This window comes from Glaesserella sp. (genome assembly GCF_041814905.1).
In the GTDB taxonomy this organism is placed as follows: domain Bacteria; phylum Pseudomonadota; class Gammaproteobacteria; order Enterobacterales; family Pasteurellaceae; genus Glaesserella.
The window spans coordinates 1-57,671 of the sequence record NZ_JBGXYA010000040.1; the positions used below are offsets into that span (position 1 = coordinate 1).

General features: G+C 41.2%; 55 protein-coding genes, 1 pseudogene and 1 riboswitch (1 of these 57 running past the window's edge). Of the genes and pseudogenes, 36 read left to right on the forward strand and 20 right to left on the reverse strand.

The annotated features are described in order from the left end of the window. Positions 1-224: 224 nt before the first annotated feature. The 7 genes from ruvB to gloA all read right to left on the reverse strand — a co-directional run bounded on the left by ruvB (position 225) and on the right by gloA (position 6,271). Complete coding sequence (gene ruvB, locus ACEYJ7_RS06130) at positions 225-1,229, reverse strand: Holliday junction branch migration DNA helicase RuvB (RefSeq protein WP_373778197.1); 1,005 nt, start codon at positions 1,227-1,229, stop codon at positions 225-227. Positions 1,230-1,250: 21 nt separating this feature from the next. Further along, positions 1,251-1,859: a Holliday junction branch migration protein RuvA gene (gene ruvA, locus ACEYJ7_RS06135; RefSeq protein ID WP_373778198.1), complete on the reverse strand. Its 609-nt coding sequence runs from the start codon at positions 1,857-1,859 to the stop codon at positions 1,251-1,253. A gap of 143 nt (positions 1,860-2,002) precedes the next feature. Next, positions 2,003-2,770, reverse strand: a complete 768-nt coding sequence (potC, locus tag ACEYJ7_RS06140; RefSeq protein ID WP_373778199.1) for a spermidine/putrescine ABC transporter permease PotC — start codon at positions 2,768-2,770, stop codon at positions 2,003-2,005. Continuing rightward, on the reverse strand, positions 2,770-3,630 hold the full coding sequence (gene potB, locus ACEYJ7_RS06145) for a spermidine/putrescine ABC transporter permease PotB (RefSeq protein WP_373778200.1): 861 nt from the start codon (positions 3,628-3,630) through the stop codon (positions 2,770-2,772). The genes potC and potB overlap by 1 nt, the downstream gene beginning before the upstream one ends. Next, on the reverse strand, positions 3,617-4,729 hold the full coding sequence (potA, locus tag ACEYJ7_RS06150; protein WP_373778201.1) for a spermidine/putrescine ABC transporter ATP-binding protein PotA: 1,113 nt from the start codon (positions 4,727-4,729) through the stop codon (positions 3,617-3,619). The genes potB and potA overlap by 14 nt, the downstream gene beginning before the upstream one ends. A 314-nt stretch (positions 4,730-5,043) precedes the next feature. Beyond that, positions 5,044-5,706: a ribonuclease T gene (gene rnt, locus ACEYJ7_RS06155; protein WP_373778202.1), complete on the reverse strand. Its 663-nt coding sequence runs from the start codon at positions 5,704-5,706 to the stop codon at positions 5,044-5,046. Positions 5,707-5,866: 160 nt separating this feature from the next. Beyond that, positions 5,867-6,271 (reverse strand): lactoylglutathione lyase, encoded by a 405-nt coding sequence (gene gloA, locus ACEYJ7_RS06160; protein ID WP_373778203.1) that lies wholly within the window; start codon positions 6,269-6,271, stop codon positions 5,867-5,869. 81 nt (positions 6,272-6,352) lie between these two features. On the opposite strand from gloA, the gene ACEYJ7_RS06165 reads away from it, so the two are divergent. From ACEYJ7_RS06165 to ACEYJ7_RS06180, 4 genes are all read left to right on the forward strand, one after another. Beyond that, complete coding sequence (locus tag ACEYJ7_RS06165) at positions 6,353-7,168, forward strand: hypothetical protein (RefSeq protein WP_373778204.1); 816 nt, start codon at positions 6,353-6,355, stop codon at positions 7,166-7,168. Next, positions 7,169-9,889, forward strand: coding sequence for a YdbH family protein (locus ACEYJ7_RS06170; protein ID WP_373778205.1), 2,721 nt, complete (start codon positions 7,169-7,171; stop codon positions 9,887-9,889). Next, a complete protein-coding gene (locus tag ACEYJ7_RS06175) occupies positions 9,886-10,083 on the forward strand; it encodes a YnbE family lipoprotein (RefSeq protein WP_373778206.1) in 198 nt (65 codons plus the stop codon). The genes ACEYJ7_RS06170 and ACEYJ7_RS06175 overlap by 4 nt, the downstream gene beginning before the upstream one ends. A 73-nt stretch (positions 10,084-10,156) precedes the next feature. After that, positions 10,157-10,723: a hypothetical protein gene (locus ACEYJ7_RS06180; protein ID WP_373778207.1), complete on the forward strand. Its 567-nt coding sequence runs from the start codon at positions 10,157-10,159 to the stop codon at positions 10,721-10,723. Positions 10,724-10,817: 94 nt separating this feature from the next. Here the strand turns inward: ACEYJ7_RS06180 and purT are convergent, their stop codons facing one another. The 3 genes from purT to ACEYJ7_RS06195 all read right to left on the reverse strand — a co-directional run bounded on the left by purT (position 10,818) and on the right by ACEYJ7_RS06195 (position 15,653). Next, positions 10,818-11,999 (reverse strand): formate-dependent phosphoribosylglycinamide formyltransferase, encoded by a 1,182-nt coding sequence (gene purT / locus ACEYJ7_RS06185; protein ID WP_373778208.1) that lies wholly within the window; start codon positions 11,997-11,999, stop codon positions 10,818-10,820. A gap of 402 nt (positions 12,000-12,401) precedes the next feature. Beyond that, positions 12,402-14,714: a Tex family protein gene (locus ACEYJ7_RS06190; RefSeq protein WP_373778209.1), complete on the reverse strand. Its 2,313-nt coding sequence runs from the start codon at positions 14,712-14,714 to the stop codon at positions 12,402-12,404. Positions 14,715-14,729: 15 nt separating this feature from the next. Continuing rightward, positions 14,730-15,653: a DMT family transporter gene (locus ACEYJ7_RS06195; protein WP_373778210.1), complete on the reverse strand. Its 924-nt coding sequence runs from the start codon at positions 15,651-15,653 to the stop codon at positions 14,730-14,732. Between the two features lie 72 nt (positions 15,654-15,725). On the opposite strand from ACEYJ7_RS06195, the gene ACEYJ7_RS06200 reads away from it, so the two are divergent. The 9 genes and pseudogenes from ACEYJ7_RS06200 (at position 15,726) to rlmC (ending at position 25,399) form a co-directional block, all read left to right on the forward strand. Continuing rightward, on the forward strand, positions 15,726-16,913 hold the full coding sequence (locus ACEYJ7_RS06200) for an NAD(P)/FAD-dependent oxidoreductase (RefSeq protein WP_373778211.1): 1,188 nt from the start codon (positions 15,726-15,728) through the stop codon (positions 16,911-16,913). A 24-nt stretch (positions 16,914-16,937) separates the two neighbouring features. Then, positions 16,938-17,041: pseudogene (locus tag ACEYJ7_RS06205) on the forward strand (thioredoxin-dependent thiol peroxidase); the annotation flags it as partial. 66 nt (positions 17,042-17,107) lie between these two features. Next, positions 17,108-17,866: a hypothetical protein gene (locus tag ACEYJ7_RS06210; RefSeq protein ID WP_373778212.1), complete on the forward strand. Its 759-nt coding sequence runs from the start codon at positions 17,108-17,110 to the stop codon at positions 17,864-17,866. Further along, complete coding sequence (locus tag ACEYJ7_RS06215) at positions 17,854-19,791, forward strand: prolipoprotein diacylglyceryl transferase family protein (RefSeq protein ID WP_373778213.1); 1,938 nt, start codon at positions 17,854-17,856, stop codon at positions 19,789-19,791. The genes ACEYJ7_RS06210 and ACEYJ7_RS06215 overlap by 13 nt, the downstream gene beginning before the upstream one ends. 142 nt (positions 19,792-19,933) lie before the next feature. Beyond that, positions 19,934-21,613 (forward strand): DNA repair protein RecN, encoded by a 1,680-nt coding sequence (gene recN / locus ACEYJ7_RS06220; RefSeq protein ID WP_373778214.1) that lies wholly within the window; start codon positions 19,934-19,936, stop codon positions 21,611-21,613. A 58-nt stretch (positions 21,614-21,671) separates the two neighbouring features. Further along, positions 21,672-22,352 (forward strand): DNA mismatch repair endonuclease MutH, encoded by a 681-nt coding sequence (gene mutH, locus ACEYJ7_RS06225; RefSeq protein ID WP_373778215.1) that lies wholly within the window; start codon positions 21,672-21,674, stop codon positions 22,350-22,352. A 77-nt stretch (positions 22,353-22,429) separates the two neighbouring features. Beyond that, positions 22,430-23,170, forward strand: a complete 741-nt coding sequence (locus ACEYJ7_RS06230; RefSeq protein ID WP_373778216.1) for a TerC family protein — start codon at positions 22,430-22,432, stop codon at positions 23,168-23,170. Positions 23,171-23,217: 47 nt separating this feature from the next. After that, positions 23,218-24,240: a beta-N-acetylhexosaminidase gene (nagZ, locus tag ACEYJ7_RS06235; protein WP_373778217.1), complete on the forward strand. Its 1,023-nt coding sequence runs from the start codon at positions 23,218-23,220 to the stop codon at positions 24,238-24,240. Continuing rightward, on the forward strand, positions 24,233-25,399 hold the full coding sequence (gene rlmC, locus ACEYJ7_RS06240; RefSeq protein ID WP_373778218.1) for a 23S rRNA (uracil(747)-C(5))-methyltransferase RlmC: 1,167 nt from the start codon (positions 24,233-24,235) through the stop codon (positions 25,397-25,399). The genes nagZ and rlmC overlap by 8 nt, the downstream gene beginning before the upstream one ends. Before the next feature lie 62 nt (positions 25,400-25,461). On the opposite strand, the gene ACEYJ7_RS06245 is transcribed toward rlmC, so the two are convergent. Next, positions 25,462-26,826, reverse strand: a complete 1,365-nt coding sequence (locus ACEYJ7_RS06245; protein ID WP_373778219.1) for an alanine/glycine:cation symporter family protein — start codon at positions 26,824-26,826, stop codon at positions 25,462-25,464. Between the two features lie 102 nt (positions 26,827-26,928). Next, a riboswitch (glycine riboswitch) is annotated at positions 26,929-27,053 on the reverse strand. A 335-nt stretch (positions 27,054-27,388) separates the two neighbouring features. Next, the gene (adhE, locus tag ACEYJ7_RS06250) at positions 27,389-30,004 is read right to left on the reverse strand and encodes a bifunctional acetaldehyde-CoA/alcohol dehydrogenase (protein ID WP_373778220.1); all 2,616 of its coding nucleotides are present in this window, start codon (positions 30,002-30,004) and stop codon (positions 27,389-27,391) included. Positions 30,005-30,268: 264 nt separating this feature from the next. Between adhE and hemC the strand changes: the two genes are divergently transcribed. Genes hemC through ACEYJ7_RS06270 form a run of 4 tightly spaced genes read left to right on the forward strand, consistent with a single transcriptional unit; the run spans position 30,269 to position 34,629 of the window. Further along, positions 30,269-31,195: a hydroxymethylbilane synthase gene (hemC, locus tag ACEYJ7_RS06255; protein ID WP_373778221.1), complete on the forward strand. Its 927-nt coding sequence runs from the start codon at positions 30,269-30,271 to the stop codon at positions 31,193-31,195. A gap of 5 nt (positions 31,196-31,200) precedes the next feature. Beyond that, positions 31,201-31,959, forward strand: a complete 759-nt coding sequence (locus ACEYJ7_RS06260; RefSeq protein ID WP_373778222.1) for a uroporphyrinogen-III synthase — start codon at positions 31,201-31,203, stop codon at positions 31,957-31,959. 20 nt (positions 31,960-31,979) lie between these two features. Beyond that, on the forward strand, positions 31,980-33,371 hold the full coding sequence (locus ACEYJ7_RS06265; protein WP_373778223.1) for a uroporphyrinogen-III C-methyltransferase: 1,392 nt from the start codon (positions 31,980-31,982) through the stop codon (positions 33,369-33,371). Between the two features lie 10 nt (positions 33,372-33,381). Beyond that, a complete protein-coding gene (locus ACEYJ7_RS06270) occupies positions 33,382-34,629 on the forward strand; it encodes a heme biosynthesis protein HemY (protein ID WP_373778224.1) in 1,248 nt (415 codons plus the stop codon). A 93-nt stretch (positions 34,630-34,722) separates the two neighbouring features. Here the strand turns inward: ACEYJ7_RS06270 and ACEYJ7_RS06275 are convergent, their stop codons facing one another. Further along, the gene (locus ACEYJ7_RS06275) at positions 34,723-35,058 is read right to left on the reverse strand and encodes a DUF5339 domain-containing protein (protein WP_373778225.1); all 336 of its coding nucleotides are present in this window, start codon (positions 35,056-35,058) and stop codon (positions 34,723-34,725) included. 418 nt (positions 35,059-35,476) lie between these two features. On the opposite strand from ACEYJ7_RS06275, the gene ACEYJ7_RS06280 reads away from it, so the two are divergent. The 17 genes from ACEYJ7_RS06280 (at position 35,477) to ACEYJ7_RS06360 (ending at position 49,108) form a co-directional block, all read left to right on the forward strand. After that, positions 35,477-37,027, forward strand: a complete 1,551-nt coding sequence (locus tag ACEYJ7_RS06280; RefSeq protein ID WP_373778259.1) for a cytochrome ubiquinol oxidase subunit I — start codon at positions 35,477-35,479, stop codon at positions 37,025-37,027. A 13-nt stretch (positions 37,028-37,040) separates the two neighbouring features. After that, positions 37,041-38,177, forward strand: coding sequence for a cytochrome d ubiquinol oxidase subunit II (gene cydB, locus ACEYJ7_RS06285; RefSeq protein WP_373778226.1), 1,137 nt, complete (start codon positions 37,041-37,043; stop codon positions 38,175-38,177). 11 nt (positions 38,178-38,188) lie between these two features. After that, entirely contained in the window at positions 38,189-38,287 is a 99-nt protein-coding gene (locus tag ACEYJ7_RS06290) for a cytochrome bd oxidase small subunit, CydX/CbdX family (protein ID WP_373778227.1), read from the forward strand. Positions 38,288-38,298: 11 nt separating this feature from the next. Beyond that, positions 38,299-38,586, forward strand: coding sequence for a cyd operon protein YbgE (ybgE, locus tag ACEYJ7_RS06295; protein ID WP_373778228.1), 288 nt, complete (start codon positions 38,299-38,301; stop codon positions 38,584-38,586). Positions 38,587-38,735: 149 nt separating this feature from the next. Beyond that, positions 38,736-39,125 (forward strand): tol-pal system-associated acyl-CoA thioesterase, encoded by a 390-nt coding sequence (gene ybgC / locus ACEYJ7_RS06300; protein WP_373778229.1) that lies wholly within the window; start codon positions 38,736-38,738, stop codon positions 39,123-39,125. Between the two features lie 33 nt (positions 39,126-39,158). Continuing rightward, a complete protein-coding gene (gene tolQ, locus ACEYJ7_RS06305) occupies positions 39,159-39,839 on the forward strand; it encodes a protein TolQ (RefSeq protein WP_373778230.1) in 681 nt (226 codons plus the stop codon). 146 nt (positions 39,840-39,985) lie between these two features. Further along, positions 39,986-40,426 carry a colicin uptake protein TolR gene (tolR, locus tag ACEYJ7_RS06310; RefSeq protein ID WP_373778231.1) on the forward strand — a complete coding sequence of 147 codons (441 nt, stop codon included), beginning with the start codon at positions 39,986-39,988 and terminating at the stop codon, positions 40,424-40,426. A gap of 16 nt (positions 40,427-40,442) precedes the next feature. After that, positions 40,443-41,657, forward strand: coding sequence for a cell envelope integrity protein TolA (tolA, locus tag ACEYJ7_RS06315; RefSeq protein WP_373778232.1), 1,215 nt, complete (start codon positions 40,443-40,445; stop codon positions 41,655-41,657). A gap of 19 nt (positions 41,658-41,676) precedes the next feature. After that, positions 41,677-42,954, forward strand: a complete 1,278-nt coding sequence (gene tolB / locus ACEYJ7_RS06320) for a Tol-Pal system beta propeller repeat protein TolB (protein ID WP_373778233.1) — start codon at positions 41,677-41,679, stop codon at positions 42,952-42,954. A gap of 18 nt (positions 42,955-42,972) precedes the next feature. After that, on the forward strand, positions 42,973-43,434 hold the full coding sequence (gene pal / locus ACEYJ7_RS06325; RefSeq protein WP_373778234.1) for a peptidoglycan-associated lipoprotein Pal: 462 nt from the start codon (positions 42,973-42,975) through the stop codon (positions 43,432-43,434). Positions 43,435-43,602: 168 nt separating this feature from the next. Beyond that, positions 43,603-44,466, forward strand: coding sequence for a co-chaperone DjlA (djlA, locus tag ACEYJ7_RS06330; RefSeq protein ID WP_373778235.1), 864 nt, complete (start codon positions 43,603-43,605; stop codon positions 44,464-44,466). Next, positions 44,466-45,089, forward strand: a complete 624-nt coding sequence (locus ACEYJ7_RS06335) for a DUF2238 domain-containing protein (protein ID WP_373778236.1) — start codon at positions 44,466-44,468, stop codon at positions 45,087-45,089. The genes djlA and ACEYJ7_RS06335 overlap by 1 nt, the downstream gene beginning before the upstream one ends. A gap of 16 nt (positions 45,090-45,105) precedes the next feature. Next, positions 45,106-46,080 (forward strand): tRNA dihydrouridine(16) synthase DusC, encoded by a 975-nt coding sequence (gene dusC, locus ACEYJ7_RS06340; protein WP_373778237.1) that lies wholly within the window; start codon positions 45,106-45,108, stop codon positions 46,078-46,080. A 1-nt stretch (position 46,081) separates the two neighbouring features. Further along, entirely contained in the window at positions 46,082-47,125 is a 1,044-nt protein-coding gene (locus ACEYJ7_RS06345; RefSeq protein WP_373778238.1) for a YcjF family protein, read from the forward strand. A gap of 63 nt (positions 47,126-47,188) precedes the next feature. Further along, the gene (locus ACEYJ7_RS06350) at positions 47,189-47,776 is read left to right on the forward strand and encodes a LemA family protein (RefSeq protein WP_373778239.1); all 588 of its coding nucleotides are present in this window, start codon (positions 47,189-47,191) and stop codon (positions 47,774-47,776) included. A gap of 94 nt (positions 47,777-47,870) precedes the next feature. After that, positions 47,871-48,320: a TPM domain-containing protein gene (locus ACEYJ7_RS06355; protein WP_373778240.1), complete on the forward strand. Its 450-nt coding sequence runs from the start codon at positions 47,871-47,873 to the stop codon at positions 48,318-48,320. Beyond that, positions 48,317-49,108 (forward strand): YgcG family protein, encoded by a 792-nt coding sequence (locus ACEYJ7_RS06360; RefSeq protein ID WP_373778241.1) that lies wholly within the window; start codon positions 48,317-48,319, stop codon positions 49,106-49,108. The genes ACEYJ7_RS06355 and ACEYJ7_RS06360 overlap by 4 nt, the downstream gene beginning before the upstream one ends. 74 nt (positions 49,109-49,182) lie before the next feature. On the opposite strand, the gene upp is transcribed toward ACEYJ7_RS06360, so the two are convergent. Genes upp through ACEYJ7_RS06380 form a run of 4 tightly spaced genes read right to left on the reverse strand, consistent with a single transcriptional unit; the run spans position 49,183 to position 52,816 of the window. Further along, complete coding sequence (gene upp, locus ACEYJ7_RS06365; protein ID WP_373778242.1) at positions 49,183-49,809, reverse strand: uracil phosphoribosyltransferase; 627 nt, start codon at positions 49,807-49,809, stop codon at positions 49,183-49,185. A gap of 58 nt (positions 49,810-49,867) precedes the next feature. Further along, entirely contained in the window at positions 49,868-50,755 is an 888-nt protein-coding gene (ilvY, locus tag ACEYJ7_RS06370) for an HTH-type transcriptional activator IlvY (RefSeq protein WP_373778243.1), read from the reverse strand. Further along, a complete protein-coding gene (locus ACEYJ7_RS06375; RefSeq protein WP_373778244.1) occupies positions 50,737-51,780 on the reverse strand; it encodes a glycosyltransferase family 9 protein in 1,044 nt (347 codons plus the stop codon). The genes ilvY and ACEYJ7_RS06375 overlap by 19 nt, the downstream gene beginning before the upstream one ends. Next, the gene (locus ACEYJ7_RS06380) at positions 51,767-52,816 is read right to left on the reverse strand and encodes a hypothetical protein (protein WP_373778245.1); all 1,050 of its coding nucleotides are present in this window, start codon (positions 52,814-52,816) and stop codon (positions 51,767-51,769) included. Before ACEYJ7_RS06380 ends, ACEYJ7_RS06375 begins: the two co-directional genes overlap by 14 nt. Positions 52,817-52,931: 115 nt before the next feature. Between ACEYJ7_RS06380 and ACEYJ7_RS06385 the strand changes: the two genes are divergently transcribed. After that, the gene (locus ACEYJ7_RS06385) at positions 52,932-53,963 is read left to right on the forward strand and encodes a glycosyltransferase family 9 protein (protein WP_373778246.1); all 1,032 of its coding nucleotides are present in this window, start codon (positions 52,932-52,934) and stop codon (positions 53,961-53,963) included. Positions 53,964-54,014: 51 nt separating this feature from the next. Here ACEYJ7_RS06385 and rpmE read toward each other — a convergent pair whose 3' ends face one another. Continuing rightward, entirely contained in the window at positions 54,015-54,227 is a 213-nt protein-coding gene (gene rpmE, locus ACEYJ7_RS06390) for a 50S ribosomal protein L31 (RefSeq protein ID WP_111750308.1), read from the reverse strand. Between the two features lie 255 nt (positions 54,228-54,482). On the opposite strand from rpmE, the gene tkt reads away from it, so the two are divergent. Beyond that, positions 54,483-56,489 carry a transketolase gene (tkt, locus tag ACEYJ7_RS06395; protein ID WP_373778247.1) on the forward strand — a complete coding sequence of 669 codons (2,007 nt, stop codon included), beginning with the start codon at positions 54,483-54,485 and terminating at the stop codon, positions 56,487-56,489. 110 nt (positions 56,490-56,599) lie between these two features. Here the strand turns inward: tkt and rsmA are convergent, their stop codons facing one another. Next, the gene (gene rsmA, locus ACEYJ7_RS06400) at positions 56,600-57,475 is read right to left on the reverse strand and encodes a 16S rRNA (adenine(1518)-N(6)/adenine(1519)-N(6))-dimethyltransferase RsmA (RefSeq protein WP_373778248.1); all 876 of its coding nucleotides are present in this window, start codon (positions 57,473-57,475) and stop codon (positions 56,600-56,602) included. Positions 57,476-57,574: 99 nt separating this feature from the next. After that, on the reverse strand, positions 57,575-57,671 hold the end of the coding sequence (locus tag ACEYJ7_RS06405; RefSeq protein ID WP_373778249.1) for a peptidylprolyl isomerase. The gene runs 848 nt beyond the window's last position; 97 of the gene's 945 nt are visible here — the last part of the coding sequence; its start codon lies off the right edge, out of view; its stop codon occupies positions 57,575-57,577.

Below are 57,671 nucleotides of genomic sequence, written 5' to 3' on the forward strand. Positions count from 1 at the left end.
GTTGTTTGCATAGACATGTCTCCATAAGCTGTTGTGAGAAAGGCTTAATTAGTATCGTAAAAACTTTAGTTTGTAAAGTTTTTGTTAAAGTGAAAAGAAAGTATTTTGTCGTTATGCGAATGATGTCACGAAAATGGGATAGTTTTGTTCAAAATACAAGCGGTCTGTTTGGGAGAATTTTTTGCAAATTTTTCACAAATACAGACCGCTTGTAAAAGAGGGGATTAGTCGGTTTTGGTAAGACCGAAATGGCTGTACGTCCGTGAAGTCGCAATTCGCCCCCGAGGCGTACGTTGTAAAAAGCCTTGTTGAATGAGATAAGGTTCGAGGACATCTTCAATCGTATCCCGTTCTTCACCGATAGCGGCAGCTAAATTGTCTAAACCGACGGGACCACCGTCGAAGCGTTCAATCACTGCGGAAAGCAGTTTTCTGTCCATAAAATCAAAGCCTTCAGCATCGACATCCAACATGGTTAATGCCTGTTTGGCAATATCGGATGAAATGATGCCGTCATTACGGACATCGGCAAAGTCCCGTACACGCCGTAACAAGCGGTTAGCGATACGTGGCGTACCGCGTGAGCGGCGGGCGATTTCGTACGCACCGTCAGAGGAAAGATTAAGATTCAGACAGGTTGCGCTACGACTCACAATAGCGGTGAGATCTTCCACAGAGTAAAACTCAAGGCGTTGCACAATTCCAAAGCGATCACGCAAGGGTGAAGTCAGAGAACCGGCTCGGGTCGTTGCACCAACCAATGTAAACGGCGGCAAATCCAACTTAATAGAACGTGCGGCAGGTCCTTCACCAATCATAATATCAAGCTGATAATCTTCCATAGCAGGATAAAGCACTTCTTCAATGGCAGGCGAAAGACGATGGATTTCATCAATAAACAGCACGTCATAAGGCTCAAGATTGGTCAGCATGGCGGCTAAATCACCGGCTTTTTCAAGCACCGGCCCTGACGTTGTGCGAATATTCACCCCCATTTCGTTGGCAATAATATTGGCTAAGGTCGTTTTGCCTAATCCCGGCGGTCCAAAGATCAATAGGTGATCCAAGGCATCTTTCCGTAATTTGGCGGCTTGAATAAAAATCTCCATCTGCTCTCGCACTGAAGGCTGACCAACATAATCGGCAAGCATCTTCGGGCGAATCGCTCGGTCTATGGTTTCATCTTCATTTTTAGCGGATGCGCTAATAATTCTGTCTGCTTCTATCATATTTCAATTCATGCCCGAAATTTATAACGCATTTTTTAACGCTTCTCGAATAAGTTGTTCGCTTGTCATGCCTGATTTATTGAGTTTCTTAATCATCTTCTCGGCATCAGCAGGTTTATAACCTAAAGCGACCAATGCTTCAGCTGCTTCCGTCGCAGGGTCGTTACTTTCATGTGCGACAATATGGGTCTCTGAAGATTGTTCTACAAAGAAATCGCTTTGAGCCATACCTTTAAATTTGCCCTTCAACTCAACCAGTAAACGCTCTGCGGTTTTACGCCCGATACCAGGAATTTTAGTCAGTTTCGCCAGTTCTTCCTGTTCTACGGCGGTAGCAAATTGTGCAACCGACATCGCCGATAGAATCGCTAAAGCCAGTTTCGGTCCTACACCATTGGTTTTAATTAATTCACGGAATAAGGTGCGATCTTGTTTTTGAGCGAAGCCAAATAACAAATGGGCATCTTCACGTACAACAAGATGAGTAAAAATCGTCACGTCTTCATTTACGGCGGGAAGGTTATAGAAACTGGTCATCGGCAAGAGTAATTCATAGCCGACGCCTTGTACGTCAAGCACCATTTCAGGCGGGGATTTTTCGAGAATTTTACCGTGAAGTCGTCCGATCATTGTGATATTTCCGTCAAAAATAAAGGCGTAAGGATAGCGGAAAACTGGATAAAATAACAGAGCAAGCGGTCGGATTATGCGGTTTTTTTGCAAAAAAAAAGGGCGAACCGGTGTTCGCCCTTAATCAACATAGAAATGATTAATTAATCTTTCTTACGTAATACCAATTGGCTTAAGATGACTAAAGCCAACGAGAAAATAATCATAATGGTGGCTAATGCATTGACTTCAGGCGTTACCCCGGTTTTTACCAAGGAGAAAATTTTCAGCGGTAACACTTCATAGCTTGCACTGGTCACGAAAGATGAGACGACAACGTCATCCAATGAGATCGTAAAACTTAATAACCAACCGGAAACAATTGCCGGTAACAGCAATGGTAATAAGATTTTGCGTAAAATCGTTACTTCGCTTGCACCCAAATCTTTTGCGGCTTCCAACATTTTTGAGTCAAAATCGTTTAAACGGGAGGAAACCGTGACAACCACATAAGGTAAACAGAACGTAATATGGGCGAATAAAAGCGACCAGAAACCTAACGATACTCCCACTAACATGAATAGAGCCAATAGGGAAACCGCCATAACGATATCCGGTGACATCATGACTACGAACAACATGCCGCCGACGAACTGCTTGCCGCGAAAACGGTAGCGGTATAACGCAATTGAAGTTAATGCGCCGATTAAGGTCGCAAAAGTTGCCGCAAAAAAGGCAATAGTAATCGAATGGATGGCGGCTTGGATTAAGGTATCGTTATTAAATAAACGTTCATACCAGTTCCAACTGAAGCCTTTCCACGTTAAACCGTAGCGATCCGCGTTAAAAGAGTTAATGATTAAAATAATAATTGGAATGTACAAGAATGCGTACACCACAAACATAAAGAGGCTTTTAAATACGCGATTCATTATTCTAACTCCACTTTCTTATTCATCAGTTTATTTGCACGGTAGTAAACATAAATCATTAATGCCATTAAAATAGTCAATGCAATACTGATGGCTGAACCGAACGGCCAGTTACGCGTTACCAAGAATTCACTCTTAATGATATTCCCCACGAGTAATACTTTCGCACCGCCTAACAAGTCTGCTACATAGAACATACCCATTGCAGGGAGTAATACTAACAAGCAACCGGCAACGATACCCGGCATAGTGAGCGGAATAATGATTTTAACAAAGCGTTGAAACGCATTGGCACCCAAATCTTTTGCCGCTTCCAGTAAACGCCCGTCGATTTTTTCAATAGACGAGTAGAGCGGTAAAATCATAAACGGCAGCAAAATGTAAACCAAACCGATGATAACGGCGATTTCAGTATTTAAAATACGAATCGGCTCATCAATAATACCCAGATAAAGCAGGGTGCTGTTTAAAACGCCTTTTACGCCAAGGAAGATTTTCATACCGTAAATACGAATTAGGGAGTTGGTCCAGAATGGTAACACCACTAAAAATAGTAAAAACGGACGATATTTTTCCGGCAGTTTGGCGATCATAAAGGCAAATGGATAGCCGACAATCAAACAAATGACCGTTGCAATACCTGCCATATAGAGTGAATTCCACAATACTTGCGAGTAGAGCGGATCGATCAAACGGGCGTAACTGTCGAAAGAAAATGTCAGTTCAATCAGATTACTGCTGTCTTTGGTGAGGAAACTGGTTCCAAGCACCAATAAATTCGGGATTAATACAAAGAAAATTAACCAACCGAAGATAACCGCAACAGTAATGTTTTGGAATTTATTACTAGCAGTCTTCATCGTTGAGTACAACCTCCCAGCCTTCATGCCATGTTAATGCCACTTTTTGACCGACAGAGTGGTCCATGTGCGGATCGTCTTCATTGAAGAATTCGCTGACTAATACTTTCATATTGTTGTGATCCAATACGACATTCGATTCAAGGGTCATACCTTTATAAGTACGATCGCTGATGTGACCGATAACCGCTTTTGCGCTTTCGTTTTCATCAAGTTCTTCAATAACAATATCTTCAGGACGAAGTAATACTTTCAGTTTTTGGTTCGGGTGAACCGGTAACTGTGTATAGATTTCACAAACTCGGCCTTCCACATTGGCTTTTACGGTTTTCTCGCTCACGCGTTCAATGACGGTGGCATCAAAAATGTTGATCTCACCGATAAAACGAGCCACGAATAAGTTGCTTGGTTCTTCATAGATTTCACGCGGAGAACCGTCTTGTTGTATTTTACCTTTATTCATCAAAATAATACGGTCAGACATCGTGATCGCTTCTTCTTGGTCGTGAGTAACGAAAATAAAGGTAATACCGAGTTGGCGTTGTAATTGTTTTAATTCGTTTTGCATCTCTTTGCGCAATTTGTAGTCAAGTGCAGAGAGCGATTCGTCTAATAACAATACTTTGGGTTTATTTACGACCGCACGAGCAATGGCGATACGTTGTTGCTGACCACCGGAAAGTTGTGCCGGTTTGCGACTTGCCATCTCTTCTAAACGCACCATCCGCAGTGCTTCCATCACGCGCGGTTTAATTTCGGCTTCCGGTACTTTTTGCATTCTCAAACCAAAGGCTACATTTTCAAAAATCGTCATGTGAGGGAAAAGTGCATAACTTTGGAAAACCGTATTGACCGGACGTTGTTCTGCAGGAACATTGGAAACATCTTGTCCATTAAGAATAATTGAACCGTCGGTTAAATCTTCAAAGCCGGCGATTAAACGTAATACCGTGGTTTTACCGCAGCCGGACGGACCGAGAATCGTTAGGAACTCTCCGTCGTTAATGATCAGATCTAAGCCGTCAATAATTGTTTTTTCACCATAACTTTTTGTTATCGCTTTCAGCTCAATAATAGGTTTTTGTTCTAACTTTTCCATCTACTTTTGTTTTCCCCCTAGGGCAGCATTTAAATTTGAATAAATAGTGAACATTGTCGGTGTAATCATTGCACCTTAAAAATAGCATGCAATGATATAGCGAATGGGGGGGGAATGAAAGCAAAAATTTGCCATTTAGGCAAATTTACACATTGAAAATAACCTACGGTTTTAGGAAAGGAAATACAAGAAGATTCATGTTTCTCTGCGATATTTTCTTTTGCCAACCATTTGGGCATAACCGCAGATTAACAATGCTTCGTACTTAAGGCGCAGAGCATATAATTCATCATGAAAACTCAGGTCAATTCGGGTTACTCCGATGGTTCTACAAGCGGTGGGAAACCGCCTAAATTTTTCAATTTATTGACCATTGTACAGAAGAGTTCGGCGGTACGTTCAGTATCGTATAACGCAGAATGCGCTTGCTTGCCGTCAAACGGAATTTGAGCCATTTGACACGCTTTTACTAACACCGTTTGACCATACATAAACCCGGCAAGTGTGGCAGTATCTAACATGGCAAACGGGTGAAACGGATCACGTTTGGCATTAATACGTTTTACCGCAGCTTGTAAAAAAGCCTGATCAAAGGTGGCATTATGCGCCACAATCACCGCGCGTTGGCAGCCGGCTTCTTTGACGGCTTTACGAACTACTTTGAACATGTCGGTAATGGCAATCTCTTCAGGAATGGCGTTACGTTTGGGATCATCGATATCAATACCGTTTACTTTTAGCGATTCGGGATTAATATTGGCGCCTTCAAACGGTTTGATGTGGCTGTGGTACTGTTTGTCCGGTTGCAAAAAGCCGTCATCATCCATTTTAAGCGTAATGGCGGCGATCTCCAGTAATGCATCGGTTTGTGCATTCAATCCCGCAGTTTCAACATCAATCACCACAGGTAGATAACCTCTAAAGCGGTTTTTTAATAATTTATAATCGGTTGTTTGAGTTTCGGTTTGGTTTGTCATTTTGTTTTTATATAAAATAAATTCCCTTCTCCGTTGGCGGAGAAGGGGGGAAGCGGGGTTAACAAGCGGTCATTTTTGACGAATTTTTTGCAAAAACGTCGGCAGATAAACCTGAACTTTGTAATGAAACGTGGTTCGGCAACAATATGACCTTTTCGATTTATCCCAATGCCTTTTGCGCATCTTTGTTGGCGATAAATTCGATTTTGTAGCCGTCCGGATCTTCTACAAAGGCAATAACGGTTTTTCCGCCTAACACCGGACCCGGCTCTCGGGTCACTTTTCCGCCGGCTTGGCGGACGGCTTCAACTGTCGCATAAATATCGTCTACGCCGATAGCGATATGTCCGTAGGCGGTACCCAATTCATAGTGCTCTACTCCCCAGTTGTAAGTGAGTTCAATCACTGCACTTTCGCTTTCATCGGCATAGCCTAAAAAAGCTAAGGTATATTTGTATTGCTCATTTTCACTGGTACGTAATAAACGCATACCCAATACTTCCGTATAAAATTTGATAGCGCGTTCTAAATCACCGACACGTAACATTGTATGTAAAATTCGCATAGCCAAATCCTCATTAACATAGAAAAAATCGTTCGCATTATGGCATAATCCTAAACCAAAATCATTTTTCAATTATTAGTTATGTCACACGAACACGATTCACCCTCTAAACTTGAAATAACAACCTACGCGGTGTTACCGCTGGCTTCCATGTTATTTATTGAAATGTTGCTTAATTATTATGCGGCGCCTCAAAACGCTATTTTTATTTCACCTTATTTACTGGCATTTTTTGTGACTTGTGCCGTCTGTTTAGTCGTATTATGGAAAGGGCAGATCTGCCCGGGGCAGAAGGGGCGTTTAAGCTTTATTTTACCGTGGTTGTTCGTTTTTGCACTCGGCAACTTGCTTTATTCCTTAGCTTTTACCCCTAAACATACACCGGCAACGATTTCTGCCGTTGCCGCGTTATTGATTCCTTTTGTGTATTGGCGGTTACCGCAAGACGAGCAACTTTACCGTACTATGATTTATTGTGGTTTCGGAATTGTGGCGATTGGTGTAATGCAATATTTAATTGTATATTGGATTGAAATTCCATCGTTATTTAACGGTATTCGAGCCAATAATTTCGCCCAATTTCTCTTTGGGATCGTGTTAGCAGGCTGGTACTTGATGTTAGCTAAAAGCCGCTTGGACGGTTTCTTTAAATTATTAGTATTATTGGCATTAGGCGCATTAGTGTTGAATTATCTTTGGACGGCGTTTGTACTTTATCAACATCGACAAATTATGCCGGATATGCCGTTAGTCTCGTATTTTGTCTTTTTTGCCGTGCAATTTGTGATTTTTGGCTTACTTGCTTGGTTGCTTTTAGGGAAAAATATAAAAAATCCGATTGCGTGGACAGCAACGATGTTTTTAGCAATGTTATATCCTTTTACTAATGTGATTTAGATGATAATAAGACGACTTTTACTGATTATTGGCGCGGTGCTTGCCATGATTATGGTGGGCGCCTCTACTATGTCAGGAAGTCAGCTTTCATCTGCCATTAATGAATTGCTGCCGAAAGAGTGGAAAGTTGATATGCCGGAGACGATTTCCCCAAGTTGGGAAAAAGCTTCTTTAGCACAAATCCGCATCAGTTATCTGGATTGTCCGCTTATTACAGCAGAGCAGCTGTCGGTGCAATGGTTTGAGCAGCAAAAAATATCACTGGATAAAGCAACTATTGATTACGCTTGTCTGGAAAAATTTCCGCGGAGTGACGATAAAAAACAGTCATCTTCCGATTCAATCAAAGCAATTTTGGCAACTTTGCCAAACGGTGAAGTACACATTCATGCACTCTATTGGATTAATTTACCTGAAGCAATGAATCCCCGTTTGAAAGCCTTATTGGATTCACCAAGCCAAAGTCACCTTAGTTTTTACAACAATAAATTAACGTTTTCCGTTAAGCAAAAATTGGCGGAAATTTCTGCCGATTTAGCTAATATGCAGCTAAATGCGCAAATCCGTTATCAACCGTCCGAGTCGGAGCAGCATCAATTACAGCTTTCTGCTCTCTTAGACGATGATTTATTCACCTTACCGCCACAAATTTCCGCGGATTATCAGTGGAAAATACCTGAACAAATCGTCAGTGATCCCGCGTTACAGCAAGGGAAAAGCAATTTGGTTTGGCATCGTGATGAGGCGAAAGTATTGCGGGGAAATCTTGCGTTACAATCATTGGCTCACAATGAAAATCAACTGACTTTGCCTTTTTGGTTTGATCATCAAAGTATTGGCATTGAGCAGGCGAGAGTAGATTGGCAACTTAGCGAAAGTTTGCCGTTGCGTGGTTTTGTTACAACCAAATTAACCCCGAAAACCATGGATTTGGGCGATCTCTATCCGATTAAAACCAGCCTTAGAATCAGCTTACTCACCGAAAATGATAAAGGTAAAGGTAATATTGTAATCAGTAATCAAAGCGGTGAAATTCAGCAAAATAGTGTTGTATTGCCGTTACAGATCACCGGAAATATCAAACATGAGGGGTATATTCTTTATAGCTCTATCCCGCTAGATATTCGAGGTCCTTTCGATGATATCACTTTACGTTTTCAACCCGGTTCGTTACTCCGTTTAACCGGAAAAGAACGTTTTTTAACCATTAACGAGCTACGCTTTCCGCTTGCGGGGATTCAGGTGGATAAATACGGAATTAACGGTCGCCTCCAAGCTATTTTTAAAGGCGAAAGCCCCGATTTCAGCACGATTGAAATGCATTTAGACGGATTTGCCAATAATTTCAAAGCCGGAGCGCTGGATTTTTTCAACGATCAGAAAGAGGATGGGGCGACGAGCGATCTGTGGCAATGGCGTTTTTGGGGAAATTCTCACTTTAAGCCGGCAAACAGTAAATTATCTGTATCAGGGCGGGGCGATTGGCATCAAGACTTGGTGCGATTATCCGAATTTAAAGGGGAGTTGGGACAGATTAAGCGGCAAGGCGTCTTTGTCCCTAAAACAGAGTTGAGCTTAAGTGAACCGATTCATTTTGCATATCAAAATTTTCATTTGAGCGGCGGAATCACTTTAAAATCACCGATGATCGGCTTTCAGTACGGCGGTTTGTTAGAAAAACCGACTGCAGCGCTTTCTTTTCAAGGCGAAACGGAAAATTTACAGTTGAGAGGCTCGGTGAGTGCCGGTAAACTCGGACCAATCAAACTTTTTGCCAGTCGTAAATTAACCGAAACCTCCAGTAGCATCGTCGGACGTTTATATTGGAATGAACAATCGGCTAACGTATTCCAAACGTTATTTCCGTTTAGAAATAACTGGGTCATTACCAATGGAACAATCAAAGGAGAAACCGCATTCAGTGCTAATACCGAAAGAGGTTTAATTGCAGGCGGGCACTTCTCGATTCGTCATGGCGGATTATCCTTGCCGGAAGGCGATATTAAAGGCATCGAATTCTCTTTGCCGTATCAATTGAAAAATAACGAAGTAGATATTGGTTTAAAAAAACCGTTAGAAGCGAAAGTGGCGGAAATTAATATCGGCATTCCGATTACCAATGTGAAAGTGAAAGTACAAGGTCATATTCCTTATAGCAAACGTAAACCGCTATTTTTACAAGAACTTTCTCTTGACTTGCTTGGCGGGCGATTGAATGTGGAACGTTTTGCATTACCGCAAACCAAAGTTGCTTATCTCAATTTGTATGATATTCGTTTTGAGGAAATTTTATCTTTAGCGCAATATCATCAAGTAGAGTTAACCGGAAAAGCGAATGCTGTTTTTCCGTTTTGGCTTTCGGGCAAACCTTGCTATATTTGCAACGGCACGTTGACGCAAGCGGAAAAATCCTACTTAAAACTGACTCCCGATTTGCTTAAGGCGATTAATCAGGGCGGCTATACGGAGCAGATTTTGGCGTATATGGTCAATAAAAGTGAAATTGATGATTTCAGTGCAACGGTGAATTTGGACGGCAAAGGCGATATGGATTTGTCGGCGCAAATTCATTCAAGGCTGACCGAACATCAACAAGCCAAAGTCAATTTGAATTATCACCATAAAGAGAATATGTTCGACCTGTGGAAATTGATTAATTACGGCTCGCAATTTGAGCAAAATATTGAACACTCAATCTATCAACAATTGGATAAACAATGAAAACCGCATACTCGCTTTTTGCAATTTTTTGCCTGAATCTGACCGCTTGTACGCCAACGGTTAAGCTTGAAACGCCGGAAGAGGGGATTACCATTAATATGAATGTGGTGGTGGATCACAAAATTGAAGTGCAGATGGATGAGAAGTCCCGTGCTGCGATTAAAGTCGTGGATCAGCAGGAAAGTGGGAAATAGCAAGCGGTCAGATCCTGCGAATTTTTTACAAACGCCGGCGATGTATGAGTAAAACTATTTTAGGAGAAATGTAATGATGAAAAAACTACTTTTCGTCTTGTTTACCTTGTTCAGTGTAAACACCTTGGCGGTGGATCCGACTCAAGGTCCTTTGCAGAACGATCCAGCTTTATGTGCTTATGGTTATAATCCGAATTGTTACAGTGGGGGTTATGAGTCACCGCCACCACCGCCACGGATCACGACCACCTACTATGCGAATTTTGTGGCTTTAGTATATGGTAAAGATGGCACACCGCTCTTTTATCGGGATGTCTTTTATTCCGATCACAATGGGGGATTTACTAATATCGAGTGGAAAGTGATGCAAGATATTGCTTCTGAGAGATGCAATAAAGATAGCAACTATGCTCCGTGCAAAAACGCTCATCTTGCGGCGGCTTTAAACGGCTGCATTGTAGTGGTAGAGAGTGAACATAAATTTTACGCCAATGGGGCCGACAGTTGCGATGCAGCGAAAAAAATCGTCATGGAGCGTTGCCGCAAAACCGATCCTAAGCCAAAAAGCTGCAAAACCTATGCTCTTGAACAACCCTGCAGCGCTTGTGTCGGCATTTCGACACGAAAGCTTATCCCTTGATGGAAGCGCACAAGCGGTCAGTTCCGCCCCAAATTTTGCAAATGGATTCGCTAAATAGTTTGACGCTCGTTAGGAAACGAGCGTCATCAGTAATTTATAAGGTAATTGCTAATTTTTCATAAGCTCGGCGAGCTTTTTCCAACGCTTTTTCCACATTTTCATCACGAGCCAAAATCACCCCTAAGCGACGATGTCCATTCACTTCCCCTTTACCGAATAAGCGTATGTTGGTATGTGGTTCGGCTAACACCTTTTCTAAATTACCGAAGGTGACTTGAGTTGATTTTCCTTCCACCACAATAGCTTTTGAAGCTGAAGGGCTGATTAAAGTAATCTCAGGAATCGGCAAACCTAAAATTGCACGGGCGTGTAAGGCAAATTCAGATAATTCTTGGGAAATCAGCGTTACCATGCCTGTATCATGCGGACGTGGCGATACTTCGTTGAAGATGACTTCATCACCACAAATAAAGAGTTCGACCCCGAAAATACCACGTCCACCTAATGCGGTGGTAATTTTTTCAGCCACATCTTGAGCTTTGTTCAGTGCGGTTTCAGACATCACTTGCGGTTGCCAAGACTCACGATAATCACCGTCAATTTGGATATGACCAATCGGGGCTAAGAAAGAAGTACCGTGAATGTGGCGAACAGTTAATAAGGAAATTTCATAATCAAACTGGATAAAGCCTTCTACAATCACTCGACCACCGCCTGCTCGCCCACCTTGTTGGGCATAATCCCACGCTTGTTGAATATCTGCGTCGGATTTCACCACGCTCTGCCCGTGTCCAGATGACGACATAATTGGCTTCACAACACAAGGAATACCGATTTCGTGAATGGCTTGAGTAAATTGTTCGAAGCTATCCACAAAGCGATAAGGGGAGGTTTTTAGTCCTAATTCTTCTGCAGCCAAACGACGAATGCCTTCTCGGTTCATTGTAAGTTTAGTCGCTTTTGCCGTAGGAATAACGTTATAGCCTTCCAGTTCAAGTTCAACTAAGGTATCGGTCGCAATCGCTTCGACTTCGGGCACAATAAAATCAGGTTTCTCTTTTTCAACCAATTCACGTAACGCCTTGCCATCTAGCATAGAAATCGTATAAGCACGGTGTGCTACTTGTTGAGCAGGGGCATTCTCATAGCGATCAACAGCAATGACTTCCACGCCTAAACGCTGTAATTCAATCACCACTTCTTTACCTAATTCACCAGAGCCAAGCATCATCACTTTGGTTGCTTTTGCCGTTAATGGTGTGCCTAATGTTGTCATAATTGTGTTCCTTTTATTGAGAATTTTGCAACATTATAACAAAAGCAAACGTTTGCGTTTTGGTTTTTTTGTAATAAAAAAGACAAAATAATTTGGTGGTTTCTTGTCTCCCTCACTTCGCCTTTGCTTCTGTCAAATCTCCCCTAACCCCTCTTTGCTAAAGAGGGGGACTGACTCAGATAGAAATTTAAGATCGAAGTTCTTTCAAAATACCGTTTAATTTTTTAAATGGATGAGACTTTTCTTCGATCCGATTCCCCTCTTTAGCAAAGAGGGGTTAGGGGAGATTTGGCAGAATATACAACGAAGTGAGAGAAATAATGACAGCTCAAATAAGAGCATATTTAGGTTTGTCAGCAGCCTGGGACAAAGTCAAATGACTTTGTCCCAACTGGCAGTAGATTACTTCTTCCACCCCTTCAACGCATCAGCAAAAGCATTGTTACCAAAACTTTGGCGTTCAGGTTTCTGCGAGCGGTCGGATTTGCCAAATTCTCTGCGTTTCTCACCGCTTGTATCACGTTTATCCGTTGGCTTATCGTCCAAACGCATCGTTAAAGCAATACGCTTGCGAGCCACATCTACTTCTAACACCTTCACTTTGACCACATCACCCGTTTTTACCACTTGATGCGGATCTTCAACAAAGCTGTTCGATAACATTGAAATATGCACTAAACCGTCTTGATGCACGCCAATATCCACGAACGCCCCGAAGTTTGTCACATTAGTAACGGTGCCTTCTAAAATCATACCGACTTTCAAATCGCTGATTTCTTCTACGCCGTCCATAAAAATCGCCGTTTTGAACTCTCCACGAGGGTCACGCCCCGGCTTTTCCAGTTCTTTGAAAATATCGTTTACCGTTGGTAAACCAAATTGTTCATCCACAAAATCTTTGGCATTCAAGCTATGAATTTTCGTTGAATTACCCATCAGCTCACCCAACGTAGAAGCGGTTGCTTGTAAGATTTTTTCTACCACAGGATAGGCTTCCGGGTGAACACTTGAAGCATCAAGCGGGTTCTTTCCGCCTAAAATTCGCATAAAACCAGCACACTGCTCAAAGGCTTTTGGCCCTAAGCGAGCGACTTTTTTCAGATCAGAACGGGAATTAAAACGCCCGTTTTTATCACGGTAAGCCACTATATTTTGAGCTAAGGTTTTCGTCATACCTGCCACACGAGCAAGCAAGGGGGCAGAAGCGGTATTTAAGTCCACGCCCACCGCATTTACGCAATCTTCGACCACCGCATCCAGTTTACGCGCCAGTTGTGATTGATTAACATCGTGCTGATATTGCCCTACGCCAATCGCTTTAGGTTCAATTTTCACCAATTCCGCCAATGGATCTTGTAAACGGCGAGCAATCGACACTGCACCACGCAAGGATACATCAAGCTCAGGGAACTCCGCCGCCGCTAATTCTGAAGCCGAATAAACAGATGCTCCCGCTTCACTCACCACCACGGTTTGTGGTTTATTCTCTTTGATCTCTTTAATCACTTCTTTGGCAAAACGCTCAGTTTCACGGGAAGCCGTGCCGTTACCAATCGCAATTAAATCAACATTATGCTGTTTAATCAGCTTATAAATGGTCACCATTGCCGCGTCCATCTGTCCCGTATGCGGATAAATCGTGGCGGTATCCAATAATTTTCCTGTATTATCTACCACAGCCACTTTCACCCCAGTACGCAAACCCGGGTCTAATCCCATCGTATTTCTTGCCCCTGCAGGTGCAGCCATTAATAATGCGGATAAATTACGTGCAAACACATCAATCGCTTCTTCTTCCGCTTTTTCTCGCAACGCCCCCATTAATTCCGTTTCAAGGTGCAACAAGGCTTTGATTTTCCACGTCCACGCAATCACTTGCGAACGCCAGCTGTCTGCCGGTTGCTGACGAAGTTGTACGCCTAAATGTTCACGAATAATCTCTTCACAATAACTTGAACGGCTACCTTCTTCCGCATCAGGATCGGCATTCAAATTGAGCGACAAAATACCTTCATTACGCCCACGGAACATCGCTAAAGCACGATGTGACGGCACATTTTTCAACGGCTCACTGTGAGCAAAATAGTCACGGAATTTCTCGCCTTCTTCTTCCTTACCTTCAATCACCTTGGCTTCAAGGGTTGCATTAGCGGTCAGATATTGACGTAATTTTGCAAGCAGATCCGCATCTTCAGAAAAACGTTCCATCAAAATATATCTTGCCCCATCAAGTGCAGATTTCACGTCTGCCACACCTTTTTCTGCATCCACATAGGCTTCGGCTACCGTTTCCGGCGCTTGGCTAGGATCGTTCCAAAGGCTGTCCGCCAACGGCTCAAGCCCTGCTTCAATCGCAATTTGCCCACGAGTACGGCGTTTCGGTTTATATGGCAGATAGAGATCTTCAAGCTCTGTTTTACTCTGCGTTTGTTCAATTTTCTCACGCAATTCATCAGTGAGCTTGCCTTGCTCTTCAATGGATTTCAAAATAGTTTGACGGCGGTCGTTTAGCTCACGCAAATAGAGCAAACGTGTTTCAAAATGGCGAAGTTGAGTATCGTCCAATCCACCTGTTACTTCTTTACGATAACGGGCGATAAATGGAATAGTATTTCCATCATCCAGTAAAGTCATCGCTGCAAAAATTTGTTCGGATCGTACCGCTAACTCTGCGGCAATAATTTGGCTGATTTGGTGATTTAAAACATCAGTCATTGTTTGTTACTTCCTTTATGAAAATGAGGATTTATTTTTATAAAAAGGGATTAAATTTAACGCCATACTGGCGCCGATAATCACAATCCCTGCAAAAAAAAACTGCATGGGTGAGATCGTTTCACCCAACAGCAAATAAGCAATAAATGCGGTAGAAATCGGCATTAATAATTCAAGTACTTGGTAAGTAATGATACCTTGTTGCTGAATCACATGGAAAGTCAGTACCATGCCTGCCCCTATCGCATAAATACCGACTAAAATCAGGCTAACCAATAAGAACGTAGAAATCTGACTAAGTTCGGATAACTTGTCACTTTGTTGGCTGAATAAGAGGCTTAATATACCTGCAGTAAATGAGGTGAGAAAACTTAACGTGAAAACATTTATCTGATTATTAACGAATTTCACCATTAAGTTTTGCACGTTTCGGATTAAAATAGAGAGCAATAAGAAAAAAGACCCCAGTAGAAAATACTCTCCCACTTCGATCTGCTTTCCATACCATACAAAGCCCAATGCGCCTAAAATTGTCAATAAACTTCCGAACCAAAAGGTTTTGTTTTTGAGTCTTTGTCGTTCATCTTGAAAGAAAATCCCAGCGACCGCAATTCCAAAAGGCATCGCCAAAACACCTGAAACAGATGCTGTCACTGCATTCGTTAATGCCACACCTTTCAGCCAAAAGTACATATTGCCGCACATCATCACGCCCATCAGCACACCAATCAGGGCTAATTTAGGTGTTTCGATTAATTTACGGAAATCATAGCGATGCTTGAACCAAATTAATCCGAATAACACCAATCCGCCCACCGTAAACCGTACCCCATTATTGTTTAACGCATCAATATGTAGGCTGAAATAGCGAAGAAAGACAATGTTTAATCCAATCGCAAGTACATAAAGCAGATTAAGGATCAGGGGATTTTTTAACATAATCGGTATAAAATAACGAGAGATAAGCTATTTTAGCGGTAACCATAATAATTTCAAAATGAAAAGGGCGATATGAAACAATTTGATGCAATCATCATCGGTGCCGGAGCGGCAGGTTTATTTTGTGCGGCACAGCTCGGGCAAGGGGGAAAATCGGTGCTGGTGCTGGATAACGGCAAAAAAATCGGGCGAAAGATTTTAATGTCTGGCGGTGGATTTTGTAATTTCACCAATTTAGATGTCACTCCCAATCATTATATTTGCCAAAATCGCCATTTCGTCAAGTCGGCACTTGCCCGCTATACCAACTGGGATTTTATTTCGCTTGTGGCAAGCTACGGCATTTGTTATCACGAAAAAGAGTTGGGGCAACTGTTCTGCGATGAAAGTTCGCAACAGATTGTCGATCTGCTACAAGCCGAATGTGAAAAAGGCAACGTAGATATTCGGCTTCGACAAGCGGTCAGTTCCATCGAAAAATTTGCAAATTTTTTCCATATTCAGACCGCTTGTGAAAGCTATCAAACGGAAAATCTAATCATTGCCACAGGTGGTTTATCAATGGCTGGCTTAGGGGCAAGCCCATTCGGTTATAAAATTGCCGAGCAGTTTGGTATTCCCGTTATCCCTGTTCGTGCAAGCCTTGTGCCGTTTACTTGGAAAGAGAGCGATAAGATTTTTGCCTCCTTATCCGGTATCGCTTTACCCGTTAGCGTAAGCAACCGCAATAAAACCTTTAGCAATCAGATGTTGTTTACCCATCGTGGTTTATCTGGGCCTGCTATTCTACAAATTTCAAACTACTGGGATTTGGGTGAAACGGTGGAAATTGATTTACTGCCATCCGCCTCTATCCTTGATATTTTGAACGAACTGCGTCAATCTTCGCCGAAATTGCAGTTAAAAACCGTATTATCTCGCTATTTACCGAAAAAATTAGTCGAACTTTGGATTGAACAACAGATGATCAAAGATCAGATTATCGCTCAACTCAATAAAGCTGATCTTGCCTTTTTAGATCACTTTATTCATCACTGGCCGTTTTTACCTAATGGTACTGAAGGCTACCGTACCGCTGAAGTCACAATGGGCGGCGTTGATACCGATTATATTTCGTCCAAAACAATGGAAGTGAAAAACGTTCAGGGTTTATATTTTATCGGTGAAGTGCTTGATGTGACAGGCTGGCTCGGCGGCTATAATTTCCAATGGGCGTGGTCGTCGGCGTTTGCTTGTGCCGAAAGCATTTTAGAAAAGTAACAAGCGGTCAGATTAATAAAAAATGTGGTGATTTTAGGAATTAGTCCTGACAGTCCGCAAAAACTGACCGATTTTACCGATAAAAAGCACTTAATTTCATTCTGCTTTCCGAGCAGGATTATCAAGTCATATTGTATTATTAACGTAAAAATAGCTAAAAAAGTGACCACACTTTATTCGAAAAGGGGGATCCGATGTTTCATCTGAAAAAGCATTACTTTGACGGAATCGATCAACAGGGAAATTTATTTATCATTTACGATGCTGCTTTAACTATCGGCGGCATCTCCATCCCCTATTCATCCATTATTACTCAGCTTAACGGTAAAAACCTCGAACATCGGCGTTTAAGCCGTCTTAAAAGATCCGACGCCCAAATCAGACACAATAAGCTGAACTTCAACGGTAGTTGGCTGCCTTTAAGTCACATCTCACCGCTTACGTTATATCAACGGGGCAGGCGTCGTTTAATTTGGCATTGCCATACGGCAAAAGCGGATTTTGAATTGGAATTTGCACAACAAACTTATCGTGGGTTAGGCTATGCGGAAACCTTAGAAATGAATTTTGCACCATGGCTTCTTCCTATTAGCGAATTACGTTGGGGACGTTTTTTATCCGCCAACCACAGTATCGTTTGGATCGAATGGCTGGGGGAAACAACGCTGAAAAAACTGATTTGGAACGGAGAATTGATTAAAAATTTTGAAATCAACGATAACGTCTTATTAATTAAAGAAAAGCAACTGTCATTATATTTCCGCCGACCGATGATAATTAAGGATGAACCTTTAGTTAAAATTACCGAGCGTTTTAAATTCCTACGTTTTTTTATCAAAGAATCATTCCTGCAAAGCTGGGAAAGCAAGTGGAAAAGCGAGGCGGAACTGAGTGTTGCCAATCAAACGGAAAAAGGCTTTGCTTTATACGAGAGGGTATTATGGAAAAAATAAAAATTACACTGCAAAAAATTATTTATGGCGCCGTTTTTTGCCTCGGTTTGCCGTTGCTACTGGTGGTTTGGGCGCAACATACGGAAAGCAGCGTGCAGATCCCCGTTCCGCAATTTCCCTATTGGGGCTTAATATTGGCTTTGAGCGGTCTTGCTTTAATGCTTTGGGCGATGTTAGGTTTATGGAAACTAGGTCGCGGCTTGCCGATGAATGCCTTCCCGCCGCAAAATTATGTGACCCGCGGCGCTTACCGTCTGTTTCGTCATCCGATTTATACGGGAGCGGCGCTGATTTCTTTCGGATTATCTTTGTATTTTGATTCTTCCTCTGGATTTTGGTTGGTTTCACCGCTTTTTGTCTTGTTTATTGCGGCTTATGTATTAGGCTTCGAGCGGGAAATCATTGAAAAACATTTCCACAACCAACCCGAACAACACCGTACTTGGTTTGATTTGCCGTCAAACAGCTTACAAGCGCTCAATTTGCAACAAAAAAGTAGCCTGTTGCTGACCGTATTTTTGCCTTGGTTCGTGATTTACGAAGCCTTTATTTTTATCGGGAACGGTAAAGACGTATTTTTTACCGAGATCGCACTCGATCAGGCGGTTCCGTTTATCAGTTGGACGGTGCTGTTTTACATTGCACTCTATCCTTTGGCGCTGCTGTTACCGTTTATTCTGCCGACACAGCAACAGGCGCGTTCATTCGCTTTGCAAGCCTATACGGGGATGGCGCTCATTTTCTACTGCTATTTGGTTGTGCCTGCGGCGGTGGACTATCAACCGATCACCGACAACGATATTTTCACCCGCTTAATCAACTTGAACCGCGAAACGGACGGCGCCGTTGCAGCCCTTCCTTCTTTTCACGTCTTTTGGGCGTTAATGGTCGGTCGTTATTACGGACTTCGTTATAACCGTTACAGTGGCATTATATGGCTGTTCAGTGCTTTGATTGTGGTAAGCTGCCTGACCATCAAAAGCCATACGATTGCCGATGTATTATTCGGTATTATCGCTTATTGGCTCAGTCATTATCGTGTACCCGTATACCTTTATTTACTCCGTCTATGCGAAAATATTTCCAATTCGTGGCACGAATGGCGCAGAGGCAAAGTGCGGTTGATTAATCACGGATTTTATGCGGCAATCGGCGGATTTTGCGGGTTTCTGATTATGGGCTATTTTATGCCCGAGCAACTTTGGGTACTGTATGCTATCGGTATCGCGGGCTTTGTCGGAGCGGGATTATGGGCCCAATGGGTGGAAGGTTCGTCAATGTTACTACGTCCTTTCGGCTACTATGGCAGCGTGCTGGGGGTGATTTTCACGGTGATATTGATCGCGCTGTTTTCCGCAATCGACTTATGGCAGTTAATGGCGGTTGCCGCGCTTGCCGCCAGTCCGATTCAATTTTGGGGACGCTGCCGCTGCTTGGTGCAAGGTTGCTGCCACGGCAAACCGACACATATCGCCGGCATCCGTTTTTATCATCCGAAATCCAGAGTCAATAAACTGGCGGGTTGGCAAGGCAAAAATCTTTATCCGACCCAATTTTATTCGATGCTGGCAAACTTTTTTACTTTCTTTATTTTATGGCGTTTAACCACATTGGAAACATCCGCCGCCTTTATTGCCGGTATTTATTTGATTCTCAACGGCGCATTCCGTTTTGTGGAAGAGTCCCTACGTGGTGAACCGCAAACACCGTATTTTATCGGAATGCGCGTTTATCAATGGCTCGCCCTACTTTCTATTTTGAGCGGTATCGTTTTTACCTGCATACCTTCACCACCGTTAAGCGCCGGCGGACTAACACCGTCCCTATGGTTTAATGCCATGATTTATTTCATCATTATTCTATGCGTGTACGGTTTAGACTTCCCGTACAGCAACGCGAAGTTTTCAAGATTAACGCAGGAATAAAAATGAACTAAATACAAAGTACGGTCGGTTTTTCAATCGTTTTATCTAGGATAGCCTCTAAAAAATTTTGCAAATCCCATTTACTGTTTATAAAAACAGGTTTACTATATGCCTATACAGTATCTTGTATGGGTATTTTCTTATGCTAACTCAATTAACCATCAATAATTTTGCGATTGTTCGCCACCTAACCCTTGAATTAAACGAAGGAATGTCCGTCATTACAGGGGAAACTGGGGCGGGTAAGTCTATCGGTATTGACGCACTGGGCTTATGTTTAGGCTATCGTTCCGAAAGTTCGATGATCCGAAATGGTGCGGATAAAGCGGACATTTCGGCGACATTTTCAATGCAACCGAACAGCCCGGCGTATTTATGGTTAAAGGAACACGAGCTACTTGATGAAGATAACCCGCAAGAGTGCATTTTACGTCGAATGATCAATCAAGAAGGACGTTCCAAAGCCTTTGTAAATAATCACCCAATTCCTGTTTCACAACTACGAGAACTTGGGCAATACCTTATCCATTTGAATGGTCAGCACGCCCCGCAACTTCTACTAAAAAGTGATTACCAACTGGAATTAGTGGATAACTATGCGAATTTACATTTGTTGTTGGCGGAAATGGCAACACAATATCAAGGTTGGCGGAAACTATATAAACAGGTGCAAAATTTTCATCAACAATGCCAAGAAAATGAAGCTCGCAAGCAACTGTTGCAATATCAGGTGGATGAATTGGATGAATTTGCCATTAAAGAGGGGGAATTTGAACAATTAGAAGAAGAGCAGTCCCGCCTTGCAAATTCGGAACAGTTGACAGAATTATCCCAAGCAGTCGTAAATCGCTTGATTGATGATGAGATAAATGCGGATTCATTGATATATGGCGCAATTCGCGATTTGGAACAGCTTGCAGAAATCGATAGCCATTACCAATCGGCATTGGATATGCTTAATGACGCATTAATTCAAATTCAAGAAGCCGGTTCGGAAATCAATAGTCTGGCAAATCGGATTGAACAAGATCCGGAGCGCCTTGAAGAATTGGATGAGCGTATTGGCAAAGCTATGCAGCTTGCGCGCAAACATCATGTTTCGACCACAGAATTGCATCAACACCATTTAATTTTAAAAGCGGAATTACAGCAACTGCTTGATTTTGAAGATAATGAAGAGCAATTGATTATTGATGAGAAAAAAGCGTATCAAACTTGTATTGAGTTGGCTCGGCAGATTTATCAAAAGCGTGTTGAAGCAGGGCAAAAGCTTTCCGAGCAAGTGACTCAGCAGATTAAACAATTGGCTATGGAAAACGGAGAATTTTTTATTGAAGTAAAACACAACCCCGATAAATTATCAGCAAACGGTGCGGATTTTGTTGAATTCAATTTGCGCAGTAACCTTGGTCAGCAAGCTCAACCATTGGCAAAAATTGCGTCAGGCGGTGAGTTATCTCGGATTTCCCTTGCGGTGCAAGTCTTAACGGCGAATAAACTTTCAACACCAACGATTATTTTCGATGAAGTCGATGTTGGGATCAGCGGGCCAACCGCAACGGTTGTCGGCAGATTACTTCGTCAACTGGGTAAAAAATGCCAAGTGTTATGCGTGACTCATTTACCGCAAGTGGCAAGCCACGGTCATCATCACTTTAATGTACAGAAACAAATAGAAAATAATCAAACAGAAACCCGAATGAGTTTACTTACTCAACAAGAACGGGTAGGCGCTTTGGCAAGATTATTAGGCGGAACAACCATTACCGATGCCGTATTAGCCAATGCACAAGAAATGTTGAATTTGGTGGAAGTAGAATAAACAAGGTAGAATAGAAAGACATATAGATTTTATAAAAGTCCAAATTATCTTTTTTATTATGCAACTTGCCACCTTTTCATCAACCGAATCTGAACTACTTGATAAAGCCCGCTGGTTGGCGGGTTTTACTTTAAGTGAGATAGCCGGGCAACTTAACATACCGGTACCGCCGGATTTACGTCGTGATAAAGGTTGGGTAGGTATGTTGATTGAGACGGCCTTGGGCGCAAAAGCAGGCAGTAAAGCAGAACAAGATTTTGCCCATCTGAATATTGAACTTAAAACTATTCCGGTTAATGCACAAGGGGTTCCTCTTGAAACAACCTTTGTGAGTCTTGCACCTCTGACCCATAATCACGGTATTACTTGGCAAACCTCTCATGTTAAGCACAAATTACAACGGGTACTTTGGATCCCCGTTGAGGGTACGCGTACCATTCCCTTAAGCCAGCGCCATATTGGTCAACCGATTTTATGGTCGCCAACGGCAGATCAGGAAAAACAATTAAGACAAGATTGGGAAGAACTGATGGAGCTTATCGTATTAGGGCGATTAAATGAAATTAATGCCACTTTAGGTGAGGTTCTGCAACTGCGTCCGAAAGGGCGTAATAGCAAAGCGTTAGCCGGTGCAATTAATCGATATGGAGAAAAAATTCAATCTCTGCCGTTAGGTTTTTATTTACGCAAAAACTTTACCACAACGATTTTACAAAATTTTTTACATTCAGATCTTTAATTTCGGCATTGCTCCCTATATGATGTGCAATTTTTACAGAAACAGTAATCAGTTAATTCTTAGTTTAAGGACATTTTATGTTTGAATGGATAGCGAGCCCTGAAGCTTGGATCGCGCTCTTTACCTTAGCGGCACTGGAAATCGTGCTAGGTATTGATAATATTATTTTCATTAGTATTTTAGTTTCCCGTTTGCCTGAAAAACAGCGCCAATCGGCTCGTATTATCGGTCTTGGTTTGGCCATGGGAACCCGTATTTTACTACTGCTTTCTCTGGCATGGATAATGCGCTTGGTTGACCCGTTGTTCTCAATAATGGATAAACCGGTTTCCGGTCGCGACCTGATTTTAATTCTTGGTGGCTTATTCCTGATTGTGAAAAGTTTTATGGAGTTAATAGAGATAGTGAAAGGTGAAGAACACGGTGAACAAGGCAATGCAGCTAAAAAAGCCAATTATCTGATGATCTTAATACAAATTGCTATTTTGGATATTGTTTTCTCATTAGACTCGGTTATTACGGCGGTCGGTATGGCGGATGACATTCCGGTTATGGTAATTGCAATTATGATTGCGGTGGGTGTGATGATGTTTGCGGCAAAACCTATTGGTGATTTTGTGGATAATAATCCAACCATTAAAAATCTTGCGCTCGCCTTCTTAATTTTAATCGGTGTTGCGTTAGTCGGTGAAGGGTTTAATATTCACATTCCTAAATCAGCGATTTACACAGCGATGGGCTTCTCGGTAATTGTGGAATTCCTTAATATCACAATGCGTAAGAACCAAGCAAAACATCAAATTAAAGAGCAAGAATAATGTAAAATAAGCCCTCACATTGAGGGCTTTTTAATTTAAGGGGAATTATGTTACTTATTGATTTGGTCGGCTATGAATTGACTCAAGAAGAGCAAGAATTGCTTGAACATCCGCTCGTTTCAGGACTTATTTTATTTACTCGAAATTTTCACGATAAAGCGCAACTGCAGGCGTTGATTCAATCTGTTCGTCAACGGGTGAAAAAGCCATTACTAATTACCGTCGATCAAGAAGGTGGTCGGGTACAGCGTTTCCGTGAAGGATTTACCAAATTGCCTGCCATGCAATCTTTTTTACAATTAGACCGTTTGCAACTTGTTCAAGAAGCAGGCTGGCTGATGGCGGCTGAAATGTTTGCATTAGATATTGATTTAAGTTTTGCTCCGGTGCTGGATTTAGGACATTGTAGCAAAGCAATCGGCGATCGTTCATTTGGGGAAAATGTAGCCACAATGCTACCTGTCGCCGAAGCCTTTATTGACGGTATGCGAGAAATCGGTATGGCAACCACAGGTAAACATTTCCCTGGTCACGGTCACGTTATTGCCGACTCTCATCTTGAAACGCCCTTTGATGATCGTCCAAAAGAAACCATCTTTAATCAGGACATTCAGCCGTTTAAACAGCTGATCGCCAAAGGAAAATTATCGGCAATTATGCCTGCCCACGTTATTTACACCCAGTGTGACAGCCAACCTGCCAGTGGTTCAAGTTACTGGCTGAAAGAGATTTTACGCAAGCAGTTGCAATTTAACGGCGTGATTTTCTCTGATGATTTAGGAATGAAAGGCGCTGGGTTTATGGGGAACTATGTGGAACGAAGCGAGAAAGCCTTACAAGCTGGTTGTGATTTGTTGCTACTCTGCAACGAGCCTGATGGCGTGGTACAAGTGTTAGATAACCTGAAATATCAGCCTACCCCAACGCAGAAAGAACGCCACTTAAGCCTAATGAAACGCCGTTCGATCGGTTGGTCAGAACTGGAAGCCAGCCCACGTTGGCAACAGGCTCATCAACAGCTTGCTACACTTCAAGATCAATGGTTGGAATGGAAAACCCAGAATGCCTAAACTCAACTGCCACCATTTTGAACAGAACCGCTGCAATTCGTGCCAATGGCTTCATAAAAGCTATACCGAACAACTAGCAGAGAAAACCGTTGATCTCAAGCGGTTAGTTTCGCCTTATCTTTTGCAAAGCACGGAATTTTTACCTGCGGTTACATCGCCTTTGGCACATTTTCGTAACAAAGCCAAAATGGTGGTCACAGGAAGCGTTGAGCGTCCGATTTTAGGCATTTTAAACGACGACGGCACAGGAACGGATTTAACGGATTGTCCGCTTTATCCGCAAGCCTTTACGCCACTTTTCCCTATTCTGAAAACCTTTATTGGGCGTGCTGGGCTTGTGCCTTACAACGTGGCAAAAAAACGGGGCGAACTCAAATATATCTTGATTACCCAAAGTCAGTATAATCAATCTTTGATGATCCGCTTTGTGTTAAGAAGTGATCTAAAACGACCGCTTGTCGAGCGTGAATTGCCGATATTACTGGCTCAACTGCCTGAAAAATCGGTGGTGAGTCTGAATATACAACCGCAACATTCTGCGATTTTGGAAGGTGAACAAGAGATTTTTTTGACTGAGCAACAAATATTAGAAGAACGCTTTAATCAAATTCCGCTGTTTATTCGTCCTCAAGGTTTTTTCCAAACCAATCCTACAGTCGCCAGCCAACTTTATTACACGGCTCAAGCGTGGATAAAAGCGTTGCCGATTACGCAACTTTGGGATCTGTTCTGCGGTGTCGGGGGGTTTGGGCTACATTGTGCCAACACATTACAAGCCAACAATCCGAATGTGACACTCACGGGTATTGAGATTTCTGCCTCTGCCATCGCCAGTGCCACAAAATCCGCCCGACAGCTTGGCTTACAAAACGTCAAATTTGCCTCGTTAGACTCGGCTCAATTTGCCTTGAATGAACAAGGAACAACCCCCGATCTCGTGATTGTCAATCCGCCCAGACGGGGAATCGGCAAACCGTTAGCCGAATTTATCAATCAACTCGGTTCGCCTTACTTGATTTATTCCAGTTGTAATGCAGAAACCATGGCAAAAGATTTTGCCTCACTCAGCGATTATGAACTCAAAAAAGTCCGGTTATTTGATATGTTTCCCCATACGGCACATTATGAAACATTAACATTCTTAGTCAGAAAATCTTAACAAGCGGTCTTTTTTTGAGAAAAATTTGCAAATTAATCTGCCGAACCGACCGCTTGTAATGACTAAACTAAACCTTGTTTTAAACGTTCAAAATAGTTTTTGGTTTCTTCAATCACCACATGACGCAGTGCCACCAAGGCGACTAAGTTCGGGAACGCCATTAAGCCGTTAACGATATCGGCAATCGTCCAGATGGTATTTAAGTGGATAAACGGTGCCATCGCAATAAAGCCGATAAACGCCGTGCGATAGATTTTAATCCCTCGGGTTCTGCCGTTGGTTAAGTACACAAAACAGCGTTCGCCGTAATAACACCAGCCGAGAATCGTCGTATAGGCGAAAAAAATCAAACTGACGGTGACAATCACTGCGCCGATAGAACTGCCTAAACCTTCTGCAAAAGCGAGGTTGGTTAAGCCGGCTCCTGCGGTGGGGCCTGTCCAAACGCCAGTCATGACAATCACAAGCCCGGTCATTGAGCAGACAATAATCGTATCCAAAAATACACCGGTCATGGAGATCAGCCCTTGGCGTACAGGCTCTTTTGTGTGAGCCGCTGCCGCTGCAATCGGTGCGCTACCTAAACCCGCTTCATTGGAGAAAATACCACGTGCAACACCGGATTGAATCGCTTTTAAGACCGTAAAGCCAACAGCTCCGCCTAAAGCCGCTTGGGGATTGAACGCTGCTTCAACAATCAGTGTAATGGTCGCAGGGATTTTGTCGTAATTAATCGCTAAAATAAAAAGTGCGGCTAATACATAAGCAATTGCCATAAACGGCACGATAACCATCGAAATTTGGGAAATGCGTTTCACCCCGCCTAAAATAATGGCGGCGGTAATTAAGGTTAAAATGATCGCCGTGACGGAAATCGGTACATTAAAGGTATCATTAACGGCATGGGTAATCCCGTTGACTTGCGGAAAAGTCCCGACCCCGACCAGAGCCACCATAATCCCGAAAACCGCAAACAGTTTTGCCATCCATTTCCATTTTTGTCCCATTCCGAGTTCGATATAGTACATCGGTCCGCCTGCCATAAAGCCGTCTTTATCGCGGGTACGGAATTTCACTGCAAGCAGACATTCGGCATATTTGGTCGTCATGCCGAAAAGGGCGATAAGCCACATCCAGAACACCGCTCCGGGTCCGCCTGCTTGAATGGCGGTGGCGACCCCAACGATATTCCCCGTGCCGATAGTTGCTGCCAATGCGGTGGACAATGCACCAAAGGCGGAAATGTCCCCGGATTGATCGTTGCCTTTCTCTTTTTGGAAAATATAACTAAACGCACGTGGTAACTGAACGAATTGAAGGAGTTTGAGCCTTAATGTGAAATAAATACCGACACCGGCGACTAAAAGTAGCAGCGGCGGCCCCCAAACGATACCGTTGATTGTGCTAAGAATTGTGTCGATTGACATTGATAAGTTCCTCGTAAAAACGACTTACAAGGAAAGAAAAGACGGAAACAAGCGGTCACTTTTTGCTGATTTTTGACAAAAACGCACCGCTTGTATAGATAACTTTTCTCCCCTGTCCTTTTGCCTGAGCGTTTCACGGTTTTGCAAATTTTTGTTTAAATCAGACCGCTTGCGCCTTCGGCGTCCATTTTCTGCTGTGCAGATTGGATCTCTCCAAGGGTTCGTCCAATTAGCTGTCCTCGCTGTCGCACCTGAAAGAGTTTACCTCGTCGGTGTGGGGTTAATTCGCCCACTCTCCAGCTATCTTCATCCGAACATTCTTTTTAAATTAAAAAGAGGTGCGAATTCTAACAATTCTTTAGGGCGAGTCAATATCTTAAAAATCAAATAAGCCGAAGAAAGGCGATTGGTTGCAGGGAAATTGATCGGATTCAACAATTTCGCAGGGTAAGTTGGAGAAACGCGGATTTTTGCAAAATGTCAGGCGAAACAGACCGCTTGTATCAAAACAAAACCCCGGCAGTCCGCCGGGGTTTGGGTTATTATCGGATTAGATAACAGATTATTTTCCGTAGTAAGCTTTGGTCATAATCTCTTCCATGTCGGCCACCATCGCTAAGCGAGGGTTTGCCGGCGTACATTGGTCTTCAAACGCGTTGAGTGCTAATTCATGACGAGCTGCCAAGAAGGCTTTTTCATCAACGTTTTGATCTTTCAGTGCCATTTTTACACCGCAACGAACCGCAAGATCGTGAACCGCTTTCGCGAACGATTCTACACCTTCAGCCGGTGTTGCTGCCGGTAAGCCTAACATTTTTGCAATGTCTTGGTAGCGAACATCCGCCACATAATCGGTATATTTCGGCCATGTTGCGACTTTCGTCGGACGGGTACCGTTATAACGGATGACGTGCGGGAGAAGAATCGCATTGGTACGACCGTGAACGGTATGGAATTTACCGCCGATTTTGTGTGCCATTGAGTGACAGATGCCTAGGAAGGCGTTAGCAAATGCCATCCCTGCCATGGTTGAGGCGTTGTGCATTTTTTCACGGGCGACTTCATCAAATTCTTTGACGGATTTTTCAAGATTTTCAAACACCAATTTGATTGCTTGTAATGCCAAACCATCGGTGTAGTCGTTCGCGAGAATAGACACGTAAGCTTCCGTCGCATGCGTTAACACGTCCAAACCGGTATCGGCGGCAACGTGTGACGGTACGGACATAACCAGTGCCGGGTCAACGATTGCTACGGTCGGTGTGAGCGAGTAGTCGGCTAACGGATATTTAATATCGCCGTCGGTGATGACCGCAAACGGTGTAACTTCGGAACCTGTACCGGATGTTGTCGGAATACCGACGAATTTCGCTTTACGGCCTAATTGCGGGAATTTGAACGCACGTTTACGGATATCCATGAATTTTTGGACTAAGTCACGGAAATCTACCTCAGGTTGTTCATAGAATAACCACATGACTTTTGCCGCATCCATCGGAGAACCGCCGCCGAGTGCGATAATGGTATCCGGTTGGAAGCTGCGCATTAACTCCGTACCGCGACGTACGGTTTCAATGCTTGGGTTCGGTTCGACATCAGCGAACAATTGGTAAGTGACTTTGTTGCGACGTAAACGTAATTGCTCGGTAATTCTGTCGACAAAGCCTAAATCCACCATGGAACGGTCTGTGATGATCATCACTTTTTCCGCATCTTTCATGGATTTAAGGTATTGAATCGAATCACGTTCAAAGTAGATTTTGGATGGAACTTTAAACCATTGCATATTATTTCTCCGTCTGCCCACACGTTTAATATTTAAGAGATTGACTGCACTGACGTTGTTGCCTACAGAGTTTTTACCGTAAGAACCGCATCCTAACGTGAGAGACGGGAGGAAGGAGTTATAGACGTCACCGATACCGCCGAAGGTTGACGGTGAGTTCCAAATAACGCGGATAGCTTTAACACGTTTACCGAATTCTTTTGCCAATTCTTTATTTTGTGTATGGATTGCCGCCGAGTGACCTAAACCGTGGAAGTTCACCATGGCTTCGGAAAGCGCCAAGCCGTGTTCGGTAGAGTCGGATTTTAATAAGGCTAGCACCGGTGAGAGTTTTTCACGGGTAAGAGGTTCAAGCTCACCGACTTCTTTACATTCGGCCAACAGGATATTGGTGTTTGCCGGAACGGTAAAACCGGCTTGTTCGGCAATCCAAGCAGCCGCTTTACCTACCACGGCGGCATTTAATTTAGCTCCTGAGCAGCTGGCTTTATCCGCTTTATCAACACCGAAAATATATTTCTCAAGTAATGCTTTCTCTTTTTTATTGACGAGGTAAACACCGTAAGATTGCATTTCTTTCACAAATTCGTCATAGACTTCTTTGTCGACAATAGCTGCTTGTTCAGAGGCGCAAATCATACCGTTGTCGAATGATTTGGACATGACGATATCGTAAACCGCTTGTTTGACTTTGGCGGTTTTTTCGACATAGGCAGGGACGTTACCCGCACCGACCCCTAACGCCGGTTTACCGCATGAATATGCCGCTTCTACCATAGCGTTACCGCCGGTAGCAAGAATAGTGGCGATACCCGGATGTTTCATCAACGCCGATGTTCCCTCCATTGATGGAGTTTTAATCCATTGGACGCAGTTTTTTGGAGCGCCGGCAGCGACAGCCGCATCATAAACGATTTGCGCCGCATGGGCTGAACATTGTTGTGCGGAAGGGTGGAAAGCAAAGACAATAGGGTTACGGGTTTTGAGAGCGATTAACGCTTTGAAAATCGTGGTAGAGGTCGGATTAGTTGTCGGGGTAATACCACAAACAACACCGACAGGATCTGCAATTTCGGTAATACCGGTGACATCATCTTCACTAATAACCCCTGCGGTTTTTAAATGGCGCATATTATTCACCACATATTCACAGGCAAACAGGTTTTTCGTCGCTTTATCTTCAAATACACCGCGACCGGTTTCCTCTACTGCGTGTAAAGCAAGAACGCCGTGCTTATCGAGTGCCGCAACGGATGCTTTCGCGACGATATAATCTACTTGTTCCTGATTTAATTGGCGAAATTCTTCTAACGCCACTAAACCTTTTCCGACAAGTTCGTTTACTTCAGCTTGAGCATCGTACGGTTGTACAGATTTTGCATTTTGAGCCATAGTAGTTTTCCTCTCGTGATTAATTTTAACTAGGTTAATTATTACTCATTTGGAGTAATTTTACTTCTTAATTCATACGCTCTTTACGCTATTTGTGATCTACATCAAGTTTTTGATAACAGTTATCATCTTTGCAAAGTGAATGAAACAATTCGGCAACATTAATGAAAAAATTAAAACAGGAAAAATACGGAATCTTTGGCAGAACAAACAAATAGTGGTAGGATATTAAGAATTTTCATGCAATACAAAGCAATATAATTAATGAAAGAAGTTTTAAGAATAGCAACACGTCAAAGTCCTCTCGCGTTATGGCAAGCTAATTTTGTAAAAAATGCTTTGGAACAACGTTTTCCGCATTTGTCGGTTGAATTAGTTACGATGGTCACCAAAGGCGATATTATTCTGGATACACCTCTTGCTAAAATTGGTGGTAAAGGTCTTTTTGTAAAAGAACTTGAATCAGCGTTATTGGAAGGGCGAGCCGATTTAGCTGTGCATTCAATGAAAGATGTGCCGATGGAGTTTCCTCAAGGTTTAGGTTTAGCCGTGATTTGTGAACGGGAGGACCCCCGCGATGCATTTGTTTCAAATCATTACGCTAGTTTGGATGAACTCCCTGAAGGTGCGGTGGTCGGAACTTCTAGCTTACGTCGTCAATGTCAATTGGTTTCAGCCTATCCGCATTTACAAGTAAAATCATTACGCGGCAATGTCGGTACGCGTTTAAATAAACTGGATAATCGGGAGTATGATGCGATTATTCTTGCTGCGGCAGGTTTAATTCGTTTGGGGTTACAACAACGTATCCGTAGTTTTATTCCGATAACACAATCGTTACCCGCCGCCGGACAAGGAGCTGTGGGAATTGAGACTCGTATTGACGACAAACACGTGCTAGAGTACGTAAATGCATTAAATCATCCACAAACGGCTTGTTGTGTTATTGCTGAGCGAGCGATGAATAAACGTTTACAAGGTGGATGTCAAGTACCTATCGGGGGATTTGCACAATTAGACGGAGATGAAATCAGTTTGAATGCCTTGGTTGGTTCATTAGACGGTTCAACCATTATTCGAGCAAGTGGTACAGCTAAAGTACAGGCTGCGGAGCAGCTTGGAATTTCGATTGCAGAACAGCTTTTAATCCAAGGTGCGGATAAAATTTTGCAGGATATTTACCGACAATAATTAAGATGAATGTATTAGTGACGCGTCCGGATCTTCGTGGCAAAAATTTGGTGGAAATGCTGGCAGAAAGACATATTTTTGCTATTCATCAACCCTTATTCACAATAGAAGCCGGTAGAGAATTATTACAATTACCTTCGTATTTATCTCGCCTTAACGCAGGAGACTATGTTTTTGCCGTTTCTAAAAATGCGATAGATTTTGCAGATGAAGCATTAAAGCAGACAGGATTTTCTTGGCGGAGCGATGTAAATTATTTTGCGATAGGGCAAGCTTCCGCTAATTATTTTTCATCAACGATAGAATATGCAGTACGTTACCCGATACAATCCGAAAACAGCGAAGGCTTATTGGAGCTACCTGAAATGCATCATTTATCCGGTAAAAATATTGTGATATTAAGGGCCGATTCAGGCAGAGAGCTATTTTCGGAACAAGCTATTATACGCGGAGCAAATGTACAACCTATTGAATGCTATCAGCGTATCATGGTTGATAATGATTTAAGCGAGCAGATCAGTTTATCCAAGAGAGCAGGCGTCGATACAATTGTCATTACCAGCGGTGATATTTTAAAAATATTAGTAGAGCAGGTTGCGGATAATGATCGTGAATGGTTAATGCAATGCCGGCTTGTCGTTGTCGGGCAAAGGATCGCAAGGTTAGCGAAAACGTTGAAATGGAATGCGGATAAAATTAGAATTTCAGAAAAGGCGGATAATCATAGTTTGCTTGAAACGCTTTTAAGTCATAGAGAATTTTAAACTTAGAATAGGTGGGAGCTATGTCAAAACAGGGTAAAAAGAAAGAGACAGTCGATGCAGTAGAGCAAGCGGTAGAGACGGTGGATACTGCTTTACCGGAGGAAATCGGTTCGGAACAAGCGGTCAGTTCTTCCCAAAAATTTGCAAATCAATCCGAGGAATCCGTTGAGTCTGAAGTGACTAAGGATATCGACGCTGATACACCTTACTCTAAAGCTAAGCAGGAAGAGCCGAAACAGAAATCCGGCGGTAAGGCGATTGCGATATTGGCATTACTCGTTGCATTAGGTATCGGTGGTGCCGGTCATTTTCTTACTAATGGTAAATTTGCAGCGGTGGAACAGCAAATCGGTGCATTAAATAATCAAGTATCACAAATCAAAGCGACACCGCCGGCTACGGTTGAACTGCCTGCGTTTGATGCTGAAAAAGTACAGATCGCACAGCTTGAAACTGCAAGCCAACAATTCGTTGAACGGATCTCTCAATTAGAACGTGAACAATCCATCTATACTCAGCAAATCAATAACTTACAATCTCAAATTCAAAAATTAGGTTCAAGTCCGAAGGCAGAGCCAACGGCTTGGTTATTGTCTGACGCGGATTTTTTACTTAATAACGCTTTGCGTAAAATGGTATTGGATAATGATATTGATACGACGAGAAGTTTATTAATTGAAGCCGATACCGTGTTAAGCCAAGTGGCAGAACCGGCTATTTTACCTATTCGTGATGCGATTAAAGCCGATTTGAATCAACTGGCGAGTTTAAATAAGGTTGACCAAAATAACTTAATGCAAAGACTTGCTCAGTTGGCGAACTTAGTTGACGATATGCCAATGGTTGACGATGAAGGGCAAGAAAGTTCATTACAAACGAGCGAAGTGAGTTCTTCCATTGATGATTGGCAACAAAATATTGAAAAAAGCGCAGATTCTTTCTTAAGTCATTTTATTCGGATCAGCGATAAAGGCGGTATAAACGACAAAGTTTTTATTGCACCGAATCAAGAAATTTATTTACGTGAAAATATTCGCTTGCGTTTACAAATTGCTATTTTGACAATTCCTCGCCAGCAAAATGAACTGTATAAACAATCTCTTGAAGCGGTAAGTACGTGGGTAAGAAGTTATTTTGATGTACAAAATGAAAATGTAAAAAACTTCTTAAATGAAGTGGATGATTTAATTGAGCAATCAATCTATATTGATGCGCCGAATCGTTTACACAGTTTGTCGCTGTTGGATCAATTATTGAATAAAACGCCGAAGCTGGTGAGTAAAATCCAAATTGAAGAAGAGAAATCTCTAGAGCAGTTGAAAATTGAAAAATCTGCTGAAACACCTTCTCAAGAAACTAATACCGAGTCGGCTCAGCCTCAAGCCGAACAACAATCGCAAACAGCACAATAGGAGATAGATTATGTTTCGAGTTCTCTTTTTAATGCTACTTGTTCTACTTGGTTTGATTGTCGGACCTTATATTGCCGGTCATCAAGGATCTGTTCGTATTGAAACGGATAGCAAAATTATTGAGATGAGCTTAGTCATGCTTATCGTTTTTTTTGCTCTTGCCATGGCGGCTGTTTATGCAATTGAGTGGGTTGTGACTTACCTTTTACGCTTAAGTCGAGATTCTTACCAATGGTTTGGTAATCGTAAACGTAAAAAGGCACAACAACAAACTCTGGAAGGTTTGATGAAAATGACTGAAGGCGATTATTCAAAAGCGGAGAAGTTAATTGGTAAGAATGCCAAACATTCTGACGAGCCTGTATTAAATTTCATTAAAGCAGCAGAGGCAGCTCAACAGCGTGGTGATGAGTTAAGTGCAAATAAATACCTTATTGAAGCAGCAAAAATTGCTGGTCCGAATAGTGTAGCGGTAGAGCTTGCCCGTACGCGTATTTTATTGCAGCAGAATAAATTGCCTGCAGCCCGTAGTACTGTAGATAGCCTTTTAGAACTTGCACCTAATAATACAGATGCATTACGTTTGGCGATCGAGATTTATCAAAAATCGAAAGCTTTTAAAGCATTAGACGACGTACTTGAAAATATCGGTCAACGTAGCTTTTTATCCGATAAAGAATATGAGCAGCTTGAACATAAAGTTGATGACGGTTTATTGGATGAAGTTCAAAATGAAGAAGGGCAAGAAGGGTTACTAAAATGGTGGGATAATCAACCGAGTCGCCGCCGTCGTTCCATTTATACTCGAGTCGGTCTCATTAAGCGTTTAATTGATAGTGGTGATCATGAGTCAGCAGAACATATTGCACTTGAAACATTGAAGAAATATGAAGATGAGCAACTTACTTTATTATTTAAACAGTTTACTCGTTTGCAGGCGGATGAGGATGGTAAGTTAGTAAAAGTATTAGTGAAACGCGGTGAGAAAGCATCTAATAATTATACTGATGATTATGCTCGTTCACTAGGTTATATCTATGCCCGTAGTGGTTTGTTTGATAAGGCTAAACCGTATTTCGTACAATTACTTGATCATCATGAATGTGAGATAAACGATCGTATTATGGCGCTTTATGTTGCGGAACAGACCCATGATAAGATTTTTGCTGATAGATTACGCGAAGAAAACCTGAAAGAGGTAAATGTGGAAGCGAAAAAGAATGAAGAAATATTAGCTTTACCTAATAACGCTGAGTAATTAAAATAAGAAAATCCTACTATTAGAGTAGGATTTTTTATTTAATTTACAAAATAAAAAGTCGAATTAAATAATAATTCAGCTTTTTTATAATTAATATTTTTGCTTCAGATTATTCAAGGCAATTAAACCTTTATCACAACTTTTTTCTTGCATTGCTATATCCATTTTGAGGATCTGCTGCTTAGAGGTAGATAACTTATTCTTCATTTTCTCAACCTGAGTATGAGTTCCTGGCTGTTTTTCTGCTCCGGCGATCAAATTATCAATTTCTTTAAACATTTGTTGACACTGTTGAGGTAATTTACCTGAAGACTGTGTTTTAGCAATAGAAAGTGATGATGTCTTAAGTTCAGTTGCAGAAACGTTTGCTGCAATAACCAGAAGCCCACTTGTAATTACTATCGAACGGAAGAGCTTTGTCGTCATAATTTTCCTTGTAGTTAATAATTGGCTAACTTACCCCTTTGTAAACGGCTGGATCCTAGCAAAAAGTCTGGGCGGTGTCACTATCTATTTGCTTAAATTTGATTGAATCATGAACAAAAATTACTTGTTATAGATAATTGTTTTTTTGATATTATTTTTTAATAAAATTAACAAAAATTTAAAATATTGACCTAAATCAATAGATAACTGATGAAAAATTAACAAAAATTAAATATTTAACAAGAAAATGTGATTAATGTAATAATTTTGCTATTTTTAAATTAGGCTTTTACGAGTAAAATAGTACATTGACATTTAGGTATATCGTAACTGTTTTTATGCCTAGTCAAGTTTATTGGGGTGATTACTTGCTTATCTTGTAATCGATAGTTCAGACTTGTATATAAAGAGGTTTGAGATGTTAGACGTTGTTGAACTCTCACGTTTGCAGTTTGCTTTAACTGCTCTCTATCACTTCTTATTTGTACCGCTTACATTAGGTCTTTCTTTCGTGCTTGTTGTGATGGAAACACTTTATGTGACTACAGGTAAAGAAGTGTATAAAGATATGACAAAGTTCTGGGGTAAGTTATTTGGTATTAACTTTGCTCTCGGTGTAACAACTGGTATTACAATGGAATTCCAGTTTGGTATGAATTGGTCATATTATTCTCACTACGTAGGTGATATTTTTGGTGCTCCATTAGCAATTGAAGGCCTAATGGCATTCTTCTTAGAATCTACTTTCATTGGTCTTTTCTTTTTTGGTTGGGATCGTTTATCAAAAGGTAAACACTTATTAGCAACCTATTTAGTTGCTTTTGGTTCTAACTTCTCTGCAATGTGGATCTTAGTTGCTAACGGTTGGATGCAAAACCCAATAGGTTCAGAGTTTAACTTTGAAACTATGCGTATGGAACTTGTTAGCTTCTCTGAACTCGTATTAAACCCTGTTACACAGTCTAAATTCTTACATACAGTAACTGCGGGTTACACTTGTGGTGCGGTGTTTGTGTTGGGTATCAGCGCTTACTATATTTTAAAAGGTCGTGATTTAGGATTCGCTAAACGTTCATTTTCTGTAGGTGCTAGTTTTGGTTTAATGGCAATTATTGCGGTACTCGTAATGGGTGATGAATCCGGCTATGAGATCGGTAAGACCCAACCGGTTAAATTAGCTGCAATGGAAGGTGAATTTGAAACTCATCCTGCTCCGGCAGCTTGGAATGTAGTTGTAATTCCAAACACAGCAGAAATGAAAAATGAATTTGCGATTTCAATTCCTTATGCTGCAGGTATCATTGCAACTCGTTCTTTAACTAAGGAAATCAAGGGATTAAAAGATCTTCGTGCTGAAAATGTTGACAGAGTTCGTAACGGTATTGTTGCTTATGGATTATTAGAAAAACTTCGTTCAGGTAACTATACGGCAGAAGACAAAGAAGCATTTAAAGCCGTACAACATGATCTTGGCTTTGGTTTGTTATTGAAAGCTTATACAGATAAAGTAGTTGATGCGACAGAAGAACAAATTCAAAAAGCCGCTTCAGATACTATCCCTAATGTGGGGCCGACTTTCTGGGCATTCCGTATCATGATGGCCTCCGGTGGTTTAATGCTATTGCTCATTTTGACTGCATTTGTACAAAATGTACGTGGAACAGTGGGCTCTAAACCTCTTGTGCTGAAAGCATTATTATGGGGGCTCCCTCTTCCATGGATTGCGATTGAAAGTGGCTGGTTCTTAGCAGAATATGGTCGTCAACCATGGGCAATTTATAATATGTTACCGACAGGTGTCTCGAATTCTGCATTAACCACAACGGATCTTTGGATTGCAATCGGACTGTTGTGTGGATTATATACACTATTCTTAGTGGTTGAAATGTATTTAATGTTCAAATATGGCCGTTTAGGTCCAAGTTCATTGAAAACAGGTCGTTATCACTTTGAACAATCTACGAAATAAGTAGGAGTTAAAAATGTTAGATTATGAAGTTCTACGCTTTATTTGGTGGATTTTAATCGGCGTATTGTTAATTGGTTTTGCTGTGACTGACGGTTTCGATATGGGGGTGTTAAACCTATTACCCGTAGTTGGTAAAAGCAATGTAGAGCGTCGAGTAATGATCAACTCAATCGCCCCTCACTGGGATGGTAACCAAGTATGGCTGTTAACCGCGGGCGGAGCTATTTTTGCAGCGTGGCCAACGGTTTATGCAACCTCGTTCTCAGGATTTTTCCTCGCTATGATCCTTGTCTTAGCTGCGCTGTTTTTCCGTCCGGTAGGTTTTGAATATCGTGCGAAAATTGATGATCAAAGATGGCGAAATGCTTGGGACTGGGGATTATTTATTGGTGGTTTCGTTCCATCAATAATCTTTGGTGTGGCATTCGGTAATTTATTACAAGGCGTACCTTTCCACTTTAATGATATTAATCAGGTAACTTATACCGGTTCATTCTTCGGCTTATTAAATCCGTTTGCATTATTGTGTGGTCTTGTCAGTTTTATGATGTTAACTACTCAAGGTGCAACTTGGTTACAAATGAAAACAACGGGTGAACTGCGTAACAGAGTGAGAGGAATTGCTCAAGTTACTGCGTTAGCGACATTAATTGCATTCTTAGTAGCAGGCGTGTTTTTATACTTTAAAAACGGTTTTGTTATCACAAGTGAGTTAGATCATAATGCGCAGTCATTACTCACAAATAAAACAGTCGCAGTAGAGAGTGGTGCATGGTTTAAAAACTATTTTGAAATGCCGGTATTATTTATTATTCCGGCATTAGCAGTGGTTGGCGCACTACTCACCGTAGTTGCATCAAAAGCAAATAATTCGGGATTAGCATTTTTTGCATCATCAATTATGCAAGCGGGTATTATTTTAACTGCGGGCGTGTCAATGTTCCCGTTCATTATGCCTTCCATTTCTCATCCTGAGATGAGTTTAACAATGTGGGATGCAACAGCAAGTGAAAATACATTAACCGTTATGCTTATCGTTGCCTGTATCTTTGTTCCGCTTGTATTGTCTTATACTATTTGGACTTATATCAAAATGTATGGTCGCCTTGATGCAAAATACATTGAAGAAAAAAGTACAAGCTTATACTAAGGAGAACTATTATGTTTTATGTAACGTGGGTATTTGGTGTTCTACTTGCTATCCTGTTTGCAACGGTCATTACGATCAGTATTGAAAAAACAGGTAAATTTGATGAATAGGCAAGAGCAGGATGATCAATTCACTCTATAACTTAACAAGAAAGGGCTGGGTAAGAGCCCTTTCTTTTATCTCTGCAACCGCGATGTTTCTTATGATTTTGAGCAATTCAATTATTTTTACGAAACATTTCGGCGGAAATATCCCATATTCGGCTGTTTTAGTTTTTTACGGAATGACCATTTTGTGGACTCATGGAATCGGATTTGAGATCAGAACAACTTTATGGAAAACGATATTTCTTCCGTTACTCGGTTATTTGATTGTGATTCCGTCACTTCTTTATATCACTTTAGTTTAATAAAGTAGAATTTATACAAGCTTGACTATTTTTGCTTCTCTGCAAAGGAAAGAGCTTGCACAACAACACTTCTCTCTCTAAAATGTTCGACAATTTTCGCCTGGTTTCTGGGCGTTTTTCGTTTTGGGATATAAATAGGTTTTTGCAAAGTGAAATTTCCTGTCCGAGTTTATTATGAGGATACCGATGCCGGTGGAGTGGTGTATCATGCGCGTTATTTACATTTTTTTGAGCGTGCCAGAACTGAATATTTAAGGAATTTGGGCTTTTCTCAACAAAAAATGCTTGCCGAGTCATTGGCTTTTGTGGTCAAAAAAATGGAAATTGACTACAAGATTGCAGCACGATTAGACGACGCCTTGCTCGTCGAAACGAACTTATTAGAGGTAAAAGGTGTCAGAGTTGTTTTTCAACAACGTTTATGGCGTGATACAGAATGTTTAAGTGAAGCGGTGGTGACTGTTGCCAGTGTAAATTTAACAAAAATGAAGCCAGTCTCAATACCGGATGAAATCAAACAGGCTTTTCAGAAAGTATAAATTTTTCGTATTTTTAATTTGGAGTTTAACTAAATGCCAACTGAATTTAATTTAGTTTCATTGTTTATGGAAGCAAGCATCGTTGTTAAGATTGTTATCTTTATTTTGATGTTGTTTTCCGTTTTATCTTGGGCTGTTATTATTCAACGTAGTCGTATTTTGAGCAAAGCAAAGAAAGATTCTCAAGCTTTTGAAGATCGTTTTTGGTCAGGTGAAGATTTACACCGCCTACACGAAGGTTTAGAAAATCGTCGTGAAGGTTTAAGTGGTTCTGAACAAATCTTCTATGTCGGTTTCAAAGAATTTAACCGGCTACGTCACGCAAATCCGGATTCACCGGAATCGATTATTCAAGGCTCTACTCGTGCAATGAATCTGGCTTTGAATCGTGAGGTAGAAGGATTTGAGAACTATATTCCGTTTTTAGGCACAGTCGGTTCTATCAGCCCGTATATTGGTTTATTCGGTACGGTATGGGGAATCATGCACTCATTTATGGGGCTAAGTGCGGTTAAACAAGCAACTTTACAATCAGTAGCTCCGGGGATTGCCGAAGCATTAATTGCAACCGCCATCGGCTTATTTGCAGCAATTCCGGCAGTAATGGCATATAACCGTTTGAATTTACAAGTCGGTAAATTAGAACAGAGTTATGTGAACTTTATTGATGAATTTACAACGATTTTACACCGTCAGGTTTTTGCCAAAAAATAGGTTTGTGTCGCTATGTTCGGTAGATTGTACTGCCGAAAGAGCTGGTATCCCAATTGCAATTTTTGCAAATTATGGCTCGTAACTGACCGCTTGTAATCGGATTATTGATGGGATTCGTCCCTTATACAGAATAGAAAGAGGAAAATATGTCTTACCGTCGTCGTAAACGTAATGACATTAAATCTGAAATTAATATCGTCCCGTTTTTGGACGTATTGTTAGTGCTTTTACTGATTTTCATGGCAACAGCGCCGATTATTAGTCAAAGTGTTGAAGTAGATTTACCGGAAGATCGTCATAGTCAATCGGTTTCTAATGAAGATAAAGTTCCTGTGATTTTAGAAATTTCAGGTATTGGATTATATAAATTGAAAATCGATGGGAATTACGTCCAAGCCAATCAACAAGATGTTCTTTCGGAGCTAGAAGTTGTCACATACGCCAATGATGCTTTTCAAAAGGATAATAATACGTTATTTCTTGTTGCGGGCGCTAAAGATGTACCTTATGAAGAAGTGATGAAAGGCATTTCATTGTTAAAAGATGCAGGGATCAAATCGGTTGGTTTAATGACTGCAGGTAAATAGTCAGCAAGGATAATGTGTGAAATCTAAAAACGATAGACTAGAACTGGCAGTTATTGTTTCAATTCTATTGCACTTGTTGTTAATCGGATTGTTGGTGCTGGGTTCTCTGTTTACAAATATGATTCAACCGGCAGCGGGCGGCAGCGGTGGTGACAGTGATGCTATAGATGCTGTTATGGTCGATACCGGTCAGGTGTCTGCCGAGTATGGTCGTTTACAAGCGCAAAAACAGGGTGTTCAAGCTAAAGTTGAGCAAAAAGAAGAGCCTAAAAAGGAAGTCGTGGAAGATAAACCAACTCCGGAAGAGGAAAAGATTGTTCAACAGCAAGAAAGAGAGAAAGCGATTGCATTAGCTGAGCAAAAAAAACAAGAAGAAGCACGTTTAAAAGAAGAACAACGTAAGCAAGAGCAATTAAAACAAGCCTTGTTAAAACAAGAACAACAGAAAAAAGAGGAAGAAGCAACTCGTCTAAAAGCTGCGGAAGCAGCCAAATTAAAGGCAGAAGCTGAAGCTAAACGTTTAGAAGCCGCCGCAAAGCAAGCAGAGGAAGAACGTAAAGCCAAAGAAGCGGAAAAACAGAAGAAACTGGAAGAACAGCAGAAATTAAAAGCAGAACAAGAGGCAAAAGCTAAGGCAGAGGCTGAAGCAAAAGCGAAAGCAGAGAAGGAAGTCAAAGAAAAGGCAGCAGCGGAAGCTAAGGCTAAAGCTGAGGCAGAGGCTAAAGCGAAAGCTGAAAAAGAAGCGAAAGAAAAAGCGGCAGCTGATGCGAAAGCGAAGGCAGAAAAAGAAGCGAAAGCGAAGGCCGCTGCAGAAGCGAAGGCTAAGGATGCCGCTAGAGCGCAGCAATTGTTAGACGGTGGTGATATCGGTGGTGGTACAAGTGCCGGAGGTAACCAAAATAAAGCAGGTTCACAAGGAACCGGTAATGCAAAAAGCGTTGGGGATGGTACCGGATTAGATGATCGTGGTTATGAGAATCTGATTAAACGGAAATTGGCGCGTTTTTATCGTGTTGAAGATAGTTTCAGAGGAAGAGAGTGCCGAGTGAAACTATTTATCGAACGCGATGGTCGAATTTCCAATTATCAAGTTATGTCCGGACCGGAAGATATTTGTCGTGCGGCATCAAGTGCTATCACCTCTGCAAGAGATGTACCAAGGGCGTCAACAGATGAAATTTATAATAAATATAAATCTCCTGTTATTCGTTTTAGTTTAAGAGTTCAATAAAACACATAGAGGGTAATGAATGAAATTTAAAATTCATTTTAAAAGTATCTTAGCAATATCAGCACTATTTCTAAGCACTTTTGTTCGAGCAGATGCAGATGTTGTTATTTCTGTTGATGAAGGTGTTAGCTCTGCACAACCTATTGCTGTTGTACCGTTTAAAACAACGGGCGGGGTACCGGCAGATGTTGCACAAATTATTTCGGATGATTTACGCAATAGTGGTAAATTCAGCCCGATTCCGGTAGCGAGAATGAAAGAGCAACCGGGGTCTGTTGGTGAAGTTAATTCGCAAAATTGGACGGATTTAGGTGTTGATACGATTGTTGTAGGGCAGGTCTCGCCGGCCGCAGGTGGTTTTAATATTGCTTATCAGCTTGTTGATACGTTAAGTACGCCGGCGACGGTTTTAACCCAAGGATCATTTAACGTTTCTGCAGCTCAAATTCGTTTAGGTGCACACACTGTCAGTGACCAAGTATTCGAAAAATTAACACAGATCCGAGGAGCTTTCAGAACTAAAATCGCTTATGTTGTTCAAAGAGGAGTATCTTCTTATCAATTACGAGTGTCGGATTATGATGGATTTAACGCATTTACTGTGGTAAACAGTAAAGAACCACTGATGTCACCGGAATGGTCTCCGGACGGTTCAAAACTAGCATACGTTACCTTTGAGAATAAAAAATCACAAGTGGTTGTTCACGATTTACGTTCAGGTAGCCGCAAAGTAGTCGGTTCTTTAAAAGGTCATAATGGCGCACCTTCATTCTCGCCGGATGGCTCGAGAATTGCATTTGCATCAGGTCAAGACGGTTTATTAAATATTTATGTGACAGGTGTAGGTGGCGGTACACCTAAACAATTAACAAGCGGTGCAGGTAATAATACCGAACCTAGTTGGTCTCCGGATGGTAGTACAATTTTATTTACCTCCGACCGAGCAGGTACGCCGCAAGTATATCAGATGGGTTCATCTGGGGGTGGCGCAAGCCTTGTAGGTGGTAACGGTAGTGGTAAAATTTCCTCAGATGGCAAAAATTTAATCATGGTTTCGGGTGATAAGATTGTAAGACGTGATTTAGCTTCAGGTAGCACGGAAGTTTTAAGTTCAACGTTTTTAGACGAGAGTCCGAGCATTTCACCAAATGGCACTATGATTATCTATAGCTCTACCAAAGGTGTGAGTAAAGTGCTACAATTAGTCTCTGCAGATGGCCGTTTCAAAGCTAATTTGCCGGGAGCAGGTGGTCAATATAAATTTCCTGCTTGGTCACCGTATTTGACTAAACAATAATTCTTTTTGGAGAAAACAATGAAAAAACTAGCTAAAGTCTTAATGATCGCAGCTCCAGCTTTCGTTTTAGCTGCATGTAGCAGCTCTAGCGATAACGCTAATGCAAACGCAGCAGGTGTAAACGGCCAAACATTTGGTGGTTTATCTGTTCAAGATTTACAAACTCGTTACAACACTGTGTACTTTGGTTTCGACCGTTATGCAGTTGAAGGCGAATACCAACAGCTTTTAGATGCGCATGCAGCATACTTAGTATCTTCTAAGGGTAAAGTAACTGTTGCAGGTCACGCTGACGAGCGCGGTACTCCAGAGTACAACATCGCATTAGGTCAACGTCGTGCAGATGCAGTGCAAAGCTACTTAGCAGCTAAAGGTGCTACAAACGTAGCAACAGTTTCTTACGGTGAAGAGAAACCGGCTGTATTAGGTCATACAGAAGCTGACTATGCGAAAAACCGTCGCGCAGTATTAGAGTACTAATTCTGATTTAGACTTTATGCCATAAAGCCTCGAGATTTCTCGAGGCTTTATTTTTTACAGCATGAAATCTGTTTATCGACAGAGTATTCAATTACTTAATTATTTTTTAAGGTTTTTCCGTTAAAATAATGCATATTTAGATCGGTAATAGAAGGGTAAAAGTAGAAAATGCAATTTATTGGTAAAATTATTGGTTTTATCTTAGGGTATAAATTATTCGGCGGTTTTTGGGGCGGATTTTTAGGGTTGTTAATCGGTCATTGGGGAGACAAGAAACTGTATGAATTAGGCAGTGTTTCTTCAACCGTTTTCGGCAAACCGTTAACCCGTCAATCGCTGTTTATGCAAACTACCTTTGCAGTATTAGGGCATGTTTCAAAAGCTAAAGGTAGAGTAACGGAAAATGATATCCAGCTTGCTCGTCAGTTAATGACGAATATGAGACTTGATACGGCAAATCAACAATTAGCACAAAAAGCGTTTAATTTAGGTAAAGAGCCACATTTCCCATTACGTCAAGTGATACACGAATTTCGTGAAGCTTGTGGTCAGCGCAGCGATTTATTACGCTTTTTTGTTGAAGTTCAGATGCAAGCGGCATTATACGACGGGCAATTAGACAGTAATGAGCAACAGATTTTATTTACCATTGCAGAAACGCTTGGAATGTCTCGTTTCCAATTTGAGCAAATGATTGCGATGGTTGCGGCGGCACAGCGTTTCCGTTCCGGTTATTACCAACAACAAGGTTCTTACCAGCAACAAGGATCTTACCAAGGCGGCTATCGCGGTGGTTATCAACAGCACTCCGGCGGTCCGACCTTGGACGATGCTTATAAAGTGTTGGGCGTTATCGCATCGGATGATCAAAATACCGTAAAACGAGCTTACCGTAAGCTAATGAACGAACATCATCCGGATAAATTGGTTGCGAAAGGATTACCGCCGGAAATGATGGAAGTGGCTAAAGAAAAAGCTCAACAAATTCAAGCCGCGTATGATTTAATTTGTAAAGTAAAAGGATGGAAATAATGGAACGACGCTCACACATTGTGCCGCTTTTTCTTGCGATTGTGATTATTGTAATTTCTATTTGGTCAGGATTAGCACCGACGGATCGCGCCGTATGGTATGCGGAGGTGGCGCCGATTTTTATTATTTTTGCTTTATTGTTATTCACTTATCCGAAATTTCAATTCAGCGGATTCGCTTATTTTTTAATGTCTTTGTGGATGATCATGCATTTAATCGGCGCAAAATATACTTTTGCAAATGTTCCTTTTGAATGGGCGAATCAGTTCCTTACTCCCATTTTAGGCGAAGATCGCAACCATTATGACCGCGTAGCGCATTATATTATCGGTTTTTATAGTTTTCCGATGGCAGAATGGCTGTTACGTAAGCGTAAATGCGGTATGGGAGTCGCTTTCTTTTTCTCATTATTTTTCATCATGTCGGTAGCGGCAGCCTATGAGATTATTGAGTGGCAATATGCGGTAATTGAAGGCGGGAATGCAGGTGTTGAATTTTTAGGTTCTCAAGGCGATATTTGGGATGCGCAAAAAGATATGTTGGCGGATACGCTCGGTGCATTGACGGCACTGGTGATTTATCTAATCGTTCGACCTGATTTACGTTTACGCAGTGTTTATTAACAAGCGGTCGGCATTCGTGGAAAATTTACCAAAACGCGTTATTTTAGCGCCGATGCAAGGCGTATTGGATCCTTTTGTGCGCCAATTATTAACCTCGGTGAATGAGTATGATCTCTGCATTACGGAATTTGTACGTGTAGTCGATCAAAAATTACCTAAAAAAACGTTTTACCGCCTTTGTCCCGAATTACATCACCAAGGTTACACGCCTTCAGGTACACCGGTTCGAGTGCAGATTTTGGGGCAACATCCTCAATGGTTGGCGGAAAATGCCGCGCTAGCCGTAGAACTCGGTTCCCATGGAGTTGATTTAAATTGCGGTTGCCCGTCCAAAACGGTGAATGGCAGTAACGGGGGCGCGATGCTATTGAAACAGCCGGAACTGATCTATCAAGCAACCAAAGCAATGCGTGAAGCAGTGCCGGCTGAACAGCCAGTTTCTGTAAAAATCCGTTTAGGTTGGGATTCAGCCGACCACAGTTTAGAAATTGCGGATGCGGTACAACAAGGCGGAGCAACGGAAATCGCCGTTCACGGCAGAACCAAAACAGATGGTTATCGAGCCGAACGAATCAATTGGCAGGCAATCAATGCAATTCAGAAACGATTGACAATTCCGGTCATTGCAAACGGGGAAATCAGCGATTTTGAATCTGCAAAAAAATGTGTGGAAACGACCGCTTGTTACGACGTAATGATTGGGCGCGGTGCGTTAAGTATTCCGAACTTAAGCCGTGTGGTGAAATATAATGTTACTAAAATGGCGTGGCAGCAAGTGCTTCAATTGCTGTATCAATATGTAAATATCGAAAATGAATTCGATACTGGATTTTATCATGTTGCACGAATCAAGCAGTGGTTACGCTATTTGGATAAAGCATATCCGGAAGCCGTTGAATTATTTGAGATATTAAAAACTGAACACGGTTATGACGGTCTAAAAAGGCATATTACTGACGCTGCCTGTGCTGCCGAAACAGCAAGGAAATAATATGGAAAAACGTATATTTACTGAAGAAGAGACAATGTCAACCATTTATCATCAGCCTAAGCAAGAGTTTGTGGATGCGGATGTGATAGTCGACGAGGATCCACAAGAAATCAAAGCGGAATTAATTATCGAGGAGAGTCTTAAACCATCCCGTTTTGGGATTCGCTTATTGCTTGGCGCTTTGGCTCTGTTCGGTGTGGCAACCATTGCCCAATCGATTCAGTGGTTGATTGATACTTGGCAAGCCAATCAATGGATCTATTTTGCTTTTGCCGTTGCTTTTTTCGGTTTGAGTATGGCGGGAGTCGGGGCAATGATTTCAGAGTGGCGGAAGTTACGCTGGCTGCGTAAACATCATCAAATGCAGCAAGCCAGCCAACAATTATTGCTTGATAACCAACTTACAAGCGGTGAGAAAGCGACAACATTTTGCAAATCGGTGGTGGACGGTTTAGCAAAAACGCCGATGATTCAACAGGCGGAACAGCGTTGGTTAAGCCAGTTGGACGAAGCCTATAACGGCAAAGAGGTGCTTTATCTGTTTAGCCAAAATGTGCTTTCGCCGTTAGACAGTCAAGTGAAAAAGCTGATCAGTAAAAGCGCTTCGGGAAATGCGCTGATTGTGGCGGTCAGCCCGCTTGCCGTCGTGGATATTTTAATGGTTGCATGGCGTAATATTTCGTTAGTTAATCATATTACCCGCGCCTACGGAATGGAATTAGGTTATATTAGCCGTTTAAAATTATTCAAAATGGTATTGACCAACATGGTGTTTGCCGGTGCGACAGAAATTGTCAGTGATGTCGGAATGGATTTTTTCTCACAAAATTTAACGGCTAAGTTATCGCTACGTGCCGCACAAGGTATCGGTGTAGGGTTATTAACCGCAAGGCTGGGCATTAAAGCAATGGAATTTTGCCGTCCGGTAGCTTTTCAAGCCAATGAACGACCAAAACTTTCCGTTGTCAGACAGGAGTTGCTCGGGGTAATTAAAACGACCCTGTTTACAAAAACTACGGAAAAAGAGAGCGAAAAAGTTCGCTGAATTTCAGGTTTGTGGTATATTTCGTCGCCCGATTCGGGAATCAATATCAGAGGATTATGTATTATGAAAAAGTGGATTGTTATTATTTTAATTGCAATCGTTGTCGGTTTAGGCGGCTTAACTTTAACCAGCTATAACAGTTTGGTGAAAGCCGAGGAAGATATTAAATCGGTATGGGGCAATGTGGAATCTGCCTATCAACGCCGTGCAGATTTAATTCCAAACTTAGTGAATACGGTAAAAGGTCAAGCCAATTTTGAACAAGAAACCTTGACCAAGGTCATCGAAGCGCGTGCAAAAGCAACGCAAACGACCATCGACCCGACAAATGCGACCGAAGAACAGATGGCACAATTTCAACAAGCACAGCAAGGGTTGAATTCGGCGCTTTCACGTTTACTGGTGAGCGTAGAGAAATATCCGGAATTAAAAGCACACGAAGGTTTTTTAAATCTTCAAGCACAAATTGAAGGAACGGAAAACCGTATTAATCTTGAGCGTAACAATTACAATGAAGCCGTGAAAGAGTACAACAAGCAGGTACGTCAAATCCCGACAAAATTTGCGGCGGTTATTCTTGGTTTTAAAGCGAAGCCTCAATTCACATCAGAAGCTGGCGCAGACAAAGCTCCGGTCGTTAATTTCAATTAATGATCAAACAAGCGGTCGGAAATCGCCTGCAATTTGCAAAAAAGGACGACAATCGGACCGCTTGTTTCAATCGTTTTCATGAAATGGAGGAATAATGGGATTATTCTCGATATTCGAACGTAAATTGCCTCTCGATACACAAAAGATCGAAGAGGCAATTTCGCATTTGGAAACAAAAACCTCCGCAGAAATGCGCGTGGTGGTGGAACGCAAAGCGAAAAACGTGACATCCGCAATCGAACGGGCAAAAGCGTTATTTGAAGAACTTGATATGTACCAAACCGCAGAACGTAATGGTGTGTTACTCTATCTTGCATTCAAACCGCATTATATTGCTGTGATTGGCGATGAAGGTATTCATCAAAAAGTGGGAGAGGAATTCTGGCAATCTATCTATGATTCGATGAAAACGAAATGCCAACAAGGCGAGTATACTCAAGCGATTTGCGATGGCATTGAGCAAGTGGAAGTTGTATTAGCACAGCATTTTCCGCTTTCACCAAACGATAGTAACGAATTATCGAATGAGGTGATCATCAAATGATGAAACGTATTTACTCGACTTGGCTGATTTTTTTATTTGGCTTTCTCAGTTTATCTGTATGGGCGAATTATCCGGATGTACCTAAGTCTTTTCGGTATGTTTCGGATTTTACGCAAACCTTAAGCCAACAAGATAAGCAAACATTAGAAAGTGCATTAATTGATTATGCCCAAAAAACAAGTTCGCAAATTGCAGTGGTCATCGTGGCGACAACCAATGGTGAAGCGATTTCTACTTATACCCATACTTTATTCAATCGATGGGGAATCGGGCGTGAAAAAGAAGACAACGGTGTTTTGTTATTGATTGCGAAAAACGATCGAAAACTGTTTATTGCAACCGGGCGCGGTTTGGAAGGGGCATTACCGGATGCGATAGCTTCTTCGATTATCCGTAATGATATCACTCCATATTTTAAACAGGATCAGTATGCACAAGGCATAGCTAAAGGGCTTTCATCCATTATTGCGGCAACGCAAGGGGAATATGCTCCGGCGCCTGTAGAAAATGATGAAAATACTATGGAAGATTTTGAAATCTTTTTAATTGCCGCCGTAGCTATTTTTATTGTTTTCTCAGCAGTGAGCCGAGGTGGTGATACTTATATCAGCCCTAGCACTGCTGACCGAATTATTCGTACAACAGCGGGCGCTATGCGCAGAGGGCGATCCGGCAGTGGTTTCGGTGGCGGATTTGGTGGCGGTAGCCGTGGTGGCTTCGGTGGAGGAAGCGGTGGAGGCTTCGGCGGAGGTAGTACCGGAGGTGGCGGTGCCGGTGGAAGCTGGTAACGCGCTTTTCTTGTCATCAAATAAAAAACCTAAGAGTATTCTCTTAGGTTTTTTGTCATTTTGAGTTGATTGAATTACTTCGTTCCGAAGATTTTGTCACCTGCGTCACCTAGACCCGGAATGATATAACCGTTTTCATTTAAATGGCTGTCAATGGCTGCAGTATAAAGTTCAATATCAGGATGAGCGGCTTCTAAGGCTTTAAGCCCTTCCGGAGCTGCAACAAGCACTAATACTTTGATATGTTTACAGCCGGCAGCTTTTAATAAATCAATGGTGGCGATCATGGAACCGCCTGTCGCTAACATCGGATCGACAATGATTGCCAAGCGGTCTTGCACATCGTTAGCCAATTTTTGGAAATAAGGTACAGGCTCTAAGGTTTCTTCATTACGATAGATGCCGACAACACTGATTCGTGCGCTTGGGATATGTTCAAGTACACCGTCCATCATACCTAAGCCAGCACGTAAAATCGGGACAACAGTGACTTTTTTACCCTTGATGCGATCAATTTCTACCGGACCATTCCAACCTTCGATAGTGACTTTCTCTGTCTCTAAATCCGATGTGGCTTCATAGGTTAGCAGACTGCCCACTTCAGTGGCTAAAGCGCGGAAATCTTTAGTGCTGATATCACCGGCTCGCATTAAACCGACTTTATGTTTAACCAGCGGGTGTTTAACTTCAGTAATTTTCATCTCAATCTCCTGTTATCTGTAAAACCGCATTATTTTAGCAGAAATCTGAGCCTATAGCTTAATTTAGATCAGACAATAGCTCCCAAAATGCACAAATAATCGGTTCTTGCAAACGGCGTTGTTGAACACAAATACCCAGTTCAAACGGTGTGATTGGCTGTGGTAAATGTAGATAAGAAACTTGGTTTCGAACCGGACTATGTTGTACAACAACATCCGGCAACAGTGCAATTCCACAACCAAGTGCTACCATCGGTACAATGGCTTCGTGTCCCTCTACTGTGGCGTAAATTTTCGGCTCTTTTATTTTTTGTAATTTAAACCATTGATCTATCCGCTTGCGGGCAGGGCCTTCAACAGGTAATACGAACGGCATACTTTTCCAGTCGATCGGTGATTTTTGCAACAACTGCGTAGCCGTACAGGCAATTCGAGGAGCAATTAATGTGAGAGTGATATCATCAATATAGTGAAAGACGATATTGTTCGGGAGTGGTTCAGGCTTGCCGGTGAGTGAGAGATCTGCTTGCATCGATTGTACATTTTGTAGGGCTTTTGCTGGATCACCGGTACTTAATTTGATCTCCACTTTTGGATAACGTTTACGAAATTGTTCTAATACGCGAGGTAAGTGGCTATAAGCGGCAGTTACCGAACAAAATAATTTTAGTTCGCCTTCCAATTCTGTTTGATCAGGAGAAAATTGTTGTTGTAATTGTTGCCACTCTTTCCAACTCTGTTCGGCAAAATGTAAAAAACGTTCACCGGCATCTGTTAGTAATACTTGGCGATTATCTCGCAAAAATAGTGGTTGCCCGATTTCTTGTTCCATACGCTGAATATGACGTGACAGAGTAGAAGCGCTCATATGATTTTGTTCAGCAGTTCGGATAAAACTGTGAGTCTGAGCAATATCAAGAAAAAGTTTTAGGCTTTGGAATTCCATATTTCACCTAAAAAGTCAGAGTTAATTTCATTGATGTTCTGTTTAAAACGAATAATGTGGCATTCATTTTCTGTGGTAGGTTTCCAATTTATCCAGTTTTCAAGATTATCCTGATACAGACCAATGATTTTTTTGTTGAAACCGGAGGCAATATGCACAATCGCCGTATCCGGAGAAATGACCCATTCCGCTTTTTTGATTAACTCAATGCTGTCATAGATTGAAGTTGTTTGTGCATAAAGAAATACATTGTGAAATTGAGTGGATAATTCGGCTAGCAGTGGTGTCACTTCAGGGTATGTCAACAGCACAAATTGCTTGTGCGGATAGTGCTGATTAACATAACTGAGGAATGCTTGAATGTTTTCTCTATGGAATTTTCGTGAGTTTGCCGCACCAAAAAAGTTGACTGCCACAAAGTTATCAAGATGATTTTCTACTAAAAAATGCCCCACATTCACAACACTTTCCGTTTGTGACGGGATATCATAACGAGTATCGATATTTTCAAACCCACATTTTTCTAATGCGATACGATAAACATCTCTAAAATGGAGCTCTCCCTCAATGTTCAAGTTAAAAATTTTATATTGGGATTTTTGATAACCAACATAATTTACTGCCTTGATACTACGTAACAATATTAAATCTTTATTACGTAACAAAATGGTAGGATCTATCACAACGTCATATTTCTCGGTTGAGATAGCTTTGCCTGTTTTAATATAGCTACTTAAACTCTTAGGTTTAACTAAGTAAAATTTATCAATATGTGGATTTTGTTTAAATAAGGCGATATTTTTGTGCGAACAGACCACGCCAATTTGAATATTGGGATCGCCTTTTTTAATTTCTCTAAACACAAAAGAACTCACAATGTAGTCCCCAATTTTGCCGTCATGTCTTAAAAACAGAACTTTATGTGGTAATGCAGGTAAATTTTCCATCTTACCGTTATCGATGTCGATAAAGTATTTACCAATATGCAATCGGAGAGTTTGTAATCGCTTTTTAAATCGTTTCATCTTTGTTCGTCGGTAGTAATATCGGTTGATATGGCTGAATATCTAATACATAGCGAATCCAATTTCCAAAGCTATATTTTTGTTTGATATTCGAATCTAGAGAACGATAAGGTTTCTCTAAAAACTCAGGAATTTCATCAAAATTATCATCTAATACAAAAATGTTGTTAGGATGATAGAAGTCATATTTTACGATTTCTTTATTGGTTGTAATCAGTTTTTTATCATGACCTAGCGCTTCAAAGGTTCGGAGAGAAAGGCCTTGATGTTCATCAATAACAAAATCTACTAAGATTTTTGCTTTTCGTGATGCAAGTAAATTTTCAGAAAAAGTCTTAACTTGATTGTGTTCTAATAGTGTAATATTTTTGGGGTATGTTTTTTTACATTCATTAAATTTATTTTTAGGGCATACAACCTGTATATTGATATTTAAATTTGTTTGTTCTGCATAATCAGCAAACTGACATATGATCTTTGTTCGTGAACTATTATGACTACCTAAAAAGTAGAAGTCATATTCAGTAGGTTTTTTTTCTAGATCGTTATCAAAGTAAAAGCTTGTTGCGGGTAAAATATTTTCTGAGATATCCGATGGCTCAAAAGATAAGAAACGATCAAATAAATTAATATAATTATAAATATGTGGGTATCTTTTCATTCCATCCCATTGGTAATTAACTATTTTTCCATTTTTTGTTTTTTCTTTTATAGTCTTAACTAAGTCTACTGAAAAGTTTTGAGCTAAAAAGAATAAAGCGTAATCAAATTGAGTATTTCTATAATTATTATTAATCTTTAATATGAGTTTGCTAGACTGATAATTACATTTTGCCTTTTTTTCTTTTAGGATTTTTTTTCTAAAATGTGTTTTTATTCTTTCCCATATTGAAGGATATTCAAATTTTTCTATTTCTCCATTGTTATCGACTAATTTAACAACATTAAATCCATGATATTCCAAATTGTCTGAAATTAACTTAGATATTCCTAGGTTAGTCGAAATACACAGAATTACTGTTTTTTTATCCACCATTGTTATCCTTGCTTTATCGAGAGGAAAATTTGATAGAATTTAGCTAAATTTTATAGCTTGTTCAAGTAAAAAATTATATTATCAAATCAAATTATATCTTTTAGGGAGAAGATTTGTGAAACGTCTAATCGCCAGATTATTTGGGCGAAGAAGGGGAAATAGATCTCTTGAGCTTCAAAATGTTCGTAGTATTTTGGTAAAACCTATTGGTAATGCTGTTGGAGATAGTATTGTCCATTTAAGGCATATTGCTCAATTGAAGAAAGCATTTCCGCTTGTGAAAATCGGTGTGTTAGTGACTGAAAGAAGCCGTTTAATTTATGAAAATTCAAACGTAGTAGATGTTTTAATTGAAGATAAAGTACATAATTACTTTTTACAAAATTCAAAATGGGACGTTTATTTGGACTTTTTTCCTTCATTTACTACAAAGAGTATCATGCTGGATGCTATATTAAATCCTAAGTATGTTATAAATTTTGGTAAGAGGGATAAGAAATACTATAATTTATCTACAGTAAAAAATTATGACTTTTTTGTAGATGTACCTGAGTTATTACACTTTAAAGATTATTTAATGTATTCACCATTTTCTGAATATATAGATGATTCAATATGTTACGAAATATATATTCCTTCGGAATCTGAAAACAAAGTTAATCATTTTTGGAAGAGAAAAGAAAATATTAAAATTTTGTTAAATCCCCAAGGCAGTACTCGCACTCTTCCTGCAGAAGAACTTTCATTATTATTAGAAAATACAGAAGATAAAGGTTTAGAATTTATTGTTACGAATACAAATAACAGTGAAAAATATTTTGCGCATTTACCTGAAATGAGTAATCTATCCTTATCTCCAAAAACAACGCTATTTGAATATTTTGCTTTAATTAATTCTGCGGATATTGTTATTTCGGTTGATGGTGGAGGTGTTCATGTTGCTTGTGCTTGTGGCAAGCCATTATTAGCTTTTTACTCTAATAATCAATATACATTAAGTAAATGGGCTCCGGCTCCAAAAGAAAATGTAAGCTGTTTGACGCTGGTTGGAAAAAATAGATCAAATGATAATAATGAAACTGCAGGTTTTGATATGAATGAAGCAAAGCAGTGGTTGTATACTCAAATTCATCATTTAAGAAAATGATAGAGATAAAAAAACCTCCACAATTGTGGAGGTTTTTTAGCATCTTTCAAATTATTTTGTGCTTGGAATGCTGAAGCGTTTGTTGAAGCGTTCAACACGACCACCGGTATCAACAACACGTTGTTTACCTGTGTAGAACGGGTGGCAGTTACCACACACGTCTAAGTTTAAATCTTTACCCACAGTTGAACGGGTTTTAATCACATTACCACATGAACAGGTTGCGGTAATTTCTACATATTTAGGGTGAATACCTTGTTTCATTATAGAGAACCTCAAAAGAAGCCATATCGCCACTAGAGCATACTACTCGGCTGTCTAGCACCATATGTATTAACAATACGCCAAGCATATACTTGGCACCAAGAGAGCGTGCATTCTACGTCAATTTTAAATAGGTTTCAACAATTTCAATAATGTGAAGTAGATCACTTTTTAAGGCGATATTTTTCCATTACTTTGTTCAAATAGTGTAGAATATCAAGACTTTTAATGTCAATTTTTCTAGGAGTATCAATAATGGCAGAACGTAAAGAGCTTGCAAATGCAATTCGCTTTTTAAGTATGGACGCAGTACAAAAAGCTAACTCAGGTCACCCGGGTGCACCAATGGGTATGGCGGATATTGCAGAAGTTTTATGGCGCGATTTCCTTTCTCACAATCCAAGCAATCCTGCTTGGGCTAACCGTGACCGTTTCGTATTATCTAACGGACACGGATCCATGTTAATTTATAGCTTGTTGCATTTAACCGGCTATGATCTTTCTATTGAAGATCTTAAACAGTTCCGTCAATTACATTCAAAAACTCCGGGTCACCCTGAATACGGTTATGCACCGGGCGTTGAAACGACAACAGGACCTTTAGGTCAAGGTATCACAAATGCAGTCGGTATGGCGATTGCTGAAAAAACGTTAGCAGCGCAATTTAACCGTGAAGGGTATGAGATTGTCAACCACTATACCTACGCTTTCTTAGGCGATGGTTGTTTAATGGAAGGGATTTCCCACGAAGCTTGTTCATTAGCAGGAACTTTAGGTTTAGGTAAATTAATCGCGTTTTATGATGACAACAATATTTCAATTGATGGTCATGTAGACGGCTGGTTCTCTGATGATACTGCAATGCGTTTTGAGTCTTACGGTTGGCAGGTTATTCGTGGCGTAGATGGACACAATGCGGATGAAATCAAATTTGCGATTGAAAATGCTCAAGCAGAAAAAGATCGCCCAACCTTAATTATCTGTAAAACTATCATCGGTTATGGTTCTCCAAATAAATCAAATTCTCATGATAGCCACGGTGCGCCGCTAGGTAATGAAGAAATTGCATTAACTCGTCAAAATTTAAATTGGAATTATGGACCTTTTGAAATTCCTAGCGAAATTTATGCTGAATGGGATGCGAAAGCAAAAGGTCAAATTTCAGAAAAAGAATGGAATGCTAAATTTGCCGCTTATGAAGTGACTTATCCTGAATTAGCGGCAGAATTCAAACGTCGTGTTGCGGGCGAATTACCGGCAAACTGGGCAGCTGAATCTCAAGCTTTTATTGAGAAATTACAAGCAAATCCGGCAACAATTGCAAGCCGTAAAGCATCGCAAAATGCAATAGAAGCTTATGCACACATTCTTCCGGAATTCTTAGGCGGCTCTGCTGATTTGGCAAGTTCTAACTTAACTTTATGGTCAGGTTCTAAACCAATTCGTGCGGATATCAATGTAGACGGTAACTACATTAACTACGGCGTACGTGAATTCGGTATGTCGGCAATAATGAACGGTATTGCGTTACACGGCGGTTTTATTCCATACGGTGCGACATTTTTAATGTTCATGGAATATGCGCACAATGCAGTACGTATGGCGGCGTTAATGAAACAGCGTGTCCTATTTGTGTATACCCACGATTCTATCGGTTTAGGTGAAGATGGCCCGACCCACCAACCGGTCGAACAGACTGCGGCATTACGTTTAATTCCGAATCTTCAAACATGGAGACCGTGCGACCAAGTCGAATCTGCGGTAGCGTGGAAAGCGGCAGTTGAACGTAAAGATGGTCCGAGTGCCTTAATCTTCACTCGTCAAAACCTGGCTCAAATGGAACGTACCCCAGAACAACTTGCCAACGTGGCTCGTGGTGGTTATATCCTACGTCAATGCTGTGAAAAAGGCGATTGCCCGGATTTAATCTTAATCGCAACCGGTTCGGAAGTAGAGTTAGCGATGAAAGCGGCGGATGTATTGAGTGCCGAAGGGCATAAAGTGCGTGTGGTTTCCATGCCAAGCACTAATGTGTTTGACGCACAAGATGCTGCTTATCGTGAAGCGGTATTGCCAAGCTCTGTGACTAAACGCGTTGCGATTGAAGCAGGTATTGCAGACTTCTGGTATAAATATGTCGGTTTAGAAGGTCGTATCGTTGGTATGAATAGCTTCGGCGAATCAGCACCGGCAGGCGAATTATTCAAGCTATTCGGCTTCACCGTAGATAATGTTGTGGCGAAAGCGAAAGAAATTCTTTAATCACTTAAGATAAAATAAAGGCAGGATTTTCCTGCCTTTTCTTTTGCTTGATATTTATGGTTTTTAGGAAATTTTTTGTAAATTATTCGTCGAAAGTGACCGCTTGTCAGCTATTCGTTTTCATCGTCAATAAGTTCATCAGCACTTGAATCCGCTATTTCCGGAGGATTATCGCATAACCAATTTGCCAAACGGGCGTAATCGGCAAGTGATAAGTTTTCGGCACGAGCATTTAAGTCAATTCCTAATGCTTCAAGTTGTTCCGGGCTAAATAGTGTAGACAAGGCATTGCGCAAAGTTTTGCGACGCTGGTTAAATGCGTGAGTTGTTACGCGGTTTAACCAATAAATATCTTTAACCGGATACGGAAGTGCTTTATGCGGCACTAAACGTACGACCGCAGAATCTACTTTGGGCGCAGGCTTAAACGCTGTTGGCGGAACTTCCAAAACCGGCATAACTTGGCAATAATACTGCGCCATAATGGTTAATCGCCCGTAGGCTTTACTGTTCGGTGCGGCACAAAGTCGTTTAACGACCTCTTTTTGCAACATAAAGTGCATATCCTGAATTAAGTCGTGAAACTTAAACAGATGGAACATCAATGGCGTTGAAATATTGTAAGGCAGGTTGCCGAATACGCGTACTTTCTGGTGTTCGTTAAAGTTGAGACCGGTGAAATAGTCACGAAAATTAAAACGCAGCGCATCTTGTTCAATAATGGTCAGCTTACTATGTAAAAACGGGTGATGACGCAAGCGTTCGGCTAAGTCGCGGTCTAACTCTATGACAGTCAGCTTATCGACTAATTCACCGACCGGTTCGGTTAGTGCGCCTAATCCGGGGCCGATTTCTAACAAAAATTGCCCGTTTTGCGGGTGAATTGCCGCGACAATATTATGGATCACGTTTTGGTCGTGTAAAAAGTTTTGACCAAAACGTTTGCGGGCGGTATGCCCTAAATGTTTTTTTGAATTTGAACTCATTCGATTCCTTACAAGCGGTCACTTTCCCGCTGTTTTTTGCAAATTTGATAAAACAAAGAACCTCGCACGGGCGAGGTTCTTAAAAATAAGCGTATTCTACTAGTTTATGTATTTAATTTCAGCACGATTTTTCAAAGCTTTTACCCAGTCTTTGGATGCCGCTTGTGCCTGCTTATCGACTAATTGTTCATAAGCT

Bases quoted from the DNA above. Each gene is read 5' to 3' on its own strand.
- ruvB (WP_373778197.1), bottom strand. From the start codon at position 1,229: ATGATAGAAGCAGACAGAATTATTAGCGCATCCGCTAAAAATGAAGAT.
- ruvA (WP_373778198.1), bottom strand. From the start codon at position 1,859: ATGATCGGACGACTTCACGGTAAAATTCTCGAAAAATCCCCGCCTGAA.
- potC (WP_373778199.1), bottom strand. From the start codon at position 2,770: ATGAATCGCGTATTTAAAAGCCTCTTTATGTTTGTGGTGTACGCATTC.
- potB (WP_373778200.1), bottom strand. From the start codon at position 3,630: ATGAAGACTGCTAGTAATAAATTCCAAAACATTACTGTTGCGGTTATC.
- potA (WP_373778201.1), bottom strand. From the start codon at position 4,729: ATGGAAAAGTTAGAACAAAAACCTATTATTGAGCTGAAAGCGATAACA.
- rnt (WP_373778202.1), bottom strand. From the start codon at position 5,706: ATGACAAACCAAACCGAAACTCAAACAACCGATTATAAATTATTAAAA.
- gloA (WP_373778203.1), bottom strand. From the start codon at position 6,271: ATGCGAATTTTACATACAATGTTACGTGTCGGTGATTTAGAACGCGCT.
- ACEYJ7_RS06165 (WP_373778204.1), top strand. From the start codon at position 6,353: ATGTCACACGAACACGATTCACCCTCTAAACTTGAAATAACAACCTAC.
- ACEYJ7_RS06170 (WP_373778205.1), top strand. From the start codon at position 7,169: ATGATAATAAGACGACTTTTACTGATTATTGGCGCGGTGCTTGCCATG.
- ACEYJ7_RS06175 (WP_373778206.1), top strand. From the start codon at position 9,886: ATGAAAACCGCATACTCGCTTTTTGCAATTTTTTGCCTGAATCTGACC.
- ACEYJ7_RS06180 (WP_373778207.1), top strand. From the start codon at position 10,157: ATGATGAAAAAACTACTTTTCGTCTTGTTTACCTTGTTCAGTGTAAAC.
- purT (WP_373778208.1), bottom strand. From the start codon at position 11,999: ATGACAACATTAGGCACACCATTAACGGCAAAAGCAACCAAAGTGATG.
- ACEYJ7_RS06190 (WP_373778209.1), bottom strand. From the start codon at position 14,714: ATGACTGATGTTTTAAATCACCAAATCAGCCAAATTATTGCCGCAGAG.
- ACEYJ7_RS06195 (WP_373778210.1), bottom strand. From the start codon at position 15,653: ATGTTAAAAAATCCCCTGATCCTTAATCTGCTTTATGTACTTGCGATT.
- ACEYJ7_RS06200 (WP_373778211.1), top strand. From the start codon at position 15,726: ATGAAACAATTTGATGCAATCATCATCGGTGCCGGAGCGGCAGGTTTA.
- ACEYJ7_RS06210 (WP_373778212.1), top strand. From the start codon at position 17,108: ATGTTTCATCTGAAAAAGCATTACTTTGACGGAATCGATCAACAGGGA.
- ACEYJ7_RS06215 (WP_373778213.1), top strand. From the start codon at position 17,854: ATGGAAAAAATAAAAATTACACTGCAAAAAATTATTTATGGCGCCGTT.
- recN (WP_373778214.1), top strand. From the start codon at position 19,934: ATGCTAACTCAATTAACCATCAATAATTTTGCGATTGTTCGCCACCTA.
- mutH (WP_373778215.1), top strand. From the start codon at position 21,672: ATGCAACTTGCCACCTTTTCATCAACCGAATCTGAACTACTTGATAAA.
- ACEYJ7_RS06230 (WP_373778216.1), top strand. From the start codon at position 22,430: ATGTTTGAATGGATAGCGAGCCCTGAAGCTTGGATCGCGCTCTTTACC.
- nagZ (WP_373778217.1), top strand. From the start codon at position 23,218: ATGTTACTTATTGATTTGGTCGGCTATGAATTGACTCAAGAAGAGCAA.
- rlmC (WP_373778218.1), top strand. From the start codon at position 24,233: ATGCCTAAACTCAACTGCCACCATTTTGAACAGAACCGCTGCAATTCG.
- ACEYJ7_RS06245 (WP_373778219.1), bottom strand. From the start codon at position 26,826: ATGTCAATCGACACAATTCTTAGCACAATCAACGGTATCGTTTGGGGG.
- adhE (WP_373778220.1), bottom strand. From the start codon at position 30,004: ATGGCTCAAAATGCAAAATCTGTACAACCGTACGATGCTCAAGCTGAA.
- hemC (WP_373778221.1), top strand. From the start codon at position 30,269: ATGAAAGAAGTTTTAAGAATAGCAACACGTCAAAGTCCTCTCGCGTTA.
- ACEYJ7_RS06260 (WP_373778222.1), top strand. From the start codon at position 31,201: ATGAATGTATTAGTGACGCGTCCGGATCTTCGTGGCAAAAATTTGGTG.
- ACEYJ7_RS06265 (WP_373778223.1), top strand. From the start codon at position 31,980: ATGTCAAAACAGGGTAAAAAGAAAGAGACAGTCGATGCAGTAGAGCAA.
- ACEYJ7_RS06270 (WP_373778224.1), top strand. From the start codon at position 33,382: ATGTTTCGAGTTCTCTTTTTAATGCTACTTGTTCTACTTGGTTTGATT.
- ACEYJ7_RS06275 (WP_373778225.1), bottom strand. From the start codon at position 35,058: ATGACGACAAAGCTCTTCCGTTCGATAGTAATTACAAGTGGGCTTCTG.
- ACEYJ7_RS06280 (WP_373778259.1), top strand. From the start codon at position 35,477: ATGTTAGACGTTGTTGAACTCTCACGTTTGCAGTTTGCTTTAACTGCT.
- cydB (WP_373778226.1), top strand. From the start codon at position 37,041: ATGTTAGATTATGAAGTTCTACGCTTTATTTGGTGGATTTTAATCGGC.
- ACEYJ7_RS06290 (WP_373778227.1), top strand. From the start codon at position 38,189: ATGTTTTATGTAACGTGGGTATTTGGTGTTCTACTTGCTATCCTGTTT.
- ybgE (WP_373778228.1), top strand. From the start codon at position 38,299: ATGATCAATTCACTCTATAACTTAACAAGAAAGGGCTGGGTAAGAGCC.
- tolQ (WP_373778230.1), top strand. From the start codon at position 39,159: ATGCCAACTGAATTTAATTTAGTTTCATTGTTTATGGAAGCAAGCATC.
- tolR (WP_373778231.1), top strand. From the start codon at position 39,986: ATGTCTTACCGTCGTCGTAAACGTAATGACATTAAATCTGAAATTAAT.
- tolB (WP_373778233.1), top strand. From the start codon at position 41,677: ATGAAATTTAAAATTCATTTTAAAAGTATCTTAGCAATATCAGCACTA.
- pal (WP_373778234.1), top strand. From the start codon at position 42,973: ATGAAAAAACTAGCTAAAGTCTTAATGATCGCAGCTCCAGCTTTCGTT.
- djlA (WP_373778235.1), top strand. From the start codon at position 43,603: ATGCAATTTATTGGTAAAATTATTGGTTTTATCTTAGGGTATAAATTA.
- ACEYJ7_RS06335 (WP_373778236.1), top strand. From the start codon at position 44,466: ATGGAACGACGCTCACACATTGTGCCGCTTTTTCTTGCGATTGTGATT.
- ACEYJ7_RS06345 (WP_373778238.1), top strand. From the start codon at position 46,082: ATGGAAAAACGTATATTTACTGAAGAAGAGACAATGTCAACCATTTAT.
- ACEYJ7_RS06350 (WP_373778239.1), top strand. From the start codon at position 47,189: ATGAAAAAGTGGATTGTTATTATTTTAATTGCAATCGTTGTCGGTTTA.
- ACEYJ7_RS06355 (WP_373778240.1), top strand. From the start codon at position 47,871: ATGGGATTATTCTCGATATTCGAACGTAAATTGCCTCTCGATACACAA.
- ACEYJ7_RS06360 (WP_373778241.1), top strand. From the start codon at position 48,317: ATGATGAAACGTATTTACTCGACTTGGCTGATTTTTTTATTTGGCTTT.
- upp (WP_373778242.1), bottom strand. From the start codon at position 49,809: ATGAAAATTACTGAAGTTAAACACCCGCTGGTTAAACATAAAGTCGGT.
- ilvY (WP_373778243.1), bottom strand. From the start codon at position 50,755: ATGGAATTCCAAAGCCTAAAACTTTTTCTTGATATTGCTCAGACTCAC.
- ACEYJ7_RS06375 (WP_373778244.1), bottom strand. From the start codon at position 51,780: ATGAAACGATTTAAAAAGCGATTACAAACTCTCCGATTGCATATTGGT.
- ACEYJ7_RS06380 (WP_373778245.1), bottom strand. From the start codon at position 52,816: ATGGTGGATAAAAAAACAGTAATTCTGTGTATTTCGACTAACCTAGGA.
- rpmE (WP_111750308.1), bottom strand. From the start codon at position 54,227: ATGAAACAAGGTATTCACCCTAAATATGTAGAAATTACCGCAACCTGT.
- tkt (WP_373778247.1), top strand. From the start codon at position 54,483: ATGGCAGAACGTAAAGAGCTTGCAAATGCAATTCGCTTTTTAAGTATG.
- rsmA (WP_373778248.1), bottom strand. From the start codon at position 57,475: ATGAGTTCAAATTCAAAAAAACATTTAGGGCATACCGCCCGCAAACGT.